This is a genomic window from Paenibacillus sp. FSL L8-0641, from assembly GCF_038006265.1.
Classification (GTDB): domain Bacteria; phylum Bacillota; class Bacilli; order Paenibacillales; family Paenibacillaceae; genus Paenibacillus; species Paenibacillus polymyxa_D.
The window spans coordinates 4,069,255-4,126,925 of sequence record NZ_JBBOUW010000001.1 but is presented as its reverse complement, the minus strand read 5'-3'; the positions used below and the strand labels follow the sequence as shown (position 1 = coordinate 4,126,925).

The window sequence follows — 57,671 nt, the reverse complement described above, 5'->3', positions numbered from 1 at the left end:
ATAGGCAGAATAGAGGCAGACCAGGGGAACTGAAACATCTAAGTACCCTGAGGAAGAGAAAACAATAGTGATTCCGTCAGTAGCGGCGAGCGAACGCGGATTAGCCCAAACCAAGGAGCTTGCTCCTTGGGGTTGTGGGACGTCTCACATGGAGTTACAAAGGAACCGGTTAGATGAAGAGGTCTGGAAAGGCCCGCCAGAGAAGGTAAAAGCCCTGTAGTTCAAAACTTGTTCCCTCCGAGACGGATCCCGAGTAGTGCGGGGCACGTGAAACCCCGTATGAATCCGGCAGGACCATCTGCCAAGGCTAAATACTCCCTGGCGACCGATAGTGAAGCAGTACCGTGAGGGAAAGGTGAAAAGCACCCCGGAAGGGGAGTGAAATAGATCCTGAAACCGTGTGCTTACAAGAAGTCAGAGCCCGATCTATGGGTGATGGCGTGCCTTTTGTAGAATGAACCGGCGAGTTACGTTCCCGTGCAAGGTTAAGGTGAAGAGCTGAAGCCGCAGCGAAAGCGAGTCTGAATAGGGCGAATGAGTACGTGGACGTAGACCCGAAACCGGGTGATCTACCCCTGTCCAGGGTGAAGGTGCGGTAACACGCACTGGAGGCCCGAACCCACGCATGTTGAAAAATGCGGGGATGAGGTGGGGGTAGCGGAGAAATTCCAATCGAACCCGGAGATAGCTGGTTCTCCCCGAAATAGCTTTAGGGCTAGCCTCGGAAAGAAGAATCGTGGAGGTAGAGCACTGATTGGGTGCGGGGCCCGCAAGGGTTACCAAGCTCAGTCAAACTCCGAATGCCATAGATTTAGTTCCGGGAGTCAGACAGTGAGTGCTAAGATCCATTGTCGAAAGGGAAACAGCCCAGACCATCAGCTAAGGTCCCCAAGTGTGTGTTAAGTGGGAAAGGATGTGGAGTTGCACAGACAACCAGGATGTTGGCTTAGAAGCAGCCACCATTGAAAGAGTGCGTAATAGCTCACTGGTCGAGTGACTCTGCGCCGAAAATGTAACGGGGCTAAACACACCACCGAAGCTATGGCTTGATGCTTTGCATCAGGGGTAGGGGAGCGTTGAATGCGGGTTGAAGGTGTACCGTAAGGAGCGCTGGACTGCATTCAAGTGAGAATGCCGGTATGAGTAACGAAAAGATCTGTGAGAATCAGATCCGCCGAAAGCCTAAGGGTTCCTGAGGAAGGTTCGTCCGCTCAGGGTAAGTCGGGACCTAAGGCGAGGCCGATAGGCGTAGTCGAAGGACAACAGGTCGAAATTCCTGTACCACCGTAATCCGCTATGAGCGATGGGGTGACGCAGTAGGGTAGTGACGCGGACTGATGGATGTCCGTCTAAGCAGTGAGGCTGATGTGTAGGCAAATCCGCACATCGTAAGGCTGGGCTGTGATGGGGAGCGAAAATTGTAGTAGCGAAGGTCATGATCTCAGACTGCCAAGAAAAGCCTCTAGCCAGGAGAAGGTGCCCGTACCGCAAACCGACACAGGTAGGCGAGAAGAGAATTCTAAGGCGCGCGGAAGAACTCTCGTTAAGGAACTCGGCAAAATGACCCCGTAACTTCGGGAGAAGGGGTGCCTCGGTAGGGTGAATAGCCCGAGGGGGCCGCAGTGAAAAGGCCCAAGCGACTGTTTAGCAAAAACACAGGTCTGTGCGAAGCCGCAAGGCGAAGTATACGGGCTGACGCCTGCCCGGTGCTGGAAGGTTAAGGGGAGTGGTAAGCCTTCGGGCGAAGCTATGAACCGAAGCCCCAGTAAACGGCGGCCGTAACTATAACGGTCCTAAGGTAGCGAAATTCCTTGTCAGGTAAATTCTGACCCGCACGAATGGCGTAACGACTTGGGCGCTGTCTCAACGAGAGATCCGGTGAAATTTTAATACCTGTGAAGATGCAGGTTACCCGCGACAAGACGGAAAGACCCCATGGAGCTTTACTGCAGCTTGATATTGAATTTGGGTACGATCTGTACAGGATAGGTGGGAGCCGTAGAACTTTGAGCGCCAGCTTGAAGGGAGGCATCCTTGGGATACCACCCTGATCGTATCTAGGTTCTAACTTGGTACCGTGAACCGGTGCGAGGACAGTGTCAGGTGGGCAGTTTGACTGGGGCGGTCGCCTCCTAAAGAGTAACGGAGGCGCCCCAAGGTTCCCTCAGAATGGTTGGAAATCATTCGAAGAGTGCAAAGGCAGAAGGGAGCTTGACTGCGAGACCTACAAGTCGAGCAGGGACGAAAGTCGGGCTTAGTGATCCGGTGGTACCGCATGGAAGGGCCATCGCTCAACGGATAAAAGCTACCCTGGGGATAACAGGCTTATCTCCCCCAAGAGTCCACATCGACGGGGAGGTTTGGCACCTCGATGTCGGCTCATCGCATCCTGGGGCTGAAGTAGGTCCCAAGGGTTGGGCTGTTCGCCCATTAAAGCGGTACGCGAGCTGGGTTCAGAACGTCGTGAGACAGTTCGGTCCCTATCTGTCGTGGGCGTAGGAAATTTGAGAGGAGCTGTCCTTAGTACGAGAGGACCGGGATGGACGTACCGCTGGTGTACCAGTTGTTCCGCCAGGAGCACCGCTGGGTAGCTATGTACGGAAGGGATAAGCGCTGAAAGCATCTAAGCGTGAAGCCCCCCTCAAGATGAGATTTCCCAATTAGTAAGACCCCTTGAAGACGACGAGGTAGATAGGTTGGGGGTGGAAGTGCAGTAATGCATGGAGCTGACCAATACTAATCGGTCGAGGGCTTATCCTAAAATAAAACGCAAATGAGTTTCGGATCCAGTTTTCAGGGTGTAACCTTGAACGTATGTACAAGTGACATACAACAAGCGCATGGCTATTCATTCACACGATATGTGGTGAACCGAATAACCGTACGGAAGAATTTGCGTAGCAAATTCATGTTTGGTGGCGATAGCGGAGGGGTTCCACACGTACCCATCCCGAACACGACCGTTAAGCCCTCCAGCGCCGATGGTACTTGGACCGCAGGGTCCTGGGAGAGTAGGACGTCGCCAAGCAGAACCTTATGCTTAATATTCCCTGATAGCTCAGTTGGTAGAGCACTCGACTGTTAATCGAGTTGTCACAGGTTCGAGTCCTGTTCGGGGAGCCATGTGGAGAGGTGTCCGAGTTGGCCGAAGGAGCACGATTGGAAATCGTGTAGGCGCCAAAAGCGTCTCGAGGGTTCGAATCCCTCTCTCTCCGCCATAATTATTTTATTGTATGGCCCGTTGGTCAAGGGGTTAAGACACCTCCCTTTCACGGAGGTAACAGGGGTTCGAATCCCCTACGGGTCATAAGTAATATGGAGGCTTAGCTCAGCTGGGAGAGCATCTGCCTTACAAGCAGAGGGTCGGGGGTTCGAGCCCCTCAGCCTCCACCATTTATTTAAATAGCAGTCCCTAATATTATCGCGGGGTGGAGCAGTTCGGTAGCTCGTCGGGCTCATAACCCGAAGGTCGCAGGTTCAAATCCTGCCCCCGCAACCAATTAACTTTTGAATGTAAACTGCTATGGAACTGTGGTGTAGAGGCCTAACATGCCTGCCTGTCACGCAGGAGATCGCGGGTTCGAATCCCGTCAGTTCCGCCATTTTCACAAAGTTATGTTACCCTGTTGGGAGCCATTAGCTCAGTTGGTAGAGCACCTGACTTTTAATCAGGGTGTCGAAGGTTCGAGTCCTTCATGGCTCACCATTCATGCACTTATATGTCATGGATATAATGATATTGCGGACGTGGCTCAGCGGTAGAGCATCGCCTTGCCAAGGCGAGGGTCGCGGGTTCGATTCCCGTCGTCCGCTCCATATTTGCGCCCTTAGCTCAGCTGGATAGAGCGTTTGACTACGAATCAAAAGGCCGGGAGTTCGAATCTCTCAGGGCGCGCCATTAACTTCATAAGCCGGTGTGGCGGAATTGGCAGACGCGCGCGACTCAAAATCGTGAGGGAAACCGTGGAGGTTCGAGTCCTCTCACCGGCATGTATTTCGGGATGTAGCTCAGCTTGGTAGAGCACCTGGTTTGGGACCAGGGGGTCGCATGTTCAAATCGTGTCATCCCGATTCAAAAGGAAAGTCGCTGGAAGCAGCGGCTTTTTTGTTATATTAATTATCTTTTTGTATAAATCAGTAATCGCCAGGTCACACTAACACAAAAAGTGGGACGGAAGGGATTACTGTGAAGCGATTAAGTTGGAAAAAACAGATGAAACGGCGCTGGAAACAGTGGAGAAGAACAGTGTGGGCCTGTAGCATTTTGGGTGCGGCTTGTTTGCTGGCAGGGTTGGGTATTCTGTTATCGAATTATATGCAGGCTATGTTGTCACAGCCACTCGCTACTACCGTCATGGCAGAGGAGGGCATGGAGGAGGCTTCACATCTCGGTCCAACTGAAGATCACTCCTCACATATGCAACTATTACAAAGTATTCGTGCTTCCGGTATAAGCAGGAAGACCCGTCTGTTAACCACCTACGTATGTGGTACGGAAACACTTTCCTTGGGAACGCTAAGTTCACAGCAGCTAGAGACCTTACTGAAGCAACATCCCGATTGGAAGGGACGACTTAATACCAAAGGAGAGGTGTGGCTGGAACGCAGGGTGGAAGACTTGTCAGAGTCATGCAAAGAGCGTGGATACATGGGTTTGAGCACTGACGGCCAGCTTACATTGTATGAAGGACTGCCTAAAAGAGAAAAAGTTATCCGCACTTTTTTTCAATTGGATGTGGGTTCCATGGAGACGGCCTTGCCAGAAGGGGTGTATAAACAACTTCAGCAGGGAATCCGTGTACAGGATATAAATGAGTATAACAGTGTAATTTCCACTTTTAGTGACTTTGCCGTGGAGCGAACACAGAGGGTATTAAAACAGCACTATTGATTACAACTGCGAGACGTTAGGCTTTGCCCATGAGGTAAGGCTTGAAGCGTCTCTTTTTATGTTTTTACTCATGTTTAAATTTTTTCCTCTATTAGATACAAAGTTTTGTTATAATGAAAAGAACGACACATATGTTCGCTTTATATGGTATTTGGCCGTGAGTATATTCAGGATAACGCTGGCTATTGATTAGTTACGCCATGATTGAGCGATAGGGGAGAGATTTTTTTGCGTTTTCTAGGAATTGATCCGGGTATTGCTATTGTGGGCTTCGGGTTTGTAGACAAGATTGGCAGTAAAGTGGTGCCTGTGCAGTATGGCTGCATCCAGACGGAGGCTCATACACCGGAAGAAGAAAGGCTGCTTCATGTGTATGAAGGCATGTTGCAATTAATAGATAAATATAAGCCTGATGCGGTAGCACTGGAAAAGCTCTTTTTTAATCGCAACGTTACAACCGCTATGTCTGTAAGTCAGGCACGTGGGGTGCTGGTGCTGGCTGCAAAACAACGTAATTTGCCTATAGGTGAATACACGCCGATGCAGGTAAAGCAGGCTATTGTAGGGTATGGTAAGGCTGAGAAGAAACAGGTACAAGAAATGGTTAGAATGTTTCTAAAGCTTCAAACTGTGCCGAAACCGGACGATGTAGCGGATGCTTTGGCGGTGGCTATTTGTCATGCGCACTCCTATGGACTAAATTCAAAATTAAATGAGGTATTGCGAAAATGATAGATTTCTTGCGTGGTTCTGTGGCCCATTTGGAAAATGAATATGTCGTTTTAGATGTACAGGGTGTAGGGTACCGGGTATTTTGTCCGAATCCTTACGCGTTCGCCAAAACTGAAGGTCCAGTGGTTATTTATATTCACCATCATGTAAGGGAAGATGCTATTTTACTGTTCGGTTTTGCGACCCGTGAGGAGCAGCAGCTATTCCGTAAACTGATTGATGTATCTGGTATTGGACCGCGTGTTGCGCTTGGTATTTTAGGAGGCGGTACGCCTGCTCATGTGGTAACGGCGATTTATCAGGAGAATATCACATTTCTCACCAAGTTACCGGGGATCGGTAAAAAGACGGCACAACGTATGATTCTGGATTTGAAAGACAAGCTGGACGGTATTGGCTCGTTAGGGATGGCAACCGGATTGTTTGCTGAGCCTGTCGTAGAAGAAGGCGAAGGTTCATATTGGGGCGAGGCCCGTGAGGCGCTCAAGGCCCTCGGTTATACTGATACTGAGTTGGATAAGGTATGGAGCAGAATGAAGAAAGATGCGAAACCTGATGAATCTGCCGATATTTTGATGAAGCGGGCTTTGCAACTGTTGTTTGCCGGATAGGACGCGGATGTCCGTTAACAAGTGTCTGGTGAAAAGAGGAGCGATGGAATATGGATGACCGGATTATTTCCGCCAATTTGATGATGGAAGACCAGACGGCGGAGCTAAGCCTTCGCCCCCGTTATCTAAATGAATATATCGGGCAAAATCAGGTTAAGGAAAATCTGAAAGTATATATTGAAGCGGCCAAAATGCGTAAAGAAGCGTTGGACCATGTACTGTTGTACGGACCGCCTGGGTTGGGTAAAACAACTCTTGCTAACATTATTGCCAATGAGTTGGGGGTTAATCTGCGTACGACTTCAGGTCCTGCAATTGAAAGACCGGGAGATTTGGCAGCATTGCTGACCAATCTTCAAGAGGGTGATGTTTTGTTCATTGATGAGATTCATCGCCTTCATCGTACGGTGGAAGAAGTCATGTATCCGGCGATGGAGGATTTTGCGCTAGATATTATGATTGGTAAAGGCCCGAGTGCACGCTCAGTCCGTCTGGATTTGCCACCCTTTACTCTTATAGGGGCCACTACGCGCGCTGGGCTGCTCTCTGCGCCATTGCGTGACCGGTTTGGTGTTATTAGTCGATTAGAGTTTTATACGACAGACGAGCTGGCTTACATTGTGTCCAGGAACGCGGATATTATGGAGATTGAAATTGTCGGGGATGCGGCGGAGGAAATCGCATTGCGTTCACGGGGGACACCGCGTATTGCCAACCGACTATTAAAAAGGGTGCGTGATTTTGCCCAGGTTGCCGGAGACGGAATTATTCATTCTGAGTTGGCTGCAGAGGCGCTAAAGAGACTTCAAATAGATCCTCTCGGGCTGGATGAAATTGATCATAAAATGCTTAAGGCCATGATTCATTCATTCCGGGGCGGACCTGTAGGATTGGACACAATTGCTGCAACCATTGGTGAAGAGAGTCAGACTATTGAGGACGTGTATGAACCCTATTTGTTACAAATTGGTCTTTTACAAAGAACACCTCGGGGACGAACAGTGACTCCGGCGGCATATGCCCACCTTGGAATCCCCATGCCAACGGATCCACGGTGATTAGGAAACATGATGCACTTTTTAAAAAAATCATTGCATGGTTACATGCAAGTATGGTGAATACGATATCGGCTGACGGATGACTGAGGTAATGAGAGTATAAGTAAGATTTTGGCGGGTTTACATTTTGGCTTATTCCGCCGATGTATTTAAAGGGACAGACAAGGATCGAGAGCCCGATAAATTACGCAAATATAAGTGCTAGGCAGCTAGATTGGGGGAGCCAGAAATGAGTGGAAAAGCATTTAACCGAGAAAGTATTTTCGGTGCATGGATGGGCCGGGCCAAACGAGCAGCAGCGATTATGGTATTAGCTACAGTGTGCATACCTTGGTCTTCGGGCGTTCACGCTGCCGCCGCCCAAGAGGATATTCGTGTAGTGATTTTTGCGGATCTAGGTAGCAAATATAAAGCGACAGTCCCCGCTGTAACCTTGAAATCATCAGGAGGTCTGAGTGTTGGACAGAACAGTGGAGGCAGCTTTCAAACTTGGATGGGACTGCCAGACAGTACAGCTCGTTTTAGTGTAGACAGCTATCGGGTGAAGGTACTTGAAGGAAATGAAGCAGCGGCGATAAAAGCGGCACAAGCCCTGCAAAAGACTAATGATAAACCTACGGTTTTTATCGGTTCAAAAAATGGTAGCTCTGTGTATCAAGTGTACGCGGGAATATATGCTAGTGAACAGTCTGCGCAGGCTGCTGTACAGCGGATTTCCTCGGCAACCGGAGCGCAGGCCGAGGTGAAGGGAAACAAGCATTGGTCCACTGGAAGCTACGGAAGCGAGCAGGAAGCTAATCTCGTTCGAACGACAATTGCTGCGGCGGGCTTTGATGCTTTTACTGTGATTCAATCAAGAGGTCAGTATGCCGTGTGGGTTGGAGAAGAAAGTAATGACAGCAAGCTGTTGGCTTTGAAAACTGAGCTGGAGAGCAAGCAGCCGAGACTCACGTTGTCTAAAGTTAATGCTACTCAAGCCGGCCTCATTATAAGACAGGAAGCAGGAGTCACGACCGGCTCGCAGGTGATGTCTCATTACATGCTAAGTGGTTCTGATAATAGCAAGATAATTGTCAACGGCGGTAATAATGGAGTACAAGTGATGGAAAGATCACAGCGTACATATCGCGGCGAGATGGAGATTGGCATGACGTCAGGCCAGCTGGCGCTTGTGAACGAAGTTCCTTTGGAGCAGTATTTGTATTCCGTGGTAGGAGCAGAGGTCTATTCCTCATGGCCAGATGAAGCGCTCAAGGCTCAAGCGGTAGCGGCTCGTAGCTATGCGCTTGCCCAAGGCAATCGGTTTCAGATCGGCAATGTGGTAGATGGCACGTTAAGCCAGGCTTACAACGGGAAGAGCTCGGAACATGCCAACGTCAATAAGGCTGTAGATGCAACGGCTGGTGAAGTCATTAAAAGTGGCGGTAAAGTGGTCGAAGCTGTATTTTCATCTAATGCGGGCGGTGTGACAGCAGATGCCTCTGAGGTGTGGAACAGTGGTGGCGAAGCCTTTGCTAGCGTAGACAGCTCGGGGGATACTTCGGCGCAAAAAGGAGCACAGGAGTGGTATCATGTACTTCTCTCCAGTGGCAAGACAGGGTATATTCGTGAGGATAATGCTAAGGAACTGGAGGGTGTCACAGAAGCGGGGTTAGACAAAATCACCGTCACTGCGGAAAATACAAATGTGCGTCCTATTCCCCAAATTCAATCGACGGTTACACCAATAGCCAAGGCGCAGCCGGGCGAAGAGATCATTGTATTAGAAAAGGTGCCTCAGTCCGGAGACTATGCATGGGTGCGGGGGCCCTTTACGTCAGCTCAGCTTGCTAAATCCCTGCAAGGGAAAGTAACGGGCACAGTGCCTTCCTCTATTAATCACCTCGATGTCACCAAACGTGGTCCATCAGGGCGAGTGTTGGAGGTTGAAGCGAACGGAACCCCTTTGAAAGTGAAATATCCGGATATGTTTCGCTCAGCAATGGGCGGCCTCCCGAGCACACTGTTTGATATTGCGAGTACCGGAAGTTATACTGTATTAGGCGCTGATGGGGCTACTTCTCATGTAAGTGGTACACAAGGCACTCAAATCCTGTCCGCATCTGGCAGCAGTACTTCAAGTGGTAACGGGGTGATCGTCATGAATGAAGATCGTCATGCACGAGTCATTGACAAAACACAAAGCTTTATTTTTACAGGTAAAGGAAATGGTCATGGTTTGGGCTTATCCCAATGGGGTGCCAATGGTTTGGCCGAGCAGGGGTATGATTACAAGAAAATTTTGCAACACTATTATAAAAATGTGGATATAGTTAAGGACTGACCAATATATGAACGTAAACGACTACGATTTTGAACTGCCTGAAACATTAATTGCACAGACGCCTTTGCTTGATCGGAGCGCTTCCAGATTACTGACATTAAACAAAAATAACGGTGAAGTGGGCCATCATACGTTTTCGGATATTGTGCAGTATCTCCAACCAGGGGATACGTTGGTATTAAACGATACGAGAGTGATTCCTGCACGCTTGTTTGGCATCAAGGAAGACACGGGAGCTAAGGCTGAGGTTTTGTTGCTTAAGCAACTGCAAGGGGACCGATGGGAAGCATTGGTGAAACCTGGTAAAAAGCTGAAAAAGGGTGCTGTTATCGTTTTCGGTGATGAGCTGAAAGCAGTAATTGAGGAAGAAGGAGATATGGGCGGAAGGGTACTGTCATTTTCATATGACGGTATTTTCCAGGAGATATTGGACCGCTTGGGCCAAATGCCGCTTCCGCCGTATATCAAGGAACAACTGGATGACCGCGAGCGCTATCAGACCGTTTATGCTCGGCATGAAGGTTCGGCTGCGGCTCCAACGGCAGGGCTGCACTTTACAGAAGAATTGCTGGACCAGATTAAAAAGAAGGGCGTTACCGTTGCCTTTATCACACTTCATGTTGGCTTAGGGACGTTCAGACCGATGTCTGTGGATACGATTGAAGAGCACGTAATGCATGAAGAATACTATTCATTGTCACAGGAAACAGCCGATGTACTCAATGAAACCAAGGCGCGCGGTGGAAGAGTCGTGGCGGTGGGGACGACCAGTTGCCGGACGCTGGAGACGGTGGGTAATAAATTTGGTGATGGAGTATTAGAGGCCAGTAGTGGCTGGACACAGATTTTTATTTATCCAGGCTATGAATTCCGTGTGGTGGATGCGATGATTACGAATTTTCATTTGCCCAAATCCACCTTGGTTATGCTGGTCAGCGCACTGGCGGGCAGGGAGAATATTATGCATGCTTACCAGGAGGCGATTGACCGACAATATCGGTTTTTCAGCTTCGGGGATGCAATGTTCATTTATTAATTAAGGATGGTTGAGAAAATATGGCACCAGCAATAAGATACGAACATATCAAAACCTGCAAGCAATCGGGAGCCCGTCTCGGGCGTGTACACACTCCTCACGGAGTTATTGAGACACCAACCTTTATGCCTGTGGGAACTCAGGCTACTGTTAAAACGATGAGTCCTGAGGAACTAAAAGCGATGGATGCTCAAATTATTTTGAGTAACACGTACCATTTGTTTCTTCGTCCGGGCCACGATATTATTCGTGAAGCGGGTGGACTGCACAAGTTTATGAATTGGGATCGTCCTATTTTAACGGACAGCGGCGGATTCCAGGTGTTTTCTTTAAGTGAAATGCGCAAGATTTCAGAGGAGGGTGTTCATTTTCGCTCTCATTTAAATGGAGATAAAAAGTTTCTTTCGCCTGAAGTGGCGATGGAAATTCAAAACTCGCTTGGCTCAGATATTATGATGGCCTTCGATGAATGTCCGCCGTTTCCGGCTGAATATGAGTATGTGAAAAAGTCACTGGAACGCACCAGCCGTTGGGCTGAGCGTTGTCTAGAGGCACACGCGCGTCCTCGTGATCAAGGTCTGTTTGCCATTGTTCAGGGAGGCATGCATGAAGATCTGCGCAGGCAAAGCGCTGCGGATTTGACTTCCATGGATTTCCCGGGGTATGCTATTGGTGGACTGAGCGTAGGTGAACCGAAACATTTGATGTATGAAGTGCTCGATTATACGGTTCCTCTGCTTCCCACCAACAAGCCACGTTATTTGATGGGCGTGGGTTCGCCTGATGCTTTGATTGAAGGCTCTATCCGTGGTGTGGATATGTTCGATTGTGTACTTCCAACCCGAATTGCTCGCAACGGGACAACGATGACCAGCCAAGGTCGTCTTGTCGTTCGCAATGCCCAATATGCAAGTGATTTTGGCCCGCTCGATCCTGCTTGTGATTGTTATACCTGTCGCAATTATTCACGTGCTTACTTGCGACATTTGATTAAAGCGGATGAAACCTTCGGGCTCCGACTGACAACGTATCATAACTTGCATTTCTTAATACAATTGATGCGTAATGTCAGACAAGCGATTATGGATGACAGGCTGCTTGATTTCCGAGATGAATTTTTTGAGCAGTACGGTCTTCATGATAATGATAAAGGATTTTAAGTTTTAGGGAGAGTATACGAAAGGGGGATTTAACATGTTTCATTTTGCTACAGCCGCTGCTACACCCGGTGGAACTGGCGGACTTTTTCAAATGATCTGGCCACTGGCTCTGATGTTTGTAATCTTCTATTTCTTGCTGATTCGCCCGAATCAGAAAAAACAAAAGCAACGTCAAACGATGCTTCAAGCTTTGAAAAAGGGAGATAAAGTCATTACAATCGGAGGTCTTCACGGTACAATTATGGAGATTACGGATGATGTAGTAGTTTTGCGTGTGAATGATGTCACGAAGCTGACCTTTGACCGCAGTGCAATCAGCAACGCGATTGCAAAAGACACGGCATCTGAGGAAGTTGTTTCCAAATCGTAAAATGCTGGTGACCGTTATACAAAAACCGAGCCTTTGAGGAGGCTCGGTTTTTTGTGTTGTTTTATTACATGGGTACAAACATTTTGATTACTTGTTGAGATTAATGCCAAACATCCCACCACCTGCGCCTATGACAAACGCGAAACCTAAGTGTAACAGGTCCTTGCCGACCATGCCCGCATCCAATGCCAGAAAACCGACCAGCAGAACGATTAGTCCATACAGGATACCTGTAATACCGCCTTGATACCAGCCTTTGTTTGCTGATCTTTTACCGGCGACGAAGCCACCAGATAGCATGGCGAATGCATGGACGATGTACGTATACAATGATAAGTCCTGTTCCTGCATCTGTGTCAGCCACAAGAGTAGTGAAAGAATCAATGCGCCAAGCAGCATCCATGCAAAAGCATAGAATAAGCCGGATAAAATAGGATGGGCCAGACGAAACGAACACCAGCGGCGAATGAGCTCCATTGATAATTCCTCCTGTACCAAGGTTTGAACTATTATCATTCTATGGCCAAGCCTCACGGCTTAGTACCAAGTCGCAAGCAGTCTTTCTCTTTATTTCAATAATTTAGCCTTTTGTTTTTTGTATGAGCCAAGTGAGGAACGGTCAGAATACGTGTACAATGAACGACTCATGTCTTATTGCAAGTACAGGGGAGGAGGCGAACATATTGAGTCACGATATTTTTGCTCATATTTTTCGGACGCTGCTCATGTATTTTATTGTATATCTGGTGATGCGCTTGATGGGTAAAAGGGAGATCGGTAAATTGTCTGTTTTCGATCTCGTCATATCCATTATGATTGCAGAAATTGCTGTATTCAGTCTGGAGGACATAAAACGTCCACTTTACGAAGGATTGATTCCTTTAGGAGTGCTGTTAATTTTGCAAATTGGGATTTCCTATTTCAGTCTGAAAAGTCGGCGACTGCGCTTACTATTTGATGGTAGGCCCAGTGTATTGTACTCTAATGGACAATTAAACAAGGACGAAATGGTGAAACAACGTTACAATTTGGATGACTTGCTGTTACAACTTCGTGAACAAAATATAGAAAGTCTGGACGAAGTTGAATATGTTATTTTGGAAACGACAGGTAAGCTAACGGTTATAGGTAAGGATGATAACGTCGGAGTGGAACACGAAAAAATGAAGCAGGAATTAAACGGAACAGATTTGGCAAACAAAGAGCTACAGGTGGATAAAGTCCATCCTTCTCCACAAATCGGTGGAAAGTTTAGATATGAGGGACTGCCTATTCCATTAATCATGGATGGTAAGGTGCTGGATCGAAATTTGGAACGAATGGATATGAACCGGTTTTGGCTTAAAAATCAAATTCAAGCGAAGGGACACAAAGATTTTAAGGATGTTTTTTTATGCTCGGTTAACCATAGAGGTGATGTGTACATTACACCACCGGCCTATGGAAAATCTTCGGATTAGATTTCTTATGCTTTAAACCATCTTCTCAGGATTGGAATGCGTGTAAGGTTGTCCCAATCAATCATTTTGATCAAGGTCATCAGGAAAAGGTACAGAATAATTCCCAAGCCTGCGGCAAAAATAAATTGGAGCCACATTTGGTCGAACATCGTTAAATGTCTGTAGGTATATAACACTGCTGCTGCCATGATGATCATGCCTATCCCGGTCTTCCAGAAATCGAGCAAACGTACGCGGAAGCGAAGTAGCCTGCTGACACTGAAGCCATGAAGGAGAGTAACAATGGCACTGTTAATACAAATGGCGATGACAGCTCCGTAGATACCGTACTGAGGTTGGGATGCAAGCCAGACGATCAGCACAATTTTGATAACGGCTCCGATAAAGGTATTTAATAAGGCACTTCCAGGACGGTCTAACGCCTGAAGTGCTGCCTGAAGCGGGGCCTGAATGTACATAAAAAGAGCAAAAGGTGCCATGAGCTTAAGCATTCCTGCAATATCGCCATTATTGTAGAGTAGCAGACACAGAGGTTCCGCCAATACATACATGATCACGGCAAATGGGGCTCCTGCAACCAAAGCGAGCCGAAGCGATTGATGTAGACGTTTGTGAATGGCTATAATATGCCCCTTAGCCGCTGCTTCGGATAACGAAGGAACGAGTGAAACAGCTAATGAACTGGTCAGAACCCCAGGTAGTAATAACACAGGAATGACCATGCCCTGCATGGCTCCATATTGTGCGGTTGCCACGCCAGTTGCAATGCCTGCTACGGCAAGGCTGCGCATGCACAAGATAGATTCGAGCAAATAGGATAAGGAACCGACAAGCCTTCCAGCAGTCACGGGAACGGATATAGACATAAGACGTGACAAAACAGATGATTGCTCGGGATAAACCTCAGAGGAGGGGCCAGGCGAATTCGGCTGAAGGATGCGATCTTTTCGCTGGTTACACACGTATTGCCATAGAAGCACAATCATGCCAATGAATTCGCCCGCCAGAGCACCGAGCATGGCACCTGCAGCAGCGTAGGCTACCCCATGGGGAAGTAACAAGTAAGCAAACCAAATGACACAAAAAATGCGCATAACGGTCTCGGCAATCGAGGAACTAGCGGAAGGAATCATATTTTGCTTTCCCTGAAAATAGCCCCTATAAGCTGAAGAAACAGCTACAATGACAATCATTGGGCTCATGCTCACGAATGTATAATACACGCGGCTGTCGGTCAGAAGATGGCTTGTGATCCAAGGCGCGAACACAAGACAGAGAACCATGGCGATCAGACTGAGTGTAATGGTTAAGCGCAGGCTGGTGTGCAAAATACGCCGCGACATTTCGGGCTGTCCCGCCGTTTCGGCTTCGGCTACTAGCTTGGCTACCGCAAGAGGGATTCCCCCTGTAATAAGCGTCACCAGAACGATAAAAAAGGGATACCCCTGTTGGTACAAGCCAACTCCTTCGGGGCCGATGATACGCGGGAGTGCGATTCGGGGAATAAAACCTAGTATCCGGTTGATAATTCCTGCTGCCAATAAAATAATTGCTCCATGGATGAATGTCTGCTTTTTCAATCGCAACTCCCTCTTCCCCAAAATGTAATTCTGCGTCTATACATTACTTTAGAAGATATGCTGGACCTGTCCATCTTCATGACAAGCTTTTCCGTTCAGAAACAAAGTGATTTAGACAACAAGAGGGAGAGTGGTGAATTCTGCTATTGACGAGCGAAATGATTGCATATATTGTTGATTTAAGGCTATTTTCAACGAGAAGAAGGGTTTTCCAGGATCAGGACAGAAATGTTCTACAAAGCAGTCAATAACCCCGCTAATTGCTGATCTGCGGAACCGGTAGTCGCTGGGAGGAGGAACGGCCATCGTGGGTATGGAAGAGCTGGATGAGCAGGATTGGGATGACGCAATTGAGATGCTTTGTCAAAGTAAGGCGGACGAGTTGATTCTCGTAGGCTATGAGCATGTCACAAGTAAGGACGTGTGGAATTGCGTCAGCCATAAATATGAAAAGGAGGGTATTCCTCCGCTGCACAAGCTCGTTAACGATATACTTTCCCTTAAAGCGACGAGCTTTATGAACTATTTGACTATGTCCGCATTACGGGGCTCCACTTTCGAATAGAAGGGGGTCTTTTTTTGCGTTCAAATTGACTGCTTTTTGAGGGGTAGCTATAATAGGAATATTGAGAATGAAAGGGGAACATGGGACGGAATGAAGAGAATTCTAAGTTTCATCGTGGTCGTGCTCATAACTACTGGTGTTATGATCGGGACAAGCCCGGGCCTACTGAACAGTTTAAAATTAGGCCTCGATTTAAAGGGAGGCTTTGAAATTTTATATGAAGCCCAGCCTTTGGAAGCCGGGCAGAGTGTAACCAGACAGTCTCTTATACAAACAGCTCAAAGTCTGGAGAGACGGATTAATGCGCTCGGTACGACTGAGCCGGAAGTAACAACAGAGGGGAGCAACCGTATTCGCGTGCGGCTTGCTGGTGTCACTAATGAGGCAGAAGTTCGCTCCATGCTGAAAAAGCCTGCAGAATTAACGTTTCGCAGTGCAACGGCAGCAGATGCTAAGAAGCCAGGTCAATACAGCAAAATTGAGCTCCGCGGTAATGATTTTGTGGAGAATGGCGCTGTTGTAGGCTATGATCAGCTGAATCAACCTGAGATTAGTATCAAAGTCAAGGACAAAGCTAAATTTGCAGAAATCACAAAGCGGCTTCTGAATAAAGAATTAGCTATTTTCCTTGATCAGGAATTGCTGTCTGCACCCACAGTGCGTGGGGAATTAACGGACGGTAGCGCGTCAATCACAGGTAGCTACACTCGTGATGAAGCGAATAAACTGGCGGATACGATTAATCTGGGTGCCCTTCCGCTCAAACTGACGGAAAAATATTCTCAGAGTGTAGGTGCTACGCTGGGTCAATTGTCACTGGATCAGACGATTCGTGCTGGATTGATCGGCTCGATCATTATTCTGGTATTTATGATTGCAATGTTCCGTGTACCGGGATTAGTGGCCAGTTTCTGTCTCATCGTTCATACCTGGGTAGTGCTTGCGATTTTCTACTTGGGTGGATTTGTACTCACACTCCCAGGTATCGCCGCCTTTGTGCTCGGGATCGGGATGGCGGTCGATGCCAACATCATTACGTATGAACGGATTAAAGAAGAAATCAAGTCAGGCAAAACGATTCGTTCTTCTGTCATTGCAGGTAGTAAGGCTTCGTTCCGTACCGTTATGGATGCCAATGTTACGACAATTATAGCGGCAGCGGTTATGTTTGGTCTGGGAACAGGCTCCGTTCGAGGATTCGCTTTGGTGCTCATCGTTGATATTGTCACCAGTATTTTGACGAATATCTTCTTCTCCCGCTTCTTACTCAATCTGCTGGTTAAAGCGGATGCTGTGAAGAAGGCCAAGTATTTTGGTGTGAAGGAGAGTGATATCAGTGCGCTTTAATTGGAACTTGAAATATATTAAGATGAGCAAGTGGTTTTACACGTTCTCGATTATTATCACACTGCTTGGTATTCTAAGCTTGTCAATATTCGGCTTGAATTACGGGGTAGACTTTCGTTCCGGTTCCAATGTGGATGTCAATTTGACTAAGGTTGTTACACAGGAACAGATCCAAACTTTGCTGGACAAGCAGAAAATCGGTAAAGAGGTAGATTATACACCGGGGAAAGAGCGTTTCGGCATTCGCTTCTCACAGGTGTTGACGGATCAGCAAGTGAATGATTTTAAGATTTCTTTTAATAAACAGCTGGATCCGAAGGCTTCGTTTGAGGTCAATACAGTGGATACGGAAATGGCACAAGAACTGGAGCAGAATGCAATATGGGCGATTTTGCTAGCATGTGTAGCCATAGCGGTCTATATTTCGATCCGGTTTGAATGGCGGTTTGCCATTGCAGCCATCGTTTCGTTGTTGCATGATGCCTTCCTCGTTATCAGTATTTTCTCGCTTTTCCGGCTTGAGGTGGATTTGACCTTTATTACGGCAATTCTGACGATTGTTGGTTTCTCCATTAATGACACCGTCGTTATTTTTGACCGTATTCGGGAAAATCTACGATTTGCGAAGAAGAAGTCCAGGGACGACTTAGAGCAGGTAGTTGATCACAGTATTGCGCAGACAATGACTCGGTCACTTGCAACCGTGTTTACGGTGTTTATTGCCTCCGTATGTTTGTTCATATTTGGCGGCGAATCGATCCGTATGTTCTCACTTGCAATGGTCATTGGTTTGTTGTTTGGTGCTTATTCCTCCATTTTCATTGCCAGCCCGCTGTGGGTGGCATTGAAAGGAAAACAAAAATCTCCGACAGCTGGCGGGGGCGCGGCCAAAACTGCAAAGTCTTAAGTTACGCAAATACCAGTAGTATAAATTAAAGAGAAAGCCGCGTCTGCTTGGGCGCGGTTTTCTAAGGTTTTAAGATTTACCTTAAGTAAGGCTCAGTAGTGGCACTTAAATGTGAATGGTTTTTGATTTTGAGAAATTCGGTTATTTTAGATTGAGCTTTATTGGGAAAGGGTTAGTTCAGGATTGAGGGGGAAACGTTGTGAATAGCGAACGCAGCCGATCATTGGAAACTGCGGCGTTGAGCGGGATTGTAGGTAATCTCGCGCTGGCTGTTCTAAAGGGAGCCGTCGGTTATGCGGCAAACAGCAAGGCGTTGTTGGGAGATGCACTGCACACGGCTGCAGATAGTGCTTCCCGTTTGCAGGAGCTTCTGTGTTCCAAGGGTGCTACAGGGCACGGAATGCTGGCACGGTTGCGAAACGGTGAAAAGGTTCGAACGGTCATATCTGTGGTACTGGCTATTTTAGTGCTGATGAGCGGTCTTCAGCTAGCTATCTCGGCTGTTCGTTCATTAAGCAGTTCGGAACCGCAGGCACCCGGTCTGTATGCATTAATTACCGTATTTATTGCGTTGGTATTGAGAGAAGCGCTATTTCAGTTTCAATATCGCTACTCGATTAAACATGGTCATAAAGAGGAAGCAGATCGGTACGCAAACCATGAACGTTACTCGCTGTATGCATCGTTGATTGCATTGATTGGCATGATCGGCGCAATGACTGGCGAAGCAATGGAATGGCCTGCATTATTATATCTTGATCCAACCGCAGCTTTGCTCGTAGCCTGTCTGGTGCTGCGTAAAGGATATTTGATGGTAATGAATACCGCTTACCAGGTTCCTGCGCAGCCCTTGCAGGAGGAAGACTCCCGACGCTTTATGGAGACGATTCAACGGGTGTATGGTATTGTAACGGTTGAACACTTACATGCCCAGGAAACAGGGCATTTCATAACAGTGGATGTAACGATAAGTGTGAACCCGCGGATTACGGTACAGGAAGCGCAGGAAATCGCCGATCGAGCCAAAAATTTACTGTTAGCCCGTTTTCCACAGGTGACCCATGTACAAATGCAGTTCATTTCTTATCAAGCCGGATATCCATACAAATCCAATCATGAACTGCCAGATAATGATGTGTCGTCGTTGCTTCAATAGGGCAGGACGACTATGAAAGAAAGGTGAATAGGATTGCTTCATTCGCAGTACAGATGGAAGACCCCAGAGGCTAACCTGGAAGCGGCTCAGCTGTTGACAGGGGAACTGGGGATTTCACCATTGTTGTCCCGGCTTTTAGTGAACCGGGGCGTCACTACCGCCGGGGAAGCAAACCGCTTTTTGTACGGAAGTGTGGACGATGTACACGACCCTTTTTTGCTTCTTGGTATGGAAGAGGCTGTGCCGAGAATTCGTCAGGCTCTGGAACGTGGCGAGCATATATTAATCTATGGAGATTATGATGCGGACGGCGTATCCAGTACATCATTGATGATTCAGCTCATGCGTTTTCTAAAGGCTTCCTATGATATTTATATTCCTCATCGTTCTAACGAGGGATATGGTCTGCATAACCATGCCCTTGATTGGGCACATCAGCAGGGAGTTACACTGGTCATTACGGTAGATACGGGAATTAGTGCAGTAGAGCAAATTGCTTATGCAACTTCCTTGGGGATAGACGTTATTGTGACGGACCATCATGAGCCGCCTGCAGTACTTCCCGAGGCATATACTTTGATTAATCCGAAGCTCCCCGGTTGCCCATACCCATTTAAAGGTCTTGCAGGTGTTGGTGTTGCCCTGAAGCTCGCTCAGGCGCTGTTGGGTGAAGTGCCGGAGGAATGGTTTGAAATCGTCGCTATCGGCACGGTAGCCGATCTGATGCCACTACATGGTGAAAATCGGACGATGGTACGCAGAGGGATTCAATCCATGAGAAACTCTGCTTTTCCGGGGATTCGTGCGTTGCTCCATGTAGCGGGCGTAGATATATCTACAGTGACTTCAGTCAACATCGCATTTGCCTTGGCTCCGCGGATTAATGCCAGCGGGCGCCTGGATCATGCGGGACGAGCCGTTTCTCTGCTGACGACAGAAAAAGAGGAAGAAGCAGACCAACTTGCGCATGCGCTGGACCTGCTCAATCGTGAGCGTCAACAGGTGGTCGAACGTATTGTGGAGCAAGCCGAGCAACAATTGGCATCCAAACTGAACGGAGGCAAGCTACCGTCAGTTATTGTATTGGCTGGTGAAGGCTGGAATGTCGGCGTTGTCGGAATTGTGGCATCCAAGCTGTTGGATCGCTATTATCGACCGACCATTATTCTGGGTATAGATGCTGAGACAGGTATGTGCAAAGGTTCCGCCCGTTCTATTCCTGCATTGGATATTTACAGTGCTCTTACGGACAGCCATGAGCTTATGGAGCATTTTGGTGGTCATCCTTCGGCAGCGGGTATGACGCTGTCCTGTGATAATCTGGAATTGTTTGAAGAGCAGCTGAACCGCTATGCGGGTTCCATTTTGACACCAGACGATCTCATTCCTGTAGCTGAGGCTGATATGGTCTGTCGTTTGGACGAGGTATCTTTGCAAGTGGTTGAAGAACTGGAGTTGCTTCAGCCTTTTGGTATGGGGAATCCATCTCCACGATTCGTATTACAGGGTCTGCAATTGCGTGAGGCTCGTAAAATGGGACGTGAGAAAAATCATGTGAAGCTCCTGCTGGAGCAGAACGGTTTATCGCTGGACGCGATTGCCTTCCGTCGTGGCGATTTGGCTGATTTTTTACAGCAAGAAACGGAGATAGATCTGCTGGGTGAATTGTCAATTAACGAATGGAACGGTAAAAGGTCTCTCCAGCTCATGATGCAGGACATTCGAGTGCAGGCGCCGCAAATTTTTGATTATCGTGGAGTGTCGGACCCTTTTGCCGAATTAGAGCGGGGACTCAAGATCTTTCATCCACGCATAGAGGAAAGAAAGAAAGACGTTGCGGTGTTGGTCCACCCGTCATCTAGGCTTCGTACATCTAGCTCCGTGGACACTGAATCCTTATGGTTATACGATAAAGATGGCAGCGTTATTCCCAGTGATGGTCAAAGAGATGCACAGCACTCTGTGAAGTCGCTGTTCGTACTGGAGCCGCCGGATACACCGGATCAGTTCCAGGCATTATGGTCTACCTTTGAAAATGTAGAAAACGTATTTCTCCTTCATTCAGTCAGTGAACGTGGCGGTCGACTCGTAAGCCCAGACAGAGAGCTGTTCAAGCGCATTTACGTTGTGCTTTCCCGATTGGGAACACAGCCTATTGATGAAAAGGCAATGCTGCCTGCTCTTAGTCGACAGTGTTCCTGTTCAGTACGCATGTTATCCAAAGTATTGGACATCTTCGAAGAGCTTGAGTTTATGACGCGTACAGATGGTCAATTCCGTTTTGTATCCAATCCGCCCAAGCGGGATTTAACTGCTTCTCCGCGCTATCAGGAATTATATAATATGGCTGAAATGGAGCGGTATTTGCTGGATGCGGACACCACCCAGATGACGAGCTGGATTATGTCTCTTATGAAGGGTGCGTCTTGAGATACTATTTCGTAATTTATGTTGTAAAATGTATATACTAATTTGAAGTTTACAGTAGGAGGAACTAAGTTGGACTACAAAGAATATATTCGGGTGATTTCCGATTTTCCACAACCAGGGATTAGTTTTAAAGACATTACAACCCTAATGAAAAATGGTGAACTGTACCGCAAGGCTATCAACGATATGAAGGAATTGGTATCGGATTTAAAAATTGATTTGATTGCAGGTCCAGAAGCACGTGGATTCGTTATCGGTGCGCCTCTGGCTTATGCGCTTGGCGTTGGTTTTATTCCCATCCGTAAAAGTGGCAAGCTCCCTGGAGAAACCATTGAGGAAGCATACGGTTTGGAGTATGGTAAAGATACGCTGGCGATGCATAAGGATGCTATAGAGCCAGGCCAAAATGTTTTGATTGCTGATGACCTGCTTGCTACAGGTGGAACTATTGCTACATCCGTAAACTTGGTACGCCAGCTTGGTGGCAATGTGGCAGGGGCTGCTTTTCTTATCGAGCTGTCTGATCTAAACGGTCGGGCGAAGCTGCCTGACGTAGATGTATTCACCCTGATTACGTATTAAGTATTTCGAAACCTGGGTTTCCCGGGAAATAATTATGTATGGATTGCCTAAATAGTCCGATGGAACATCTCTTTATCTAAAGAGTTGCTCCATCGGGCTATTTTGTTTAGAAGCGTTTTAGGTGTGACTTTGTTTGACTGGTGCAAATTACCACTGTTTTTATTGGGAATAGTTATAAAAAATTTAAAATAAATGTCGATAAATAATTAAAAAGGAGCAGAGGTGGTCATATTGGGTTTATTTCGATTTAAGAGTTTACAGGCACGGACATTTTCTACCTTGATTCCGCTTGTACTTATAACGCTGATTTTAATCAGCTTTTTGTCTTATTTTTTTGCCAAGCAGAAGCTAGATACGGAAATAAGCCAAAATGCTGCTCATTCCTTATCGAGGGTTAAAGCAGATATTGCAGCTAACGTAGATCGTCATGCTTTACTTGTTTCGATGCTGACTAAGAGTGCGGAACAACTGGGAACAGGAATGAACATTGAGGGTTATGGACGATTCTTTGAACAAGAGCTGGCATTAAATGATATGACCTATGGGTTAGGGATTTATTTTGCTAAAGGTGCGTATGATCCGGGAGTGACTTACCGTTCCATATATGTGCATAGAGATGGCCAGCTAGTGAAGCAAACGATTGAATATGATGATCCACAATATGACTACTTAACACAGCCATGGTATACAGAAGCCGTGGAACGTGGTAAGGAAATAAATTTTACGGAGCCTTTTTACGATAGCAGACTGAAAGTCAATATGATTACTGCAGGGAAAGCATTTTATGACAGGGAAGGGAAGCTGTTAGGTGTCATTACTGGCGACCTGAATATGACAAACATTCAAACGTTTATTGAAAAAATGAAGTTTGGTGCTAACGGTAGTGCGATCTTGATGGATAAGAATGGAGCCATTTTGTCATCCGGTCTTCCGTCCTTAAAAGCAGGCGAGCCGTTAACAAAAACGATGAATGCGGAAGCAGCACAATCTATTCAAAGTGGTACGTCCGGACAACTATCCGTACCCATTGATAGTGAGGACTACCGGATAATGTACGAAACACTCCCACAAACCGGATGGAAAATCGGCGTATTACTGCCAGAATCCGATTTGAACCGCTCTGCGAACGAAATGCTTAAACTTCTTCTTATTGTTAGTGTTATAGGCATCTTGCTAATTATGGGAGCGTTATTAATTAACAATTCAGGTATGATCAAAGAGATTAAAAAAATTATGCAGATAACCAATCGTATGGCTCATGGGGATTACAGCGTTGAACTAACACAACAACGTAAGGATGAATTTGGCCAAATGGCTGACGGGATCAATAAGGTGATTGCGGCAACCAGAGGAATGGCATCACGTTTGAGCGAAGAGTCAGATGTTATCTCAGGCGTATCTATAAAAATTTCCCAAGAGATTTCTGGGGCTACTAAAGATGCGCAGCATAATGCAGGAGAACTGGCACAGGTGAAGGAAGGAGCCGAGCTTCAATTGGTCGCAGCAGCAGAGAGTGCGACTGCGATGGAAGAAATGGCTGTTGGCATACAGCGTATTGCTGAATCTATCCAGCATGTATCCGAGGCTACCACTGAGATTGAACATAAGGCACAACAAGGAAATGAACGGTTGACCGTGGTCAACCAAGGAATGCATAAAGCGAAAATATCTATGGATGAGGCAGGCAGGGTAGTAAGCTCATTGAATGAGCGGTCCGCCCAAATTGGCAGCATAATTGGAATGATTCAGGAAATTAGTGGGCAGACCAAGTTGCTATCACTGAATGCTTCCATTGAAGCCGCACGTGCAGGGGAGCATGGCCGAGGGTTCGCTGTGGTGGCTTCAGAAATCGGCAAGCTGGCTGTAAACGTGAGCGAGTCTGCGGAACAAATTACGAGTCGAATCCGATCCATGCAGGAAGAAACCAAATTAGCTTTGGAAGGAATGCAGCAGGGTGCTCTGGAGATGGATGAAGGAGTATCTATTTTACTTGAGGTGGAAGAACGTTTTATTGCGATGAATCAAGATATTCAGCAGGTGGCGATAGAAGTGCAGGAGGTTTCATCTGCCTCAGAAGAAATGTCGGCAGGTTCAGAGGAAGTTGCAGCCTCTATTGGATATCTTGCAGACATTGCGAAAGCTTCAGCTAAACGTACAGAGCAAGCCTCGGAACGATCCGAACGGCAGCTTAAGGATCTGGAAGGTATGGACAGCTCTGTCAAGACACTTACAGGTGTCTCTGATACGCTTAATCAGGTCGTATCTCGCTTTCGTGTGTGATATCTTTAGAAAAAAAGGCCGTGCATAAAAAAACGCCGCTCCATTGAGATATGGATCTTTACACGCTTGTCTATACAGCCTGAGCGTGTTGATCCATAACTAACATGGAGCGGCCTTTTAAAGTTGAAAAAAAGATATCAATCTGGTGTTTTCTCGGTTAAAGGTTCCTGTGATTTATCGTTGGACCAGCCGAGCACGTCAATCAGCTTGAAGAACAAGCTGAGGATGATGCCGATGATTGTAGCCAATGCCATACCTTTCAAGGTTACAGCGCCCCAAGTGAGCGTAGTACCACTGATTCCGACAACAAGCACGATGGTCGCAAGCAGCATGTTAGTTGGCTTGGCGAAATCAACCTTTTGCTCAACGAAGATTCTTAGACCGGAGGCAGCAATGACACCGAATAATAGTAAGGATACGCCACCCATAACTGGAGCTGGAATATTAGAAACAATCGCTGAGAACGTGCCTGAAAAGGACAGCAGGATGGCAATGATAGCCGCTCCGCCAATAACCCATACAGAGTACACTTTAGTTAATGCCATGACACCAATATTTTCACCATAAGTCGTATTAGGCGTAGAACCGACAAAACCCGAAATGACGGTGGAAATACCGTTACCCAGCAGAGAGCGGTGGAGACCAGGATCTTTGGACAACTCACGCCCGACAATGTTGCTAGTCACAAGTAAGTGACCAATATGCTCTACGATGACGACCAGAGCAACAGGAAGAATCGTCAGCATAGCAGAGGTATTAAAAACTGGAGTGGTAATTGCAGGATGTCCGAAAAAAGGAGCGTCTGCGATGGCCTGTGTATTGACCATGCCCATAAAATAAGCAAGCACATAGCCCACTACGATACCGATCAGAATATGGATGATTTTGGCAAACCCGCGAAACAACACCGCACCCAGAACAGTAACCCCGAGTGTAACGAGCGAAAGAGTAATCGTTTTGGGATCTGGAGTCCATGCTTTAGTAGGATCGGCATTGATAATGCCTGCCATGCCTGCTGCAACCGGAACCAGCTCCAGACCGATTAAGGCTACGATGGAGCCCATAACAGCTGGAGGAAAAACGACGTCCAGCCAACGGGTTCCGGCATATTTGATCACCAGTGCGACGAGGCAGAAAATAATACCTGTAATGATGAAAGCACCGAGGGCCATAGCATAGCCGTTGCCGCCGGGATTGTTTTTAAGCACAAGACTGACGGGAGCGATAAAAGCGAAGCTGGAGCCGAGATAGGCGGGGATTTTGCCACGGCAGATCCAGATGTACAACAATGTGCCAATACCGTTCATTAGCAAAATCATGCCGGGATCGACGCCGAAAATATTCGGCACCAGCACGGTACTGCCAAACATGGCAAACAAATGCTGTACGCTGAGCAGGAACCCAGGTCCTGCCGGTAGCTTTTCATTAACTTGAATTTCGCGTTGCAACGCAGTTCACTCCTTAGTTCTTTCAATTATTCTTATATACATTAATTACTTTTCGTAATTTTTTCAATATAATTCGTTTCAATTCGTCAACATTCCTCATTTTACTTATCCATGTGTGACAGAATAATGCTACAATGCCAAACCTGTAATAGTTGACGTGTGACGTGCTAACCGTCATAATTGTAGGAAATCACTTTTAAAAGGGAACCTTTGCGCGACATTGATCGGCGGGTTCCATTTTGCATAGAAAGGACACGGAATAGAGCAGAATGGGGATAGAGCAATTACTTAAAAAGGCCGGGGCCTATACCAGAGAAGCAGATCTTATCCGCATCAGGGACGCCTATGATTTTGCCGAACAGGCCCATTCCGGCCAGACTCGTAAGTCCGGTGAACCTTATATTCTGCATCCGCTTGCGGTTGCTGATATCGTCGTTAATATGCAGATGGATACCATCTCCATTATCGCCGCTCTTTTACATGACGTTGTGGAGGATACGACGGTGTCTTTGGCGCAGATTCGCGAGCATTTTGGCGATACATGTGCGATGCTTGTCGATGGTCTGACGAAACTGGAGCGTATCCAGTTCCGTTCCAAGGAAGAACAACAGAACGAAAATTATCGAAAAATGTTTATTGCTATGGCGCAGGACATTCGTGTCATTGTCATTAAGTTAGCAGATCGTCTGCACAACATGCGTACCTTGAAATATCAGTCAGAGGAAAGCCAGCGTCGGATTGCTTATGAAACGTTAGAGATTTTCTGTCCGGTTGCAAACCGACTGGGTATTTCAGCCATTAAGTGGGAAATGGAAGATATTGCTCTGCGCTATCTGAATCCTCAGCAGTATTATCGCATTGCTAATTTGATGCATAAGAAGCGGGCAGAGCGGGAGCAGTTTATTGATAATGTCATACAGCGTATCAGAGAAAAGCTGGAAGAGATGGGCATTCAGGCTGATCTGTCCGGACGCCCTAAACATATTTACAGTGTGTTTAAAAAAATGACGACGAAGAACAAGCAGTTCAATGAAATATATGATTTGCTGGCGATTCGAATTATTGTGGATAACATTAAAGACTGTTACGCCACACTGGGGATTATCCATACGTTGTGGAAGCCGATGCCGGGGCGGTTTAAGGATTATATCGCTATGCCTAAGGCCAATATGTATCAGTCCCTTCATACGACAGTAGTAGGTCCTAACGGGGAGCCTACCGAGGTGCAAATTCGCACAGTGGATATGCACCGTACCGCTGAATTCGGGATTGCGGCCCATTGGGCCTATAAAGAAGGCAACGGAGCAAACAACGCTAACTTTGAGGATAAAATCACCTTTTTTCGAGAAATCCTGGAGCTGCAAAATGAAGCGAAGGATGCGTCGGAATTTGTGGAATCGCTCAAAATGGACTTTTTCTCAGACCTTGTGTTTGTGTTTACTCCTAAGGGAGAGGTCATTGAGTTGCCAGCCGGATCCGTTCCGCTGGACTTTGCTTTCCGTATTCATACCGAAGTTGGCAATCGAACGATTGGCTCTAAGGTAAATGGAAGAATCGTACCTTTGGATTATCGGCTTAAAACTGGGGATATTGTCGAAATTATGACGTCCAAACATTCTTATGGACCTAGTCAGGACTGGCTCAAAATTGCTCAGTCCTCTCACGCGCGCAGTAAAATCAAACAATGGTTCAAGAAAGAAAAGCGTGAGGAGAATGTTGAAAAAGGCCGTGAAAATCTGGAACGTGAGCTAAGAAAACGCGATATCGAGCCATCGGTGTGGATGAGCGACGACAAGCTTCAGGAAGTGGCGCAGAAGTTCTCTTTTAACGATTCCGAAGATATGCTGTCTGCGATTGGTTTTGGTGGTATAACCGCAGCGCAGGTCTGTACACGTTTGACAGAGAAGCTGCGTAAGGAACAAGAAGAGGCACGGTTGATCGAATTGACGACCGAGGTCAAGGAGTACAAGCCGCAGGGCGAACGGAAAAAAACACCGACCAACGGTGTCAGCGTCAGAGGCGTCGATAATTTACTCGTTCGTTTTGCACGATGTTGTAATCCCGTACCGGGAGATGACATCATTGGCTATGTAACACGTGGACGCGGCGTATCCGTTCACCGGACGGATTGCCCGAATATTCCTTCGGGTACGGGCGAAGACCAGGCGCGTGTGATTGAAGTGGAGTGGGAAGAAGCAGCGGAAGTCAATTACAGTGTCGATATTGAGATTACGGGGCATGATCGCAACGGTTTGCTGAATGAAGTGCTTCAGGCCATTTCTGAGAACAAAACCAGCTTCTCGGCCGTTACAGGTCGTACAGATAAAAATAAAATGGCGATGATTCACATCACGATTCTCATTCGCAACACGGATCATTTGCATTCTGTTGTCGAACGGATTAAACGGGTGAAGGATGTATACACCGTGCATCGGATTATGCAATAACCTTATGAAGCGTACAGATAGGTTTATAGCCTTTGTAACATATCTTGGGTAGAAAGGGACCCATAGGCTGCTAAAAGAGCCGTAGTACGGCTGTGAGCACCTTTTAAAAGGGAAGGTTAAAGGAGATATCGGATAGTCGATGAAGATCATTATTCAGCGCTGTAAAGACGCTCAGGTAACGGTGAATCAAAAGGTGGTCGGCAAGATTGGAACCGGATTAATGCTGCTGGTTGGTATTGGTCAGGGAGATACGGCAGCCGATGCCGTTTATTTGGCGGATAAAACAGCGGGATTACGTATATTTGAGGATGCTGAAGGTAAAATGAATGACAGCGTTTTGGATGTCGGTGGAGCTATTTTGTCTGTCTCTCAATTTACGTTGTATGGTGACTGCCGTAAAGGAAGAAGGCCCAATTTTATGGGGGCGGCCAAACCTGAGGAAGCGGAGAAGCTGTATGATTTCTTCAACAGCCAGCTTCGAGCCAAGGGCCTGGAGGTAGAAACGGGAATTTTTGGGGCTATGATGGATGTTTCATTGACGAACTGGGGCCCGGTGACACTGATTTTGGATAGCGAGCGTTCGTAGCTATGCGTTCATGGCTTGACCTGAGTAGAATAAAATAGCTGTTCAGAGGGACCCTAATGTCATCCCGATTGGTGTTAGCCAAGCGGATAGCCTAAGGGTGACAGGAGAGACGAAGCTATGCGTCAAACCCCAAAAATGGACGGGCATCGAAGCGCTGTGCTGCTTTTTCCCGGTAGTATGCAGGAGGCAATCAGCCTTACTCGTAATGCAGATACGTTATTACAGCATGTTGCAGCAGCCATTGACAAGCCGGGACGCGGTGCTTTGCCGCGCAGATAACATTGGGTTAAATGGGGCGTTATGAGGTGCTACTCGAAAGTAGCATAAAGTGGCCAAAAATAAAATATGTAGCATTGAATTAGTGGAGGAGCCGAAAGGCTCCTTTTTCTTTTCCGCCGCTGCGAATTGTTATAAAAACAGATCAAGCGGGTAATAACAAATCGTGGTAGAAAAACAAACTTAATTTTAAACTTGTATCGAGGATAACCGGAAAGGAGATCTGAACATTCATGAGTAAAATTGCATTTTTATTGGCTGACCAATTTGAAGATTCCGAAATGAAGGTACCTTATGATGAATTAAAAAAGGCTGGACATGAGGCGGATATTATTGGGCTAAAACAAGGTGAGGAAGTGAGCGGTAAGCAAGGCAAAGCAAGCTACACCATTGAAAAAGCCATTGCAGATGTGAAATCAAGTGATTATGATGCAGTTGTTATTCCTGGTGGATCATCTCCGGAAAATCTACGTTTGGATGCAAATGTTCTGAAATTTGTAACTGAAATTAATGAGTCCAAAAAAACGATTGGCGCTATCTGTCACGGGCCACAAATTTTGGCGAGTGCCGATTTGTTACAAGGTCGGACGATTACAGCTTATCCTCCATTGAAAGATGACTTGATTAATGCGGGTGCTCATTTTGAGGATCGAGAGGCGGTTGTGGACGGTAACTTTATTACGTCTCGGACCCCTAAGGATGAGCCCGCTTTTGTGCGTGAGTTGTTAAAGGCATTGTAATTTCCGTGAATGCTTCCTAGATTTATGCCAGTACAATTCCCTAACGAGGAGGATTTGATATGGCTAAACAGATTCAGGCTTATTTTCGCACAGAAGATGAAGCTGAGGGCGCTAGAGCTTCGCTTCAGGCTTATAGAACTGAACATTTGGAAGTAGGTGCTCTGGATGAGACGCTCGGTCGGGAGACGAGGGTTTTAATTCCGTTGGTCCCTTATAACAATACTGGCTCTGTGAGCACAGGAGGCTCAGCGGGTGCGGCAATCCCTGCGGCGGGTGCTTATGGCGAGAATATTTTACCAGATGTGAAGGATGGCCAGATTAACTCTGGCTCAGCCCAAAGGGATCTGGATGAAGATCGGAGCGGAACAACGAATCATGACGGAGGGTTGCTCCGTGCAACAGATGTGTATATTAACGGTGATCAAGATGAATTACGGTATGTATTATCTGCAAAGGTGAATGATGCCGATTATGATGAGGTCATTTATAAGCTGCGTTCCAATCGTGGATATGTATCGCAGTTGGATTAAAGTTGAGAGCACGGCACAAGATTGTCGATACTTGAGAATTTAGCTACAAAAGAGTGACTGTAATACAATTGTAATATTCGAAACATCATTCCTTAATATTAGCAGTTTATAATAACAGCATGACCCCCTTTTGATATATCTTTTTGAGCCTGCGGACCGTTTCCGCAGGCTATTTTCTTTTTTAGGACTTATTTGTACAGTAAGTTGCTATGAGGCTAACGATACAGGATACAAAAAAAGTGAAAGATTATTTAATTTGACACTGACTGTCTTTTTGTATAAAGTGTAAAAAGATACTAAGTCCCGAAATAATAAAAATATAAACAATAAATATACCCATTTCCAATTACGGGACCGAAATATTACAACTGAAAAAGTTAGGAAGTGTCAAAATGGGTAATGAAATAGAATGGTTTGCAGAGATAACTCCTGAGCTGCGGAAATGGACCGGAGGCAAAGGAGGGATGCTTGCTAGGATGCTTCAAGCTGGTTATCCGATTCCTAATGGTTTTATTGTTTTTCCACAGGCCTTTCAAGGGGAAAAACTTAAGGAAAAGACATGGAAAGAAATGATCAGGTATTTGGAAAAGCTTCGTAAGGATTACCCTAATGTCTCATTTGCAGTAAGGTCTTCAGCCTTGAGCGAGGATTCAGCCTTAGCTTCTTTTGCAGGAGAGTTTGAAAGTGTCTTAGAAGTACAAACAAACGAGGACGTTCTGAAAGCCTTGTATGTGGTTCACCATTCTCAATACAGTGAGAGGGTGCGGGCATACAGTGCAGTTAAGGGTTTTGAAGAAGCACACCAAATGGCGATTGTAGTCCAAATCATGGTTCCTTCTGAAATCTCGGGTGTTCTTTTTACAGCAGACCCTATTACGGGCAATCGTTCAGTAATGTCTGGAAATTTTGTGTTCGGGTTAGGGGAGCAACTGGTATCTGGTAAAGGAAATGCTCGTGTTTTCTCCTTATTTAAACCCTCAGGTCGATATAAAGGGCCAAAAGAATTACTTCCTTATATCAAAAAGCTATATTGGTATGCTTCCCGTCTGGAAAAAGCGATGGGAGAACCACAGGATATTGAATGGGCCATTGCCAATGGCCAACTCTTTTTTTTACAAGCACGACCTGTTACTACTTTAAGCCCTGGAAATATGGATACATTTGAATGGAATGATTCTTTATCAGGTGATTTTCTTTGGACGAATACTAATGTAGGTGAATCCATTTCAGATGTTGTTACTCCCTTAAGCTGGTCTATTATTCGTGCTTTGGACGAAGAACATAATGTGATTCCTGGCCATTATTTAATGTCTGGTAATATCTGTGGAAGAGTATACTCCAATGTGAGTGTACCATTGTCCGTTTTTTTTGCATTTGGGTGGAATAAAAAGTCAATATTAAAAAAAATGAGCAATGTTTTTGGGGAAATTCCAGATGAAATCCAAATTCCTATATATCCGTTTTCTAGGAAAGAGCTTATTAAAATAATGCTCCCCAAGATGCTGTATGCTTTTAAACAGACCCGAAAAGCGATGAAATTATTACCACAGCACATAAAAGAAACAGCGGCCTGGTGCACTCAAACGGAAGAGTTAATTGGCAATGTCCAGTCCAAGGAAGAATTGATTACATTATGGCGTGAGCAGCTTTGGCCTAAAAATATTGAAGCGATGTGGATTGCACTGGAAGGACCTAGTAGCAAGATGCAAAATTTTGTTCGATTGAAGGAAAAGTTGGAGAAATGGCTTGGACGTGATGATGCTAGTGTACTTCTATCTAATCTGAGCGGAAGTACAGGTTTGGCCAGCTTGGGACCTGTTGTTGGTATATCTTCAGTCGTGAAAGGTGAAATGAGTCAGGAGGATTATCTATTGGAATATGGTCATCGAGGCCCACATGAGTTTGAGCTATCGATACCTGATCCAAGAGAAGAACCGAGTTGGCTGGAAAAGCAAATCCAAGAAACAAAGAAATCTGGAATAAATGTTGACGATTTATTGTATAAACAACGTGAACAAAATGAAGTGGTTTGGAGAAGATTGGAGCAGCGTTTTCCATACAAGATAAATAAGTTGAAACGTGTCATAGCAAAAATTTCTGAAGGACCGCATTTAAGGGAAGCTGTTCGTTCGGAATGGACGCGTGTCTTCAGATTAAATCGCTCTTTCGCGCTGAAAGCAGGCGAGTTGATTGGCATAGGAGAAGATGTATTTTTTTTATATGTGGATGAGATATTGGGCTGGCTTGCAGGAGGAAGTGTTATTGAGGAGAGAATCTCGACCAGAAAAGTGAACTATTTAAAATATAAGCAACTGCCTGCGTTCCCCTCGATTATACGTGGGCGATTTGAACCTTTACAATGGATGGAGGATCCCAATCGCAGAGTAGATTATTATGATCCATATATACCATTAGATAGCTCTATCCATTCTGAAATCATTGAAGGAGTTGCTGGAGCGGCAGGTAGAATTGAGGGGACTGTACGTGTACTGAGGAATCCTGAGGATGGACACCAGCTCCTTCCTGGTGAAATACTGGTGACCTCGACAACGAATGTAGGCTGGACTCCACTTTTTCCAAAAGCAGCTGCGATTGTAACAGATATAGGAGCACCACTCTCTCATGCTGCAATTGTAGCCAGAGAGCTAGGCATTCCAGCTGTTGTAGGATGTGGAAATGCTACTACAAGAATGAAAACCGGCGACAGGGTTATTGTTGATGGTGGGCAGGGAATTGTACTAACGAGGTGAGGAGATAAATTTTTTGAATTTCTCAATAGAACCAACCTGATTCAACCTATCAGCTTCTGTACGCCGCATATTCGCCTATAAAAGCTGAAATTGGAGTGGTTTCAAGTTTTGATGTATTGCTTTACAGTCAGGAATAATACAATCCTGGGTATCGTGAAGTACAAAGGATCATGATAAACTGAGTGTAAACGCAAAATCGGGCAATAGTGTGCATGTGGTCAAAAATATATGCTGAAGCAAATTGCTCGATGAGGAGTGAAACTTGAATGAGCAATCTATTGAGGAGTGAAACAAATGTCACTTGAACACCAGCAAAATCTTGGGCTGAGGGAGCGAAAAAAAGCAAAAACCATTGCATCGATTCAAATGCATGCGTTACGCCTATTCAGCGAACTGGGATATAACGAAACTACTGTGGAACAGATTGCAGAAGCAGCGGAGATTTCACCAAGCACCTTTTTTCGCTATTTTTCGAGCAAGGAGGATGTGATTGTTACAGATAACTATGATCCCCTGCTTATATCTGCATTTGAAGAACAGCCAGCTCATTTAACTCCACTTCAAGCTGTGCGTAATGCTATGTTAGCAACCATGTCTGACATGTCCGGCGACGAAATGTCCACTACACGTGAGCGTAACCAACTCGTGATGTCAGTACCGGAACTCCGGGCTGCAACCTTGAATAATTTGACTGATACAATGCATATGATTGCTGAGATGGTTTCCAAACGGGTGGGACGAGATCCTGGAGACTTGCAGATTCGAACTTTTGCAGGCGCCGTCATAGGTGTTAACATATCTGTTATGTTGCATTATGCGGAAAATCCAACTGAAAATTTTTCCGAATTATTATCTGAAGCATTAAACCTCTTGGAGACTGGCCTTCCACTATAAACAATCGCTGAAATCCAATTTTATTATATTAAAGAAACGAGTTGTAATCTGAATTAAATAAATGGAAAACATAAAAGTGAAATATGTAGATACGTAAATTCTCCCATCCTTCGTCAAAGCATGCGATAGTTCCCAAACACAGACTGTTAGGAAAAACCAGGGATACATTACATCACTAAAAGCAGTTTAGGCTTTTTAAGTCAGGCTGTTTTTTTGTATTTTGTGAGGTGTCTGCCTACCTAGCGAACATCGGAAACTCTTCGTGTCCATGTGTGACAATGATACAAAGTTGCAGAGAAGCTATAGAATGTCTTGACTTTGTCGAAGCGGTTCATTAAAATCATAAAATAATGAAAAATGATTTGATGACGGGACCAAGTACTCCGAACCCACAAGCGCAGAGAGGAATTTCCAGGCTGTAAAAATTCCCTTGATGAACGGATGAATGACCTCCCCGAGAACAGGCGGCGAACAATTGAGGAAACCCTACTGAAAGTACATTGTAATTGTGCCGACAGTGGATGGTCCTGCATAATAGCCGTACTGCGCGTTACGGGCGTTATACGTATGAGCGGAGTCAGTATATTGCTGACGGGCAATGAGTGATTTTATGCTGGTTGTCTGGACAAACTCCGGAATGTGGGTGGTACCACGGGTGATTTGTAAACGACAATCCCTCGTCCCTGTTAATGTTAACAGGACGAGGGATTTTTTGTTTTATATTGAAAGTGGAGCAAGAAGAAAGAGCACAATATGAAATACAACGATGGGGGGATACGTTAATGGCCTTTCAAAAACCGACGGGAACACAGGATTTGCTGCCGGGCAGTGTAGAAAAATGGCAAGTGGTCGAGGAAAAAGCCCGTGAGATTAGCCGCCGCTTTAATTATCGAGAGATTCGTACACCAATGTTCGAACAAACGAATTTGTTCGTTCGAGGTGTGGGTGAAACGACGGATGTAGTGGAAAAGGAAATGTATACTTTTGAGGATAAAGGGAAGCGCAGCATGACTTTGCGTCCGGAAGGAACAGCAGGGGTTGTCCGCTCCTATGTGGAGAACAAACTATACGGGGAGCCGGATGTAACTAAGCTGTATTATATCGGTCCGATGTTCCGTTATGAGCGTCCACAGGCTGGGCGTCAGCGCCAGTTTCACCAATTTGGAATTGAGGCATTTGGGGCGGTCGATCCGGCACTGGATGCAGAAGTTATTGCTTTCGGGTATCAATTCTGCCGTGAACTGGGTCTGAAAGGAGTACAGGTGGAGATTAACTCCGTCGGTAATGCAGCCAGTCGCGCAGCTTATCGGCAGCATCTGGTGGACTTCTTGATGCCAATTAAGGATACGTTGACCAAGGAGAGCCAAGCACGCATTGAGCGTAATCCGCTGCGAGTGCTGGATAGCAAAGATGACCAGGACAAATTTGGAGGTGCACCTTCGATTTTGGATAGCTTGGACGAGGAATCTCGCACACATTTTGAGAAAGTGAAGCAAAATTTGGATGCCATGGGTGTGGAATATACAGTTAACCCGCGTTTGGTACGGGGGTTGGATTATTATACGTTGACAGCGTTCGAATTCAAAGCTGAAGGAATTGGTGCCATAGACACGATCGGTGGAGGCGGCCGCTACAACGGATTGGTTGGAGATCTGGGCGGACCGGATCAGCCAGGGATTGGTTTTGGTATTGGACTGGAGCGAATCCAGCTGATTTTGGAGCATCAAGGTGTCAAACTGAACGAATCCAAGCCGTTAGATATCTATATGGTGGCGTTGGGTGAGGCGGCAGAAACGGAAGTAACCAAACAACTATTCAAATTGCGTCAAGCTGGATTTTCCGCAGAACGAGATTATCTGGGTCGTAAAATGAAGGCGCAGATGAAATCAGCCGATCGCTTTAAAGCAAGGTATACTGCGATTCTGGGTGAAGATGAGCTGGTTCAAGGTGAAATTGCACTGAAAAACATGGAAACGGGCGAGCAGCGCACTGTTAAGCTGGATCAGCTGGTGGAAGAACTAGGATAAAGAAGATGTGTAACATCAGTCAGGGGGAGTCTCCCTCTGGCTGTCATATAGCATTAACTACTAAACATAAACAGGAGTGTGTATTATGAAAAGGAGTCATCAATGCGGCGCATTGACTCATGCGCATATCGGAGAAACAGTTACATTGAACGGTTGGGTACAAACCCGTCGTGATTTGGGGGGCGTACTTTTTATAGACCTGCGTGACCGTAGCGGAATTGTACAAATCGTATTTAATCCGGCATATTCCGGTGACGCACTGCAAATTGCGGACCGTGTTCGTAGTGAGTATGTGCTTGAGGTTACTGGTACCATTGTCAAACGGGATGCAGAAACGATTAACCCGAACCTGCCTACAGGTGAAATTGAAGTGCGTGTCACTGAAATCGAAGTATTGAATGCATCCAAAACACCTCCGTTCTTCATTGAAGATGGCGTGGAAGTAGACGAGTCACTGCGTTTGAAATACCGTTATCTGGACTTGCGTCGTCCGGAAATGCATCAGACCTTGAAGCTGCGTTCCAAAGCAGCAAAAGTATTCCGTGATTTCCTGGACGGTGAGGATTTCATTGAGGTGGAAACACCGATTTTGACAAAAAGTTCCCCAGAGGGCGCCCGTGATTATCTGGTACCTAGCCGGGTACATGAAGGTGAGTTTTTCGCCTTGCCGCAATCTCCACAACTGTACAAGCAATTGCTGATGGTTGGTGGCGTGGAGCGCTACTACCAAATTGCACGTTGTTTCCGTGATGAAGATTTGCGTGCTGACCGTCAGCCTGAATTTACGCAGGTCGACATTGAGACCTCCTTCATGCAACAGGATGATTTGCTGCCTATGATGGAGCGTCTTATGGTGAAATTGTTCAAAGAAACCGTTGGAGTAGAACTGGAAACACCGTTCCAACGAATTACACATGCAGAAGCAATGGATAAATACGGATCAGACAAGCCTGACCTACGTTTTGGTCTGGAGTTGATTAATGTCAATGATATCGTGGCAACCAGTGGTGTGAAAGTATTTGCTTCCGTAATTGAAAAGGGCGGGGAAGTTAAAGTTCTCAATGCCAAAGGATGTGGCACGTGGAGCCGTAAGGACATTGATGACCTGGGTCCTTTTGCAGCACGTTATGGAGCAAAGGGCTTGGCTTGGATCCAAGTGAAAGAAGGCGAATTCAAGGGGCCTATCGTTAAATTCTTCACACCGGAAGAAATCGAAGCCTTGAAAGAGCGTACGGGAGCTGAAGAAGGCGATCTGTTACTCTTCTCTGCGGATAATAAAAAAGTAGTTGCTGATGTATTGGGCGCACTTCGTCTGAAAATTGGCCGTCATTTGGGCCTCATCGACGATAACAAATTCAAATTTGCCTGGGTCGTAGACTTCCCGCTTCTGGGCTATGATGAAGAACAAAAACGTTATGTAGCGGAGCACCATCCGTTCACTCGTCCGAAGGAAGAAGACCTGGCCCTCTTGGACACAGATCCAGGTCAAGTTCGTGCTCAGGCCTACGATATCGTGCTGAACGGCTACGAAGTGGGTGGTGGCTCGATGCGTATTTTCAAGCGTGAAGTTCAGGAGAAAATGTTCAAAGCGCTCAACCTGCCGCCTGAGGAAGTGAAGGATAAATTCGGTTACCTGCTGGATGCATTTGAATATGGTACGCCTCCACATGGTGGTATTGCCTTCGGTTTTGACCGTCTTGTGATGCTGCTTGCAGGTCGTACAAACCTGCGTGAAACCATTGCATTCCCGAAAACAGCTAGCGCGACAGACCTGCTTATGGATGCACCAAGCGAAGTGGATCAAGCTCAATTGGAACAGCTTCACATCCGTCTTGCCCCGAAACCTGTTACTCCTAAAGCTTAAGATGAACGTTTGTCTTTGCAAGTGCACCGAGTGGCTTGTGGATAGATTATAGAATGCCGTGAACCCGTTACCCTTTTATGGATAATGGGTTCGTGGTTTGTATGCTGGAGTTCAAGTATAGAGTTTAAATCAGTGAGGGAGGATATACCATATTGTTGCATCAATTTTCACGAACGGAACTGGCTATCGGAACTGAAGGTCTTGAGGTTATGAAAAATAGCACGGTGGCCGTGCTGGGTATCGGCGGTGTCGGTTCGATTGCAGTGGAAGCACTGGCGCGCACAGGTGTTGGACGTATCATTTTGATTGATAAAGATGTTGTAGATATCACCAATATTAATCGCCAAATACATGCGTTGACAACGACGGTAGGTCAAAAAAAGGCGGATCTGATGGTAGAGCGTGTGAAGCTGATTAATCCTGAATGTGAAGCGATTGCACTGAACATGTTTTATACGGAAGAAACGTATGAGGAGTTATTTAAGTACGAACTGGATTATGTGCTGGATGCTTCAGATACGATTATTTACAAAATTCATTTGATTAAGGAATGCCTGAAACGGGGGATTCCGCTGATCTCCAGTATGGGCGCTGCGAATAAAATGGATCCAAGTCGTTTTCAAGTAGCGGATATTTCCCAAACCAGAATGGACCCGATTGCCCGTGTCATCCGCACCAAGTTGCGTAAGGAAGGCATTACCAAAGGCGTCAAGGTTGTATTCTCCGATGAGGAACCAAAGAAGCCACGTGAAGAAATTACAAAAAAAATTGTACCTGCCAACGCACCTGAAATCCGGAAAGCGAAGCAGCCGCCTGCAAGCAATGCATTTGTACCTCCGGTAGCAGGACTGATCATGGTTAGTGTAGCCGTGAAGGATTTATTAGAACACGCTGGTGTGTAAGTTGTAAAAATAGCATGGCAGTGCATTCGTAGATTTACAGCAGTATGTATTCACTTTAAGACCTGTAGTTCTGTGCATCACATCCTTTGTGTCACAGTTGCTACAGCTCTTTTTTGTTTTGAAAAAGTGCAGCTTACTGTAAACAGATTGAACAACTTGCTGGAGGGTTTTGGTATGAAGGATGGACTATGGTCCAGAAGTCTCGGTTACAAGCCCGAGCATCATTGGAAAAAGGAATTAGCCGCTGGGGCCATTTCTTATTTTTCCGTGGTATACATTGTTATGGTTAATGCGACTATTTTGTCAGATGCCGGGATTCCCCTCCAAGGGGCGATGCTCGGGACACTGCTGACATCGATGATCGGCTGTCTACTGATGGCTTTTGGTGGGAAATCTCCAATGGTCGTTGTACCAGGGATGGGAATTAATGCCTTTTTCACTTATACGCTGGTACATTCCATGAAGCTGAGCTGGCAGGAAGCGTTGATGGTAGTTGCCGTCACAGGGGTGATATTCGCCATTGTGGCCTTTACATCATTGTACAAGCTGATTAGCCAAGCGATTCCCCATAATTTGCAGCACGGAATTACGGTAGGCATTGGTTTGTTTTTAACCTTTATCGGTTTGCAAAAAAGCGGCATCGTGATTGCTCATCAGACGACTTTTGTGGCTATTGGCCATTTTAATGATCCCAAGGTAATTACGGCTTGTGTAACGTTGCTGCTCGCTATTTTATTGTTTGTGCGTAACGTTCAGGGAGGTTTACTAATTAGTATTTTGGCGGGAACTGGGCTTGCTTATATACTGGGAGCTGTAGAGCCTACAAGCACGGTACGAACCTCTGAAACGGTGCGACAGTATGGGCAATTGTTTGGAGAGCTTTCCTTTTCAGGCATTGTCTCGGTAGCTTTCTGGATCGCTGTCTTTTTGCTCCTACTCATTGTGCTATTCGAGAATATTGGTATGATTACTGCACAAACCAACATGATTGGTAGACCGGATTTATTTAAAAACAGCTTGCGTGTGTTGGCTGTAACCAATATCTTTGCCGGTATTTTGGGCAGCAGTCCGGCGGTAGCCGCTGCGGAATCGACGGCTGGTATTGCAGCAGGGGGACGCTCGGGAATGACACCGCTGGTAACTGCTATTTTATTCGGGGCGACGTTTTTCTTTATTCCACTGTTGGCTTATATTCCTGATAGTGCCATTGCACCCGTGTTGATCATCATTGGGGGGCTAATGGTGCAAAATGTGCGAGAGATGGATTTCAGTGATTTTACTGAAGCGTTTCCTGCATTTCTGATCATGGTGATGATGCCCTTTACTTATAGTATTGTAGACGGAATGGCATTTGGTTTTATTGCATACCCCGTAGCCAAGCTGGCAGCAGGACGGGGCAAGGAAGTACCTATCGCATTATATATCATATCTGTACTGTTTGTGGCAAATTTTGTGCTTCATTCTCTGGTGTAGTAAACTCGAAGATAGATTGTACTGTTCATACCCGCGCAGAGCGCGGGTGTTGTTGTTTGAACAAGAATGGTCAGACAGGAAGCGAGGTTGATGGTATATGGAAAAAGAACATCATATACACCAAGAAGAGCAGGAGGACCGGATGAAGGAAAAGCCGGGTAAAAGACCGGATAAGGCTGGCATGGGGCGGTTTATCAAATTGATTGCGAGTGCGCATCCGCCCAAAGCCATTCTGATCATCGCCCTGATTCTGACCCTGATTCAGACCATGGCTGGTTTAATCGTACCCATGATGACTAAAGGGTTGATTGATGGCTTGACCTTTTCTTCACTAAACCGTATGGTCATTGTTGGTCTGCTTGGCGCTTTTGTGATTCAAGCGGTGGCTTCGGCAGTTTCTATCTATATGTTGAACTATGCTGGGCATAAGATTGTGGCTAATTTGCGCAAACGCTTATGGCATAAAATCTTATCTCTACCTATACCTTACTTTGATAGAAATCGGTCAGGAGATACGATGAGTCGCGTCACTAATGATACAAGCCTGATTATGAACTTAATTACGGAGTATCTAGTCAATTTGATTTCTAATGTGATTGCAATTATTGGTGGTATTGCATTGTTATTTTATCTGGATTGGGTGATGACGCTCATTATTATGGCTATTGTTCCGCTAACAGCTCTAATTTTATTTCCGGTAGGCAGAAAAATGTACCGCATCTCCAAAAAACAGCAGGATGAGATGGCAGATCTGACCTCAGTGTTAAGTCAGGTTATCGGCGAAATCAGACTGGTGAAGGCCTACGGAACCGAAAGCAGAGAGGCTCAGGCTGGTGAGGATCGTATTTACCGGATGTTTCGCTTCGGTTTGCAAGAGTCACGTATCCTGGCCCTTGTAGGTCCAATTTCTACCTTCTTGTTGACTGCAGTACTGGTCATTATATTGGGGGTTGGTGGTGTTCGCGTTGCATCGGGTGTGCTGACCGCGGGGGATTTGGTGGCATTTATTTTGCTGCTATTTCAGGTGATCACACCGATGGCACAATTCACGACTCTGTATTCACGTCTGCAAAAGGTGGTTGGGGCTACTGAACGGATTCAGACGATTTTAGATCATGAAGAGGAACCGCTCGAGTTGAAGCAGGAAGCGGCAAAAGAGAGCAGAGATATTATACTTCGTGATGTTGTCTTTTCCTATACCGAAGGTGAAGAGGTTCTTCATAATGCAAACTTGGTCATTCCGGCTAACCGGACGACAGCATTCGTGGGTCCGAGCGGGAGTGGGAAATCCACCTTATTTTCATTGCTAGAGCGCTTTTATGTGCCAGATACAGGGGAAATTCGTTATGGAGACGAACCGATATCGTCATATACACTTTCCTCCTGGCGCTCCAAAATTGGTTATGTATCGCAGGAAAGCTCAATGATGACCGGAACGGTCAGAGATAACATTACATATGGCTTGGGGCGCGAAGCTGACTTGGAAGAAGTGAGACGAGCAGCTACGATGGCGTATGCGGATACATTTATTATGGATCTACCTCAAGGCTACAACACTGAGGTGGGAGAACGGGGAATGAAGCTGTCCGGAGGCCAGCGTCAACGGATCGCTATTGCGCGTGCGCTTCTTCGTAGCCCTGACATCCTCATGCTGGATGAGGCTACATCTAGTCTGGATAGCTCATCTGAGCATGAGGTACAGAAGGCCCTAGCGAACTTGATGGAAGGACGCACGACGATTGTCATTGCTCATCGTTTGTCTACGGTGGTTCACTCCGACCAGATTATCGTGTTGGACAAGGGCAAGGTGACCGGTGCAGGAACTCATACAGAGTTATTAGAGTCCCATCAGGTGTACCGTGAGCTGGCTCAAAAGCAGTTTGTGGAGATGGGGGAGAGAAGTATGGAGTATTAGAGGCCGCTTCGCGTGTGACTTGATCCTCCGATCGCTCCGCTTCTTCGGATTCAAATCACCCGCTTCGCTGGTGCCGAAAAGCTCCATACTTTTGTGAAAGAGTAGGGAAATAGGGGGATTAGAAATAAGGTTGGATTTTTATGGTTAAATGTGTTACGCTTACTTTCCTTTTTTTGTGTCGGAGCAAGTGGATGATGCAGAAATCGAGACTTGATATTCTTAGGAGGTAACTGAAATGGAGAATGAGTTTCAAAGTGCCTATCAAGAAGAACAGCACAGGCTGTCGCTTGCTATGGAGGAAATTGATCGGAGATTGGAACGGCTTCGCAATACGCCAGTATACACTGGGCATGATTTTACAGAGCAAGTGCTGGAATCTGCACGGGAGGAAAAACGTCAGGCTTTGGCTAAAAGCTCGCAGGAGCCTTATTTTGGGCGTATGGATTTTGACGAGCGTGGCAGAGGGCAGCGGAAGCCGCTTTATATCGGTAAAATTGGAGTAGAGCGTGAAGAAACGTCAGCGTATCCGCTGGTGATTGATTGGCGTGCACCGATTGCCAGCTTATTTTATTCGTTTACAGGTGGTGAAGAAACCGCGTCCTATGAAGCTCCTGAGGGAACTATTGAGGGTTTGGTCTATCTGAAGCGCAACGTTGTCATTCGGAAAAGAATTCTGGAACGGGTAGCCGATACGTATAATCGTGAAAGCGACGAGCCGGCCGTTTCCGATGAGTTTCTCGTTTATCGTTTGGGTGAAAACAAGGATAACCGTTTACGGGATATCGTATCTACCATTCAGGCGGAGCAGGATCAGATCATCCGCGCGGCTAAAAATACTGCCCTCGTTATTCAGGGGGTAGCGGGTAGTGGCAAGACGACGGTAGCGCTGCATCGTCTCGCATTTTTACTGTATCAATACAAGGATCAGGTATCAGCGGACAAAATGGTCATTTTCGCACCAAACCATATGTTTCTCGACTATATTTCAGATGTACTTCCTGAGCTGGGGGTCGGAGATATTCAGCAAAGTACATTTGCAGACTGGGCGCTGGACTTGTTGGGTTTGGATTTACCTTTGGCTGATCCTGCCGAAACATTATCTTATTGGTTTGAGAGTGGCAGTCTGAGAGAGGAATCCATGGATGAGGCGCCGGGAAGATTCAAGGGTTCAGTTCACTTTATGGAGTTACTTCAAGCTTTTGTTGAACGACTGGAGCCCATTTCCGTTCCCGAGGAGGATTTTTCACCATGGGATGGAGCGATGCTGCCGCGAGCTGAGATTTTGAATTGGTTTAATGAGGAGTATAAGCCTTATCCGCTCGCGAAGCGGAAGGAGCGTGTGCTGGCAAGAGTGCACCGCTGGATTGAAATGGAGCTGAAAAAGTCGCCTTCGGCGGCAGCACTCAAGGAACGCAAAAAAAAGGCAGGGGCACGGGAAAAGGCATATGCTAAAAAATGGCCACAATACGACGCACTGACGCTCTACAAGCAGCTTTTTCAAGCAGCTAAAGGGTTACCCGCAGATACGGCTGCAGAGATGAAGGCTTCTCTGCCGACTGCTATTTTTAAGGCTACACAGTCGGATCTGCGAAAACAGATTATCCGTGAAGAAGATCTGACTGCGTTAGTGTATCTCCACGTGCTGATTCATGAGGTAGAATCATCTCAACGTTTTGACCATGTGGTCATTGATGAAGCGCAGGATTTTTCACCTTTTCATATCGCATTGCTGGATTTGTTCGTCAAAGGACATTCCTTTACTATACTGGGCGATTTATCGCAGGGCATTCATGAATACCGTGGCGTACATGCATGGGAGGAAATGAGTTCTCTTTTTGCACCGGAACATACCGGGTATTTTGCGCTTACGCGGAGCTATAGATCAACCTTGGAAATTATAGAATTTGCAAACACGATTTTGGAGCAGGGAGTTCGCGGCGGTATTACGGCAGTTCCAGTATTTCGTAGTGGCGATCCGGTGCGCACTATATCTTACGACTCATCGGTGCGTGAGCAGAGTTTGCTCACCGCTCTAAAAGAGCTGTCCTCCAGGGAGTATCGTACTGTATCTGTGCTGACACGTACCTTAAAAGAGGCTGTGGAACTGCATGAGGTTTTCACAAGTGCGGGGATGGATGTGAATTTGATTGACGGTGGTAAAAAGCAATATGAGGGCGGTTTGTCGGTACTGCCTGTGTACCTATCCAAAGGTCTGGAGTTCGATGCAGTTATTGTGGCGGATGCCGACCATGAGCATTATGGAGAACGGGCATGGGATGCCAAGCTGCTGTATGTAGGATGTACCCGTGCGCTGCATGAGTTGTGGCTATTGCATGATGGCTCACTTCCTAGTTACGTACAGGCACAGACGAAGTAAACAGAAAAAGCGTTGTAAAGTACCGCCTGAGTTGTTGTATTCCTTTTTGTTTACTGTTTATCTTAGTGATGGAAATTATGAAATCATGCCAGTCGAAGAACAGCCACGAAATCATCTTTCGTCTAAGGCTGTTCTTTCTTTTTTATGGGCGACTGACTTGAAGACCTACAGCTGTGCCATGACCATGCTATCTGCAACTTGTTAACGGATATGGTAGAATAAGAGTCGGTTTACACCGTATCAGAATTATAGATGACTTGAATTTTCATGTTTTTCAACCGTATGAGCGAGCCTAATATAGTATGTTTTCAAAGATAAAAGAAAGTGTTCGTTCATAATCATAAGGAAGTGAAAGAAATGGACTTATTTTCATATTCCCAAGAGTCAACGCCAAGCAATCGGTTGCTTGCGGATCGCTTGCGTCCGACTTCACTGGATGAATATATTGGACAGGAGCATGTTGTGGGTCCAGGTAAGCTGCTGCGAAGAGCCATAGAGGCAGATCAGGTTTCTTCAATTTTGTTGTACGGACCACCGGGATGCGGCAAAACAACGCTGGCACATATCATCTCGCAACACACGCAAGGCGATTTTGTACGTCTGAATGCTGTAGAAGCATCTGTGAAAGACGTAAGAGAAGTCATTGACCTTGCACAGACGAATAAATCGATGTATGGCAAAAAAACCATTCTGTTTCTCGATGAGGTACATCGTTTTAACAGTTCACGTCAGGATGCACTGCTGCCCGCGGTGGAAAAGGGCACGATCGTGTTTATTGGCGCCACGACTGAAAATCCCTTTCACTACGTCAACGGCGCTTTGATGAGCCGTTCTACGTTGTTCCAGCTTGAAGCGTTAACGCAGGAACATTCGCTGGCTGCTATGCGCCGCGCCTTAAGCGATGCGGACAAAGGGCTTGGCTACATGCAGCTCCAGGTCGATGAAGCTGCACTGGCTCACATCGCTTCCATGGCGAACGGCGATATCCGCCGCGCTTTAAACGCGCTGGAACTGGCGGCGCTCACAACGCCTCCGCTGGCAGACGGCACGATTCACGTGACACTGGAAGTCGCTGAGGAATCCATTCGCCGCCCGATTGTCAAAGCAGATGAATCCACGCAGTATGATGTGTTGTCGGCCTTCCACAAAAGCATTCGCGGCTCCAGCGATGCCGCGCTGTTCTGGTTCCTGTACGCCGTAGAAAAACTCGGTATGGACCCGATGACCTTTATCCGCCGCCTCATCGCGGCAAGCAGCGAGGACATTGGTCTGGCGAACCCGCAGGCAATGGTGCAAGCGGTGAGTGCGCTTGAAGCCTATCGCAATAACGGCTGGCCCGAGGCCAAGCTGAACATTGCACAGGCTATTTTGTTCGCTGTGGAAAGCCCCAAATCGAATGCTGTATATACGGCGATTTCACGGGCCATGTTGGCTATGGACGATATCAAATCGGCTGAGGTGCCACTCCATTTGCGTGACGCACACTACAAAGGCTCGGAAAAGCTCGGTCATGTAGGCTACCAATATCCACATAATTATCCGAATCATTATGTGAAGCAGCAATATTTGCCCGATGCGATAGCAGACCAAACCTTCTATCAGGCTACTGAGCAGGGGAATGAGTCAAAAATCAGGCAAAACCAGCGCTGGCGGGATTCACAGTCTTAATATATGTGCGACTTAATATACAGAGTGTGTACGATATCGTCACGTTACGCCATGATCGTGCAAGTGCGAAGAAGGGGATAAAAAAATGAAAGACATGTTATTCGTTGCCGCGGGCGGAGCGCTTGGAACCTCTACCCGTTATGGCCTGCAATCGCTGCTGCCTGCGGCGGGTGCGGATTTTCCACTTGGTGTGCTGCTAATTAATTGGATCGGCTGCCTGTTTCTTGGTTGGTTCTTTACGGTAACCTTGCGATCATGGCGGATCAAGCCGCGATTGCGACTTGCCATCGGAACAGGCTTTACAGGGGGCTTTACCACCTTTTCCACTTTTGCAGTGGATGCTGTACGCCTCACAGTTCACGATCGTATGCTGACGGCTGTGTTGTACCTCCTGCTAAGCGTTGGCGGAGGGCTATTTTTGACATGGACAGGTATCCGTCTAGGTACAAAAATGACGCAGGCTGCTCCGAAGGAGGAACGCTTATGATCTGGTGGGCGGCGGCAGGCGGGATTATGGGTACACTGGCGAGATACGGGCTTGGTATGTGGGCCGGCAAGAGGTTGGGTACCGTATTCCCGTGGGGGACGTGGATCATTAACGTCAGCGGTTCATTGCTGCTAGGCTGGCTCTATGGTGAGTTTACGCAACACCAGTTGTCTCCTGCACTCTGGATGCTGTTAGGAACAGGTTTTTGTGGCAGCTACACCACCTTTTCCACATTCGGCTATGAATCTCTTCAACTGATGGAGCGCAAAGAATACCGACGCATGGCTACGTATGTACTTTCCTCTGTCGTGGTAGGAGTTGTAGCTGCGGCTATCGGGTACAGAGTCAGTTAAGCTTTATACATTTTCGAAATAACACGTAAAAATGCAATAAAAAGCTTCCAATCCCGACTCAAGGCATTCTCAGCCGTGATACGGTTTTGGAAGCTTAGTGCTGTACCTATACAGCTATTTTTTATCTCGTTCTTTGTACAATTCAGGTAAAAGGGATTCGAGTTCAGGTCTTGGATCAGGATCAGACAACTTCATTTCCTCCAGCGTTTGGACGGCAATCCGCAGCACAGTATAATCCCTATACCAACGGTTGTCTGAAGGAACGACATACCAAGGAGCTTGTTTGGTTGCGCTTAGCTCTAATACATCCTCATAATACTGGGTATATTGCTTCCAAAATTTCCGTTCCTGCAAATCACTTGGATCGAGTTTCCAGTTTTTGTGAGGCTTTTCAATTCGGTCGATCAGCTTTTCTAACTGAAATTGCTTTGAAATATGTAAAAAGATTTTAACCACCTTTACACCATTATCCAGCAACAACTGTTCAAAATGCTTGATATGCTTAATATTCCGTTTGGCCTGCTTATCGGATATCTGTCCGTGAACACGTGTAATTAGCACATCCTCATAATAAGAACGGTTAAATGCTGCAATATATCCACGTCCTGGGGTAACGCTATGAGCACGCCACAAGAAATCATGACTTAATTCCTCAGCCGTAGGCGATTTGAAGCTGTGGACCGTCACCCCCGCCGGATTCAGATTAGAAAATACCTGTTTGATGACGCCATCTTTGCCGCTGCAATCCATGCCCTGAAATATAAACAAAACGGATTGTTTTTTCTCTGTAAATAATTTGCTTTGTAATTCCGTGAAGCGTTCCTTCAATTGATCTGTTTCCTGTCGGATTTCTTCTTTATTTTTGATATTATTTGTATCCTTAGGGTCCCATTCTTTCAAAGAAACTTTTTTACCTGGTGTCAGCATTCCTAATGAATCAGACATAAAGGCACGCTCCTTTTCAATTGAAGTATGATCTTGTTTACATCATATACCCAAATGAGGATGTTATCAAAAGTTACTTACCTTAAAGGAGGAATTCAATTGGCGACGATAGCTGAGATTTCTGAAGATTTAGAAAAATGGACTGTATTTCTTACAGCTTTATCTCCATACTCAGATGAGCTACTTCGTAAACCCATAGTGGGTACATGGTCAATACAAGATATGATCAGTCATATTATGGGGTGGGACAAAAGCTTCACTAAGACACTCATACAGATTATCAATGAGGAACAAATTACGCTCCAAGAACATCCTGATGTACAAGCGTTTAACGATTCGTCCGTTGCATTCGGCAGAAATATGAAACCACATGATTTGTTAAATGAAGCTATTGCAGAGCGTAGGCGAATGATTGTGAAGCTCAAGATGGTTTCAGAATCAATGTTTATCCGTCAATTTCCTAATAGCTCATACACCATGGGAAATTTTTTGCAAGAAATGTTTGTCCAGCATGACAGACATCATAAAGAGCAGATTATGAATTCTTTACAAGCCATGAACTAAAATAAACTTTCATAAAAAAAAGTCGCCCCTTCCAAATCTGGAGAGACGACTTTTTTAATTCCTGCTATATCAATGCAAAATGGCTTTCATTTAAACCGTTTCAGGCTGAAGTTTTTCAACCTTATCAATGGTTCCTCCACCCAGACAGCGTTCCCCTTCGTAAAATACAACAGCTTGTCCAGGCGTAATGGCCTTTTGATGTACATCGAATATGACATGCACGGTCCCATCCGCAAGCCATTGTAAAGTTACTTGCTGATCAGGTTGGCGATAACGGAATTTGGCTGTGCAACGGAATTCGCCGGTCGGGCGAGTATCTGCGCCTTCAATCCAGTTCACATCTGTTGCAATCAGGCTGGTAGAATACAGGCTGTGGTGACGATCACCCTGTACCACATACAGAATATTCTTCTCCAGATCCTTATCCGCTACGAACCACGGTTCGCCTGAACCTGAGCCGCCAATGCCCAAGCCTTGACGTTGACCCAGTGTATAGTACATCAGACCATCGTGGCGTCCTTTGACTTCACCAGTAGCGATATCCACCATGTCTCCACCTTTTGCAGGTAGATATCCACTCAGAAACTCCTTGAAATTACGCTCGCCGATAAAACATACGCCTGTGCTGTCTTTCTTCTTGGCCGTATACAGTCCCGCAGCTTCCGCAATTTTACGCACTTCTGGTTTCGGCAGATGACCGATAGGGAACATGGTTCGGGATAGCTGCTTTTGGCTTAACGCATTCAGGAAATAAGTTTGATCCTTGTTGCTGTCCACGCCTCGCAGCAAAGTAAAGTGGCCGTCTTCTTCCACAACCCGTGCATAATGTCCAGTAGCAACATAATCTGCTCCCAAATCCAGCGCTTTATTTAGAAACTCGCCGAATTTAATTTCACGGTTACACATGACATCCGGGTTGGGTGTGCGTCCAGCTTTATATTCATCAAGAAAATAAGAGAATACTTTATCGAAGTATTCTTTTTCAAAATTGACGGTATAGTAAGGAATGTCGATCTGTTCGCAGACACGGCGCACATCCTCCGCATCCTCCTCAGCCGTACAACGGCCAAATTCATCCGTGTCATCCCAGTTTTTCATGAAGATGCCGATTACGTCATAGCCCTGCTCCTTCAGCAGCAGCGCAGTAACGGATGAGTCGACGCCACCGGACATCCCGACGACGACACGGGTTTCATGATTGGCTTTAGCCATGGTCATCACCCAATTCTTTCAATATAGTTGTAGAACCCACCTATTGTAACATAAACGATAATAAGATACGATGTTTGGACGATCAAACGACACGGCGAACGATGGAAGAAAGCTACATAAAGCGGGCTAAAGCTGTTCCAAATCGCCCGAAAGCAACTTTTTTTAAGATAGTTACCGTAATGTTTCCCTTTACCTGCCCTAATATGTTAACATAAGCTGAGGGTTAGGATCGGAATAGAGAGGTTTACAACACCAGTTATTCCGCGTGTTTAACGGAATTGTTACTATAAGTGAGGTGGCACAATTGAAAATATCAACGAAAGGCCGTTACGGCCTGACCATTATGATGGAACTTGCAGCCAGGTTTGGCGAAGGTCCAACTTCTTTGAAAAGTATTGCCGAAAAAAATCAGCTGTCAGAGCATTATCTGGAACAGCTCATTGCGCCTTTGCGTAATGCAGGTTTGGTAAAAAGTATCCGTGGTGCTTACGGCGGTTATATTTTGGCAAATGAACCGGCAGGAGTAACAGCGGGAGACATCATTCGTGTACTGGAAGGTCCGATTTCTCCGGTCGATTTCACGGAAGAAGACGATCCGGCAAAACGTCAGCTGTGGCTGCGAATTCGTGACAGCATCGCTGAAGTGTTGGATTCTACTACACTTAAGGACTTGATCACATACCAAGAACATGATGAATTGGATAATTACATGTTCTACATTTGAGGTGGATAACATGAACAGAATTTATCTGGATCATGCCGCATCGACTCCTATGCATCCTGAGGTTGCGCAGACTATGATGGACATCATGACTGGCCAATTCGGCAACGCTTCGAGCGTTCATGCCTTTGGCCGCGATGCCAAGCGCACCGTCAGCGCTGCTCGGGATGCCGTTGCGGCCTCTTTGGGCTGCAAGCCTGAAGAAATTATTTTTACGAGCGGAGGAACAGAAAGTGATAATCTGGCCCTGTTTGGGACGGCTACGGCAGACGGCCGTACTTCAGGGCATATGATTACAACTGCGGTTGAACATCATGCAGTGCTTCATGCTTGTGATGAGCTGGAAAAAGCGGGGTATGAGGTAACTTATGTCCCGGTCAACGGGTTTGGACGCGTGAACCCTGCGGATATCGAGGCTGCCATTCGACCAGATACTTTTTTGATCAGCATGATGTATGCCAACAATGAGGTGGGCGTCATTCAGCCGATCTCAGAAGTAGGGCAGATTGCGAGAGAACATGGAGTTGTATTCCATGTAGATGCGGTTCAAGCTTTCGGTCATATATCCATCGACTGCCGGAACCTCCCGATTGACTTACTGAGTGTGTCTGGTCATAAGATTAACGGACCGCAAGGGGTTGGGGCATTGTATATCCGCCAAGGTACACGCCTTCAGCCGCTAATGCATGGGGGACTTCAGGAAAAGAAACGCCGTGCCGGAACAGAAAATATCGCCGGTATTACGGGGCTGGCTAAAGCCGCAACTCTTGCTAATGCTTCCATTGAGGAGCGTGGGGCGCACGATACGGTTCTTCGCCAGACGTTGCTTAAAGGGTTGGAAGACACTCTGGGTAGCCAAAATTTTGTGATTAACGGTGACCCTGATCATTCTTTACCTAATGTTCTCAATGTTAGCTTTCCGGCCATTGGTACAGAGACCATGCTGATGAACCTTGATATGGAAGGAATCGCAGCAGCAAGCGGATCAGCCTGCACTTCCGGATCTTTAGAGCTATCGCATGTATTGCAGGCGATGGATCTTCCTGAAGATGTTTTACATTCAGCGATTCGGTTTAGCTTCGGTTTGGGTAATACTACGGAAGAAATGGAATACACGGCCAAGAAAATTGAAACCATATGGAAGCGGCTGCGTACTAGGTACTAGGGATTTCTCCGCATTTTAATAAGAAGGGAGGGGCGGTTTTTCCATTTCATTGCATGAACGGAAGCAAGGTCTGACAGGCATGTAGGAAAAGGACCGCACCTTCGTTCAGATTGCAGAATGAGGAGGTACCCTATATATGAAGCTTCAAGATATGATCGGACTTGCCGTTTTCGATGTGGAGGACGGGAAGCAGATTGGTAAAATACATGACTTTATGGTGACAGCGGATTGGCGAATCTCAGGGATCGAGTTGGAAGGAAAGGGACTTTTTTCTTCTCACGTGAAAATGGTCGCTTGGGATGACATCGTTGCTTACGGTGAGGATGCGATCATGATTCGCAATCAGCAGGCTGTGCGTAAAATGGAGGCCCATGATATACAACATACGTACTTGCTTGGGCCTTGTAAACTGAAGGATCTATCCGTGCTAACAGAGGAAGGGCTTATGCTCGGGCACATCTCGGATGTTTATTTTGACCAGGAAATGGGCAATAACATAATAGGCTTGGAAATCAGCGATGGTTTTGTATCGGATATTATAGAGGGGCGGAAATGGCTGCCCTGCACCGAAGAGATGTCCATCGGGGAAAATGCTGTTATGGTTCCCCCATTAAGCGAGCAGCGTCTGGAAAAAGCCATATATTCTGTTAATGGATAGGGTGAGTTTATTGAGATGTCCGAATTGTAATTCCAAAGATATCGGAAAAATTGGCTCCCATCAATTTTATTGCTGGGGATGCTTTATCGAACTTCAGGTGAATGGTGAAAAAATGTCTGTCTACCAAGTGGAAGAGGATGGAACGCTCAGTTCGCTGGACGACCTATTCTTTGGAGATGAGATGGCACAACAGGACTTGCCGCAAATTCACGCTTCTTCCTAAGCTGGACACCAAAAGTGGACAGGCTGCTTACTAAGAGGTGTGATCTACATACGGCTTAGTAGGTTGTATAACGCTTGATAAAAAACAACGAAGAGGGTGCCCCGTACGGCCATAATGGCTGAGGGCACCCTCTTTTGTATACCGTTATTGTGAAGATTGTAAGTTCTACAATTTAAAGCGTTTGACCTCTTCCAATAGAAGATCTGCATGAGAATCGAGTTTGGCAGAAAGGTCAGCAATATTATTCATGGCATGACCTTGTTCTTGCACAGAGGAGGCCACTTCCTCTGTAGATGCTGCACTTTGCTCAGAAACAGCGACAACGCTGGAAATGACGTCGGAAATATGCCCGGCATTCACACGGAGATCATCTGCGGCGGCTGTAACGTCCTCAATTTGGGCAAGCATATGCTGAGAAGCGCCACGAATGGACTCAAACGCCTGTCTCGTTGCAATGGCAGCGTGCTCCTGTTCTACAGTTACAGCAAGAGCCCTCTTCATTTCCTCCGCGCTTTGTACTCCTGCAATCTTAATTTCTTCCAGCTTACTCATGATACTGTCACTGGAACTGCCCGCTTGCTCAGCCAGCTTTCTCACTTCTCCCGCGACGACGGCAAAACCTCGTCCGTGTTCCCCGGCCCGTGCTGCTTCGATAGATGCATTGAGGGCCAGCAGGTTTGTTTGTGCGGCGATATCATGGATGGCTCCGGCCAGCCGCTCAATATCCTGAGTTTTTAGCGTGAGTGAATCTACGGCTTCCCCTGCCGCAGTCGTCGTTTGTCTGGACTCGGCGGCCAGTTTCGCTTGACGTTCAGCTGTTTCATACCCTGCAAGCACGGCAGAATCTGTTTCGAATACGGCAGTTTGGGTCCGTTTGACACTTTCGCCAATCTGGTCGATGGAGCCTGTCATGTGAGTCAGCTTCTCAGAGCCGGAATATACAGCCTCAGCTTGGTCGCTCGCTCCTTGGGCAAGTTCCTGAACTGCGCTGGAGATTTGTGACGCGATGGTTCCAGTATCCTTAGCGTGCTGATGCATATCATGGGAAGCTGAGCTGACATCGCCTGCAGTATCTGATACCTTGCGCAACAGGTGAGAGAGATTATCAGACATGATATTAAAATCTGTACCCAGGCTGGCAATTTCATCTTTACCCTTAATGTCCACACGAGCTGTCATATCGCCTTCAGCTATACGTTTGACGTTCACTTGAAGCTTCCGAATTGGCTTGATAAAGTTGTTTGCCGCCCAGATTGCCAGCAGCATAGCAACGACCAAGATGATAGCAACGGTAATAATCAACTGATTACGAGTGGAGTAATACTCCTGAAAAGCAATATCTTTTGAAATGGACAATCCTACAATCCAGCCAGTGCTAGGCATCTTTTTAAAATAAAGCTGACGGTCACTGCCATTATAGGTATAGTCTGTTTTTCCCGAAGCTGTGCTCAGCAGGGCCGCAGTTGATGAACCCAACTCGGGCGTATCCTTAAGGTTTTTACCGGCCAGCTTGCTGTCTGGGTGTGCGACCACAACTCCATTCTGGTCAATCAGAAATGCGTAGCCTAATCCGTTCAGGTTTATGTCTTTAATGATTTTTGTCATATCATTTAACATAATATCCTCGCTGACTACCCCGGTGATAGAGCCGTTGGAATCTTTGAGAGGTTTAGCAATAGAAATGGTGAAGTCATTGCTGCCTGCATCGGTGTAAGGTGAGGAATAATACATTTCTCCCTTGGTTTTGGCATCCTTGTACCACGGACGAGCGCGAGGATCATAACCAGCTTCAAACCAGCCAGATCCATCCCAGTAGGATCCATCTTCAAAGCCTGCGTAGATGTTGGAAATATTTTGATCTTTATAGTTTTCAAAAGCTGCTTTCAGAGATACGGTTTTGGCATCTGATGAAATATCACTCGATTCCAGACCTGCAGCCAGTGTCTCGATAATTTTGGCATTGCCGCTGGTCCATCCGTCGAGCTGATTGACGGTTTCGGTGGCTTTACTAGTCATAAGCTCTTGTATGTCACGGTTAGCCTGATTTTTGATACTTGTCATGCTAATAACGGATAAAGGCCCGGCTGCAACGATAACAATGCAAGTGAAAAGGAGAATAAGCTTGATTTTTAAGTTCATGTAATGACCCCCGATGTTTCAGAAATATGAAATCCTAAAATAGTGCTTTGTACTTATATCGTCAGATGGAATGACTTTGTTAATTATTTTCATCCGTTTTCATCATTTTTTTACAATGGTAATCGATGGAGCATTCCAGACTCGCGGGAAGGATTAAAGTAGAGGTACAGGCATATACTTAAAGAAGGCTAGTCCGGTAAGGGGGCACGAAATGGAGCAATTAACGAAAAGTAGACTGTTCCGGTACGGAATATGGACGCTGCTGGGACTTGTCATTCTATATTTTATCTGGCTGCTGCGACCTTTGTTTTTTCATTTGTATGAATTTCTGAAAACAATCATTGCTCCGTTTGCGGTAGCGATGATCATCTCCTATGTACTTAATCCTGTTGTCAATATGCTGGGCGGTCGCAAGGTGCCTCGAAGCGTAGCTGTGCTGCTCATCTATGCTGTATTTTTGGCCAGTCTCGTTGTGATTCTGATGAACCTGATTCCGATGTTTATTGAACAACTGGATGAGCTGAATGAGCATCTGCCTGAGCTGACCATGCATGCACAGGGATTAATGACGAATATGGATAGCGGCATTTTGCCCCAAGGGGTGCGAACGGGTATGAATCAATGGTTTTTCCAACTAGAGAATCGGATGGCAACCGGAATTTCTACCTTTATGGATAACATCGGCGGGATGATCAACATGCTGTTCAATGTATTCATTGTACCGTTCCTCATTTTTTATATTTTGAAAGATTTTGATGTGTTCGAGAGGACGATTGTGTCTTACCTCCCGCGTTCTCGTCGTAAGGCGATTGTAACGGTACTTAAGGAAATTGATCAGGCGCTTGGCAACTATGTCAGGGGACAATTACTGGTATGCGTCATTATTGGCGTGCTGGCTTATCTCGGATATATGCTGATTGGCATGCCTTATGCGCTGTTGCTGGCAGGAGTGGTTGCGGTTTTTAACATCGTTCCATATTTGGGCCCCTTTTTGGGAGCCGCTCCGGCAGTAATCATGGCTTCTACAATCTCCTTCAAAATGGTGCTTTTGGTCGTGGTCGTTAACACTTGTATTCAGGTGTTGGAGAGCAATGTCATTTCTCCCCAGGTGGTAGGACGAACGCTGCATCTGCATCCGATAGCCATTATTTTCGCTCTGCTAGTGGGTGGTGAAATTGCGGGAATTACCGGCTTGATTTTAGCGGTTCCCGTGATGGCGGTATTAAAGGTAGGACTTCAACATTTTTTTGCTTATTACGTGAAGCGGAAAACGATCTGATTTTGTCCTTACACCGTATGTATCTTGTCTGATATCGCGTTGACACGGCTAAATGACACGGATATACTGAATTGAGTATGTTTAAATGTGTTTATCCAGTAGGGAAAGCTCATTTCGAAGTGCGGGCTGAACCCGCCGGGATGCTCCCGTTACCAGTGAAAACAAGGCGATCGATCGTCCGTTAAGCAAATGTTGGTGTGCAGCTTGCGCATGGGCATTTCGTACAGAGGGGACGGCGTTAACCAGGGTGGTACCGCGATACAATCGTCCCTGATCCGTTCAGGGGCGTTTTTCTGTTTTTTTATGGCCTGTGCCAGGAACCAGTGACACCATAATTAGGAGGCTACTTATATGAAAGCTAGTGAAATCCGCTCCAAATGGCTGGAGTTTTTTGAAAGCAAGGGACATGTGATTGAACCAAGCGCGCCGCTTGTTCCACATAAAGATCCTTCCCTGCTGTGGATTAATGCGGGTATGGCACCGCTTAAGCCTTATTTTGACGGACGTGTGAAGCCAGAAAATCCACGTATCGCCAATTCGCAAAAATGTATTCGGACGAACGATATTGAGAATGTCGGTAAAACGCGCCGCCATCACACCTTTTTCGAAATGCTCGGCAACTTTTCTATTGGCGACTATTTTAAGGAAGAAGTCATTACATGGGCATGGGAGTTTCTGACGGATCCAAAATGGATTGGTTTTGATCCGGAACGTCTGGCTGTAACTGTGTATCCTGAGGATGAGGAAGCGTACAAGCTGTGGAACGAAAAAGTTGGACTTCCTGCCGAACGTATCATCAAACTGGAAGATAACTTTTGGGATATCGGTGAAGGTCCTTGCGGACCTTGTACGGAAATCTTTTATGATCGTGGCGAAGCCTACGGTAGCGACATGACGGACCCTGAAATGTATCCGGGGGGAGAAAATGAGCGTTATCTGGAAGTGTGGAACCTCGTTTTCTCACAATTCAACCATAACAAAGACGGTAGCTATACGCCGCTTCCAAACAAAAATATTGATACAGGGGCTGGATTGGAGCGTTTTGCATCCATTCTGCAAAATGTGGATTCCAACTTTGATACGGATATCTTCCAGCCACTAATTCAAAAAACAGCGGCGATGGCAGGAGTGAAATATAACGAAAATGTGGACAGTGATGTGGCTCTTAAGGTTATTGCTGACCATGTTCGTACCGTAGCTTTTGCAATTGGTGACGGTGTGCTGCCTTCTAATGAAGGACGCGGTTACGTGATCCGCCGTTTGCTGCGCCGGGCTGTGCGCTATGGCAAAATGCTGGGCATGAACCGTCCATTTATGTTTGAGCTGGTGGAAACCGTTGGGGATGTCATGGGTGTGTATTACCCTGAGGTAGTGGACAAGCGTGATTTCATCATCAAAGTGATCAAAACGGAAGAGGAACGCTTCCATGAAACACTGACAGATGGATTGGCAATTTTGTCCGATATCAGTGCTCAGGCGAAGGCAGAAGGTCGCAATGTCATTAGTGGAGCAGATGCCTTCAAACTGTATGATACGTACG

The 57,671-nt window shown here is 46.3% G+C and carries 45 protein-coding genes, 11 tRNA genes and 2 rRNA genes (2 of these 58 only partly in view); 52 read left to right on the top strand and 6 right to left on the bottom strand.

Annotated features, from left to right (window positions below):
• From MKY16_RS18630 to yajC, 21 genes are all read left to right on the top strand, one after another.
• Nucleotides 1-2,760 (top strand): 23S ribosomal RNA (locus MKY16_RS18630); it begins 166 nt to the left of the window's first position.
• Between the two features lie 151 nt (nt 2,761-2,911).
• Nucleotides 2,912-3,028: ribosomal RNA gene (gene rrf, locus MKY16_RS18625) — 5S ribosomal RNA — on the top strand.
• Nucleotides 3,029-3,047: 19 nt separating this feature from the next.
• A tRNA-Asn gene (locus MKY16_RS18620) sits at nt 3,048-3,123 on the top strand.
• 3 nt (nt 3,124-3,126) lie between these two features.
• Nucleotides 3,127-3,218 (top strand) — tRNA-Ser (locus tag MKY16_RS18615).
• 17 nt (nt 3,219-3,235) lie between these two features.
• Nucleotides 3,236-3,307: transfer RNA gene (locus MKY16_RS18610), tRNA-Glu, on the top strand.
• Between the two features lie 10 nt (nt 3,308-3,317).
• Nucleotides 3,318-3,393, top strand: a tRNA-Val gene (locus MKY16_RS18605).
• A gap of 29 nt (nt 3,394-3,422) precedes the next feature.
• Nucleotides 3,423-3,499 (top strand) — tRNA-Met (locus tag MKY16_RS18600).
• A gap of 26 nt (nt 3,500-3,525) precedes the next feature.
• Nucleotides 3,526-3,602 (top strand) — tRNA-Asp (locus tag MKY16_RS18595).
• Nucleotides 3,603-3,630: 28 nt separating this feature from the next.
• Nucleotides 3,631-3,706, top strand: a tRNA-Lys gene (locus MKY16_RS18590).
• 35 nt (nt 3,707-3,741) lie between these two features.
• A tRNA-Gly gene (locus MKY16_RS18585) sits at nt 3,742-3,816 on the top strand.
• A 5-nt stretch (nt 3,817-3,821) separates the two neighbouring features.
• Nucleotides 3,822-3,898 (top strand) — tRNA-Arg (locus MKY16_RS18580).
• A gap of 12 nt (nt 3,899-3,910) precedes the next feature.
• Nucleotides 3,911-3,990: transfer RNA gene (locus MKY16_RS18575), tRNA-Leu, on the top strand.
• Nucleotides 3,991-3,997: 7 nt separating this feature from the next.
• Nucleotides 3,998-4,071: transfer RNA gene (locus MKY16_RS18570), tRNA-Pro, on the top strand.
• Nucleotides 4,072-4,186: 115 nt separating this feature from the next.
• Nucleotides 4,187-4,891: a BofC C-terminal domain-containing protein gene (locus tag MKY16_RS18565; protein WP_029514796.1), complete on the top strand. Its 705-nt coding sequence runs from the start codon at nt 4,187-4,189 to the stop codon at nt 4,889-4,891.
• A 228-nt stretch (nt 4,892-5,119) separates the two neighbouring features.
• A complete protein-coding gene (gene ruvC, locus MKY16_RS18560; RefSeq protein WP_029514797.1) occupies nt 5,120-5,623 on the top strand; it encodes a crossover junction endodeoxyribonuclease RuvC in 504 nt (167 codons plus the stop codon).
• Nucleotides 5,620-6,234 (top strand): Holliday junction branch migration protein RuvA, encoded by a 615-nt coding sequence (gene ruvA, locus MKY16_RS18555; RefSeq protein WP_307347889.1) that lies wholly within the window; start codon nt 5,620-5,622, stop codon nt 6,232-6,234. Before ruvC ends, ruvA begins: the two co-directional genes overlap by 4 nt.
• Nucleotides 6,235-6,284: 50 nt before the next feature.
• Nucleotides 6,285-7,292, top strand: coding sequence for a Holliday junction branch migration DNA helicase RuvB (ruvB, locus tag MKY16_RS18550; RefSeq protein ID WP_013372650.1), 1,008 nt, complete (start codon nt 6,285-6,287; stop codon nt 7,290-7,292).
• 229 nt (nt 7,293-7,521) lie between these two features.
• The gene (locus MKY16_RS18545) at nt 7,522-9,615 is read left to right on the top strand and encodes a SpoIID/LytB domain-containing protein (RefSeq protein ID WP_340956561.1); all 2,094 of its coding nucleotides are present in this window, start codon (nt 7,522-7,524) and stop codon (nt 9,613-9,615) included.
• Between the two features lie 7 nt (nt 9,616-9,622).
• On the top strand, nt 9,623-10,651 hold the full coding sequence (queA, locus tag MKY16_RS18540) for a tRNA preQ1(34) S-adenosylmethionine ribosyltransferase-isomerase QueA (protein WP_029514801.1): 1,029 nt from the start codon (nt 9,623-9,625) through the stop codon (nt 10,649-10,651).
• Between the two features lie 20 nt (nt 10,652-10,671).
• Nucleotides 10,672-11,811, top strand: a complete 1,140-nt coding sequence (gene tgt, locus MKY16_RS18535; RefSeq protein WP_318627550.1) for a tRNA guanosine(34) transglycosylase Tgt — start codon at nt 10,672-10,674, stop codon at nt 11,809-11,811.
• Between the two features lie 34 nt (nt 11,812-11,845).
• Complete coding sequence (gene yajC, locus MKY16_RS18530; RefSeq protein WP_029514804.1) at nt 11,846-12,181, top strand: preprotein translocase subunit YajC; 336 nt, start codon at nt 11,846-11,848, stop codon at nt 12,179-12,181.
• Between the two features lie 87 nt (nt 12,182-12,268).
• On the opposite strand, the gene MKY16_RS18525 is transcribed toward yajC, so the two are convergent.
• Nucleotides 12,269-12,658: a TIGR04086 family membrane protein gene (locus MKY16_RS18525; protein ID WP_029514806.1), complete on the bottom strand. Its 390-nt coding sequence runs from the start codon at nt 12,656-12,658 to the stop codon at nt 12,269-12,271.
• Nucleotides 12,659-12,864: 206 nt separating this feature from the next.
• Here MKY16_RS18525 and MKY16_RS18520 point away from each other — a divergent pair, with 206 nt between their 5' ends.
• Nucleotides 12,865-13,641, top strand: a complete 777-nt coding sequence (locus MKY16_RS18520) for a DUF421 domain-containing protein (protein ID WP_029514807.1) — start codon at nt 12,865-12,867, stop codon at nt 13,639-13,641.
• 5 nt (nt 13,642-13,646) lie between these two features.
• On the opposite strand, the gene spoVB is transcribed toward MKY16_RS18520, so the two are convergent.
• The gene (gene spoVB, locus MKY16_RS18515; protein ID WP_029514809.1) at nt 13,647-15,221 is read right to left on the bottom strand and encodes a stage V sporulation protein B; all 1,575 of its coding nucleotides are present in this window, start codon (nt 15,219-15,221) and stop codon (nt 13,647-13,649) included.
• A 307-nt stretch (nt 15,222-15,528) separates the two neighbouring features.
• Between spoVB and MKY16_RS18510 the strand changes: the two genes are divergently transcribed.
• From MKY16_RS18510 to MKY16_RS18480, 7 genes are all read left to right on the top strand, one after another.
• Nucleotides 15,529-15,786, top strand: a complete 258-nt coding sequence (locus MKY16_RS18510; RefSeq protein WP_013311570.1) for a post-transcriptional regulator — start codon at nt 15,529-15,531, stop codon at nt 15,784-15,786.
• 90 nt (nt 15,787-15,876) lie between these two features.
• Complete coding sequence (secD, locus tag MKY16_RS18505) at nt 15,877-17,133, top strand: protein translocase subunit SecD (RefSeq protein ID WP_039275022.1); 1,257 nt, start codon at nt 15,877-15,879, stop codon at nt 17,131-17,133.
• A complete protein-coding gene (gene secF, locus MKY16_RS18500; protein WP_049816863.1) occupies nt 17,123-18,040 on the top strand; it encodes a protein translocase subunit SecF in 918 nt (305 codons plus the stop codon). Before secD ends, secF begins: the two co-directional genes overlap by 11 nt.
• A 199-nt stretch (nt 18,041-18,239) precedes the next feature.
• Nucleotides 18,240-19,196, top strand: a complete 957-nt coding sequence (locus MKY16_RS18495) for a cation diffusion facilitator family transporter (protein WP_029514810.1) — start codon at nt 18,240-18,242, stop codon at nt 19,194-19,196.
• 33 nt (nt 19,197-19,229) lie between these two features.
• On the top strand, nt 19,230-21,626 hold the full coding sequence (gene recJ / locus MKY16_RS18490) for a single-stranded-DNA-specific exonuclease RecJ (protein WP_209949770.1): 2,397 nt from the start codon (nt 19,230-19,232) through the stop codon (nt 21,624-21,626).
• A 69-nt stretch (nt 21,627-21,695) separates the two neighbouring features.
• A complete protein-coding gene (locus MKY16_RS18485) occupies nt 21,696-22,208 on the top strand; it encodes an adenine phosphoribosyltransferase (RefSeq protein ID WP_029514814.1) in 513 nt (170 codons plus the stop codon).
• 222 nt (nt 22,209-22,430) lie between these two features.
• Complete coding sequence (locus MKY16_RS18480) at nt 22,431-24,488, top strand: methyl-accepting chemotaxis protein (protein ID WP_318627549.1); 2,058 nt, start codon at nt 22,431-22,433, stop codon at nt 24,486-24,488.
• Nucleotides 24,489-24,625: 137 nt separating this feature from the next.
• Here MKY16_RS18480 and uraA read toward each other — a convergent pair whose 3' ends face one another.
• Nucleotides 24,626-25,936 carry a uracil permease gene (uraA, locus tag MKY16_RS18475; RefSeq protein ID WP_318627548.1) on the bottom strand — a complete coding sequence of 437 codons (1,311 nt, stop codon included), beginning with the start codon at nt 25,934-25,936 and terminating at the stop codon, nt 24,626-24,628.
• Nucleotides 25,937-26,205: 269 nt separating this feature from the next.
• Between uraA and MKY16_RS18470 the strand changes: the two genes are divergently transcribed.
• The 16 genes from MKY16_RS18470 (at nt 26,206) to crcB (MKY16_RS18395) (ending at nt 47,225) form a co-directional block, all read left to right on the top strand.
• A complete protein-coding gene (locus MKY16_RS18470) occupies nt 26,206-28,383 on the top strand; it encodes a RelA/SpoT family protein (RefSeq protein ID WP_340956558.1) in 2,178 nt (725 codons plus the stop codon).
• A gap of 139 nt (nt 28,384-28,522) precedes the next feature.
• The gene (gene dtd, locus MKY16_RS18465; protein WP_013372633.1) at nt 28,523-28,969 is read left to right on the top strand and encodes a D-aminoacyl-tRNA deacylase; all 447 of its coding nucleotides are present in this window, start codon (nt 28,523-28,525) and stop codon (nt 28,967-28,969) included.
• Between the two features lie 117 nt (nt 28,970-29,086).
• Nucleotides 29,087-29,248 carry a hypothetical protein gene (locus MKY16_RS18460; RefSeq protein WP_340956555.1) on the top strand — a complete coding sequence of 54 codons (162 nt, stop codon included), beginning with the start codon at nt 29,087-29,089 and terminating at the stop codon, nt 29,246-29,248.
• 230 nt (nt 29,249-29,478) lie between these two features.
• Nucleotides 29,479-29,985, top strand: a complete 507-nt coding sequence (locus tag MKY16_RS18455; protein ID WP_340956554.1) for a type 1 glutamine amidotransferase domain-containing protein — start codon at nt 29,479-29,481, stop codon at nt 29,983-29,985.
• Between the two features lie 59 nt (nt 29,986-30,044).
• Nucleotides 30,045-30,515, top strand: a complete 471-nt coding sequence (locus MKY16_RS18450) for a hypothetical protein (RefSeq protein ID WP_069012463.1) — start codon at nt 30,045-30,047, stop codon at nt 30,513-30,515.
• A 392-nt stretch (nt 30,516-30,907) separates the two neighbouring features.
• Entirely contained in the window at nt 30,908-33,265 is a 2,358-nt protein-coding gene (locus MKY16_RS18445) for a PEP/pyruvate-binding domain-containing protein (protein WP_029514825.1), read from the top strand.
• A gap of 294 nt (nt 33,266-33,559) precedes the next feature.
• Nucleotides 33,560-34,159 (top strand): acyl-CoA-like ligand-binding transcription factor, encoded by a 600-nt coding sequence (locus MKY16_RS18440; protein WP_029514826.1) that lies wholly within the window; start codon nt 33,560-33,562, stop codon nt 34,157-34,159.
• 782 nt (nt 34,160-34,941) lie between these two features.
• Nucleotides 34,942-36,186, top strand: a complete 1,245-nt coding sequence (gene hisS / locus MKY16_RS18435) for a histidine--tRNA ligase (RefSeq protein WP_069012464.1) — start codon at nt 34,942-34,944, stop codon at nt 36,184-36,186.
• An 85-nt stretch (nt 36,187-36,271) separates the two neighbouring features.
• Nucleotides 36,272-38,050, top strand: a complete 1,779-nt coding sequence (gene aspS / locus MKY16_RS18430) for an aspartate--tRNA ligase (protein WP_029515739.1) — start codon at nt 36,272-36,274, stop codon at nt 38,048-38,050.
• Between the two features lie 152 nt (nt 38,051-38,202).
• Nucleotides 38,203-38,952, top strand: a complete 750-nt coding sequence (locus MKY16_RS18425) for a tRNA threonylcarbamoyladenosine dehydratase (RefSeq protein WP_029515738.1) — start codon at nt 38,203-38,205, stop codon at nt 38,950-38,952.
• Between the two features lie 174 nt (nt 38,953-39,126).
• A complete protein-coding gene (locus tag MKY16_RS18420) occupies nt 39,127-40,425 on the top strand; it encodes an NCS2 family permease (RefSeq protein WP_340956551.1) in 1,299 nt (432 codons plus the stop codon).
• Nucleotides 40,426-40,522: 97 nt separating this feature from the next.
• Nucleotides 40,523-42,340 (top strand): ABC transporter ATP-binding protein, encoded by a 1,818-nt coding sequence (locus MKY16_RS18415; RefSeq protein WP_029515736.1) that lies wholly within the window; start codon nt 40,523-40,525, stop codon nt 42,338-42,340.
• Nucleotides 42,341-42,575: 235 nt separating this feature from the next.
• Nucleotides 42,576-44,717, top strand: a complete 2,142-nt coding sequence (locus MKY16_RS18410; RefSeq protein WP_318627539.1) for a HelD family protein — start codon at nt 42,576-42,578, stop codon at nt 44,715-44,717.
• A 357-nt stretch (nt 44,718-45,074) separates the two neighbouring features.
• Nucleotides 45,075-46,385: a replication-associated recombination protein A gene (locus tag MKY16_RS18405; RefSeq protein ID WP_029515734.1), complete on the top strand. Its 1,311-nt coding sequence runs from the start codon at nt 45,075-45,077 to the stop codon at nt 46,383-46,385.
• An 85-nt stretch (nt 46,386-46,470) separates the two neighbouring features.
• The gene (crcB, locus tag MKY16_RS18400; protein WP_029515733.1) at nt 46,471-46,872 is read left to right on the top strand and encodes a fluoride efflux transporter CrcB; all 402 of its coding nucleotides are present in this window, start codon (nt 46,471-46,473) and stop codon (nt 46,870-46,872) included.
• Nucleotides 46,869-47,225 carry a fluoride efflux transporter CrcB gene (crcB, locus tag MKY16_RS18395; RefSeq protein ID WP_029515732.1) on the top strand — a complete coding sequence of 119 codons (357 nt, stop codon included), beginning with the start codon at nt 46,869-46,871 and terminating at the stop codon, nt 47,223-47,225. Before crcB (MKY16_RS18400) ends, crcB (MKY16_RS18395) begins: the two co-directional genes overlap by 4 nt.
• 114 nt (nt 47,226-47,339) lie before the next feature.
• Here crcB (MKY16_RS18395) and MKY16_RS18390 read toward each other — a convergent pair whose 3' ends face one another.
• Complete coding sequence (locus MKY16_RS18390; protein WP_165149671.1) at nt 47,340-48,170, bottom strand: PPK2 family polyphosphate kinase; 831 nt, start codon at nt 48,168-48,170, stop codon at nt 47,340-47,342.
• A 99-nt stretch (nt 48,171-48,269) separates the two neighbouring features.
• Here MKY16_RS18390 and MKY16_RS18385 point away from each other — a divergent pair, with 99 nt between their 5' ends.
• Nucleotides 48,270-48,734 carry a DinB family protein gene (locus tag MKY16_RS18385; RefSeq protein ID WP_069012468.1) on the top strand — a complete coding sequence of 155 codons (465 nt, stop codon included), beginning with the start codon at nt 48,270-48,272 and terminating at the stop codon, nt 48,732-48,734.
• A 90-nt stretch (nt 48,735-48,824) separates the two neighbouring features.
• On the opposite strand, the gene mnmA is transcribed toward MKY16_RS18385, so the two are convergent.
• Nucleotides 48,825-49,946 carry a tRNA 2-thiouridine(34) synthase MnmA gene (gene mnmA / locus MKY16_RS18380; protein WP_340956550.1) on the bottom strand — a complete coding sequence of 374 codons (1,122 nt, stop codon included), beginning with the start codon at nt 49,944-49,946 and terminating at the stop codon, nt 48,825-48,827.
• Between the two features lie 304 nt (nt 49,947-50,250).
• Between mnmA and cymR the strand changes: the two genes are divergently transcribed.
• The 4 genes from cymR (at nt 50,251) to MKY16_RS18360 (ending at nt 52,713) form a co-directional block, all read left to right on the top strand.
• Nucleotides 50,251-50,670 carry a cysteine metabolism transcriptional regulator CymR gene (cymR, locus tag MKY16_RS18375; RefSeq protein WP_013311532.1) on the top strand — a complete coding sequence of 140 codons (420 nt, stop codon included), beginning with the start codon at nt 50,251-50,253 and terminating at the stop codon, nt 50,668-50,670.
• A gap of 10 nt (nt 50,671-50,680) precedes the next feature.
• Nucleotides 50,681-51,832, top strand: coding sequence for a cysteine desulfurase family protein (locus MKY16_RS18370; RefSeq protein ID WP_029515729.1), 1,152 nt, complete (start codon nt 50,681-50,683; stop codon nt 51,830-51,832).
• 136 nt (nt 51,833-51,968) lie between these two features.
• Nucleotides 51,969-52,490 (top strand): PRC-barrel domain-containing protein, encoded by a 522-nt coding sequence (locus tag MKY16_RS18365; protein ID WP_029515728.1) that lies wholly within the window; start codon nt 51,969-51,971, stop codon nt 52,488-52,490.
• A gap of 10 nt (nt 52,491-52,500) precedes the next feature.
• Nucleotides 52,501-52,713: a hypothetical protein gene (locus MKY16_RS18360; RefSeq protein WP_013311529.1), complete on the top strand. Its 213-nt coding sequence runs from the start codon at nt 52,501-52,503 to the stop codon at nt 52,711-52,713.
• Nucleotides 52,714-52,878: 165 nt separating this feature from the next.
• Here MKY16_RS18360 and MKY16_RS18355 read toward each other — a convergent pair whose 3' ends face one another.
• On the bottom strand, nt 52,879-54,852 hold the full coding sequence (locus tag MKY16_RS18355) for a methyl-accepting chemotaxis protein (protein WP_029515727.1): 1,974 nt from the start codon (nt 54,850-54,852) through the stop codon (nt 52,879-52,881).
• Between the two features lie 211 nt (nt 54,853-55,063).
• Here MKY16_RS18355 and MKY16_RS18350 point away from each other — a divergent pair, with 211 nt between their 5' ends.
• Both MKY16_RS18350 and alaS read left to right on the top strand, forming a co-directional pair.
• Nucleotides 55,064-56,131 (top strand): AI-2E family transporter, encoded by a 1,068-nt coding sequence (locus tag MKY16_RS18350; protein WP_029515726.1) that lies wholly within the window; start codon nt 55,064-55,066, stop codon nt 56,129-56,131.
• A gap of 351 nt (nt 56,132-56,482) precedes the next feature.
• A protein-coding gene (gene alaS, locus MKY16_RS18345) for an alanine--tRNA ligase (protein WP_029515725.1) crosses the window boundary here: on the top strand, nt 56,483-57,671 show its beginning. 1,445 nt of this gene lie beyond the right edge of the window; only the first 1,189 of its 2,634 coding nucleotides appear in the window; the start codon lies at nt 56,483-56,485; the stop codon falls past the right edge of the window.

Excerpts from the sequence above, each read along its gene's own strand:
- ruvA (WP_307347889.1), top strand. The coding sequence starts at position 5,620 with ATGATAGATTTCTTGCGTGGTTCTGTGGCCCATTTGGAAAATGAATAT.
- ruvB (WP_013372650.1), top strand. The coding sequence starts at position 6,285 with ATGGATGACCGGATTATTTCCGCCAATTTGATGATGGAAGACCAGACG.
- MKY16_RS18545 (WP_340956561.1), top strand. The coding sequence starts at position 7,522 with ATGAGTGGAAAAGCATTTAACCGAGAAAGTATTTTCGGTGCATGGATG.
- queA (WP_029514801.1), top strand. The coding sequence starts at position 9,623 with ATGAACGTAAACGACTACGATTTTGAACTGCCTGAAACATTAATTGCA.
- tgt (WP_318627550.1), top strand. The coding sequence starts at position 10,672 with ATGGCACCAGCAATAAGATACGAACATATCAAAACCTGCAAGCAATCG.
- yajC (WP_029514804.1), top strand. The coding sequence starts at position 11,846 with ATGTTTCATTTTGCTACAGCCGCTGCTACACCCGGTGGAACTGGCGGA.
- MKY16_RS18525 (WP_029514806.1), bottom strand. The coding sequence starts at position 12,658 with ATGGAGCTCATTCGCCGCTGGTGTTCGTTTCGTCTGGCCCATCCTATT.
- secD (WP_039275022.1), top strand. The coding sequence starts at position 15,877 with ATGAAGAGAATTCTAAGTTTCATCGTGGTCGTGCTCATAACTACTGGT.
- MKY16_RS18470 (WP_340956558.1), top strand. The coding sequence starts at position 26,206 with ATGGGGATAGAGCAATTACTTAAAAAGGCCGGGGCCTATACCAGAGAA.
- dtd (WP_013372633.1), top strand. The coding sequence starts at position 28,523 with ATGAAGATCATTATTCAGCGCTGTAAAGACGCTCAGGTAACGGTGAAT.
- MKY16_RS18460 (WP_340956555.1), top strand. The coding sequence starts at position 29,087 with ATGCGTCAAACCCCAAAAATGGACGGGCATCGAAGCGCTGTGCTGCTT.
- MKY16_RS18455 (WP_340956554.1), top strand. The coding sequence starts at position 29,479 with ATGAGTAAAATTGCATTTTTATTGGCTGACCAATTTGAAGATTCCGAA.
- MKY16_RS18450 (WP_069012463.1), top strand. The coding sequence starts at position 30,045 with ATGGCTAAACAGATTCAGGCTTATTTTCGCACAGAAGATGAAGCTGAG.
- MKY16_RS18445 (WP_029514825.1), top strand. The coding sequence starts at position 30,908 with ATGGGTAATGAAATAGAATGGTTTGCAGAGATAACTCCTGAGCTGCGG.
- MKY16_RS18440 (WP_029514826.1), top strand. The coding sequence starts at position 33,560 with ATGTCACTTGAACACCAGCAAAATCTTGGGCTGAGGGAGCGAAAAAAA.
- hisS (WP_069012464.1), top strand. The coding sequence starts at position 34,942 with ATGGCCTTTCAAAAACCGACGGGAACACAGGATTTGCTGCCGGGCAGT.
- aspS (WP_029515739.1), top strand. The coding sequence starts at position 36,272 with ATGAAAAGGAGTCATCAATGCGGCGCATTGACTCATGCGCATATCGGA.
- MKY16_RS18420 (WP_340956551.1), top strand. The coding sequence starts at position 39,127 with ATGAAGGATGGACTATGGTCCAGAAGTCTCGGTTACAAGCCCGAGCAT.
- MKY16_RS18415 (WP_029515736.1), top strand. The coding sequence starts at position 40,523 with ATGGAAAAAGAACATCATATACACCAAGAAGAGCAGGAGGACCGGATG.
- MKY16_RS18410 (WP_318627539.1), top strand. The coding sequence starts at position 42,576 with ATGGAGAATGAGTTTCAAAGTGCCTATCAAGAAGAACAGCACAGGCTG.
- MKY16_RS18405 (WP_029515734.1), top strand. The coding sequence starts at position 45,075 with ATGGACTTATTTTCATATTCCCAAGAGTCAACGCCAAGCAATCGGTTG.
- crcB (WP_029515733.1), top strand. The coding sequence starts at position 46,471 with ATGAAAGACATGTTATTCGTTGCCGCGGGCGGAGCGCTTGGAACCTCT.
- crcB (WP_029515732.1), top strand. The coding sequence starts at position 46,869 with ATGATCTGGTGGGCGGCGGCAGGCGGGATTATGGGTACACTGGCGAGA.
- MKY16_RS18390 (WP_165149671.1), bottom strand. The coding sequence starts at position 48,170 with ATGTCTGATTCATTAGGAATGCTGACACCAGGTAAAAAAGTTTCTTTG.
- mnmA (WP_340956550.1), bottom strand. The coding sequence starts at position 49,946 with ATGGCTAAAGCCAATCATGAAACCCGTGTCGTCGTCGGGATGTCCGGT.
- MKY16_RS18370 (WP_029515729.1), top strand. The coding sequence starts at position 50,681 with ATGAACAGAATTTATCTGGATCATGCCGCATCGACTCCTATGCATCCT.
- MKY16_RS18365 (WP_029515728.1), top strand. The coding sequence starts at position 51,969 with ATGAAGCTTCAAGATATGATCGGACTTGCCGTTTTCGATGTGGAGGAC.
- MKY16_RS18355 (WP_029515727.1), bottom strand. The coding sequence starts at position 54,852 with ATGAACTTAAAAATCAAGCTTATTCTCCTTTTCACTTGCATTGTTATC.
- MKY16_RS18350 (WP_029515726.1), top strand. The coding sequence starts at position 55,064 with ATGGAGCAATTAACGAAAAGTAGACTGTTCCGGTACGGAATATGGACG.